This window comes from Azospirillum soli (assembly GCF_017876165.1).
Lineage (GTDB): Bacteria > Pseudomonadota > Alphaproteobacteria > Azospirillales > Azospirillaceae > Azospirillum > Azospirillum soli.
Genome location: NZ_JAGINQ010000001.1, coordinates 394,512 through 452,182, shown reverse-complemented (window position 1 = coordinate 452,182; position 57,671 = coordinate 394,512). Strand labels below are relative to the sequence as shown.

Here is a 57,671-nt window from a genome sequence, read left to right as displayed (position 1 = left end):
CTCCAGGTTGGTCTTGTAGGCGGTTTCCTCGATGTTGCGCTCGCGCGTCGACTTGCCCGAGTTGACGTCGATGGAGACCAGCGCCTCGGTCGGGTTGATGACGATGTAGCCGCCGGAGCGCAGCTGCACGACCGGGCTGTGGATGGCGTCGATCTGCGTTTCCACCTGATAGCGGTGGAACAGCGGGATGGTCTCGTCGCGGTACTGAAGCACGCGCTTGGTGTGCGTCGGCATCAGCATCCGCATGAAGTCCTTGGCGGTGCGGAAGCCGGCGTCGCCTTCGACCCACACCTCGTCAATGTCGTCTGCGTAGAGATCGCGGATCGAGCGCTTGATGAGGTTCGCCTCTTCATAGATCAGGCAGGGGGCCGACGACTTCAGCGTCTGTTCCCGGATGTCGTCCCACAGGCGCAGCAGATATTCGAGGTCGCGCTTTATTTCCTGCTTGGACCGTTCCAGGCCCGCCGTGCGCAGGATGACCGCCATGCCGTCCGGAATGTCCAGGTCGGACAGGATTTCCTTCAGGCGCTTGCGGTCGGCCGGGTTGGTGATCTTGCGGGAAATCCCGCCGCCACGGCCGGTGTTGGGCATCAGCACGCAATAGCGGCCGGGCAGGGAGAGGTAGGTGGTCAGCGCCGCACCCTTGTTGCCGCGCTCCTCCTTGGTGACCTGCACCAGCATGACCTGCCGGCGCTTGACCACTTCCTGGATCTTGTAGCTGCGCAGCGGGCGCTGGCGGCGGCGGTGGGCTTCCTCGACCTCGTCGCCGCCGATCACGTCCGGGCCATCGGCGGCGTTTTCCGCCGGGGCGGCGTCGCTGCCGTTGACGACCTCGTCGGAGCCCGCGGATTCCGGAGCGTCGTAGGCGGAGGTCTCGCCGTCCGCATCGCCGGTCACGGCGTCCCCGGAGGCGGCGTCGGCGGCCGGCTCTTCGCCGTAGGAGGCTTCGACGGGCGCGTAGCTCTCGGTCTCCGCGTCGGCGTCACCGTCAAATTCGGCGCCGAAGTTCACCTCGCCGTAGGGCGAGGGCATCGGCGACATCTCTTCGACGACCTGCTCGGGGCGGATCGGCTCGGCCATCACCGCGCCGTCGGCGGCGGCTTCGGCGCGGGCCTCCGCCTGTTCCTCCAGCCGGCGTTCCTCGGCCAGCAGCGCTTCGCGGTCGGCGACCGGGATGCGGTAATAGTCGGGATGGATTTCCGAGAAGGCGAGGAAGCCGTGGCGGTTCCCGCCGTATTCCACGAAGGCCGCCTGGAGCGACGGCTCGACCCGGGTCACCTTGGCAAGGTAGATGTTGCCCTTGAGCTGCTTCCGGGTCGCGATTTCGAAGTCGAGATCTTCGAGTCTGTTACCATTGACCACGGCGACCCGGGTTTCCTCCGGGTGCGTGGCGTCCACCAGCATGCGCTTGGCCATACAAGATCCCCATGACGCAGCCGGGCCGCCCGCGCGACGTACAAGCCGCCTGGACGCGTCATCGTTGTGGGCGAAGCCTGCGGAACCGGCCCCAACATCGTCGAACGGCGCTGACGAAGCAGCCAGGACGAGTCGGACTTCGGACTCCGGGTTCCGGCCTTGCGGCCGGCACCAGCTTCGAGGTTTCGTCACAATCACCGGTGACCCAAAAGCGTCACGCCCCGAACGGCGGCCGATGATCTATGTCGGCCGGGGATATCCGAGGGCGACGCCGCAGCGGTCCCGAAGGGAAACGCTGGTGGGTCGCGGTATGTCGCAGGGCTACCATAGACAAGCACGAAAACTTGCACAACGGTGGATTTCGGCGAAATGAAGGTTGCCCCGTGACCGGATGGTGTCGGCCGGATGGCGGCCGTCCGATGCCCCTGTTGCCCGGCGGGCCGGGCGGTGCAGTGTCAGGGGGAGTGTTGCAGGAACGGCACCCCCGCCATTTATCTCAGCCGCCGTCTCACGACCGCCGTTGAACGCCTTGATTTCACTCGGCTATAGCTAAGGCTAGCTTAGCCGTAAAGCGATTCTGGTGGATTTGATGCCCCGAATGCTCGCGATGGTCGTCGCCGTGGTGGGCGCTCTGGTGGGGGCGGCCGCGCTTCCGCTCGCGCCGGCGCTGGCGCAGACCACCGCCGCGTTGCCGTTGCCCCCGCCGTCGCAGGCGCGGCCGGTGGTCCTGGACAGCCGGCTGGGCATCCACCCCGACAAGACCCGTTTCGTTCTGGAACTCAGCGAGTCGGTGCCGTTTTCGGTGTCGGTGCTGGCCAACCCCTACCGCGTCGTGGTGGACCTGCCGGAACTGGCTTGGCCGAACGGCGGTGCTGCGATGGCCGGCAAGGGGACGGCGGGCAAGGGGCTGATCGCGCGCTACCGCTACGAGGCCGGCGAGACCGGCGCGCCGCGTCTGGTCTTCGAGACGACGGGGCCGGTGCGCGTGCTGGAAGCCTTCACTCTGTCGGCCAGGGACGGCTTCAACCCGCGCTTCGTGATCGACATCGAGCGGGCGAGCGCGGCCCAGGTTGCGCAGGCTGTCGCGCGGGCAGCCGCGAGCGCGCCGCCGGTTCCCAAGGCGGAGGCGTCCGGGCCGGCTGCGCGCCCGAACGTCGTTCCGGTCGCCGCCCCCATGGCGCCTCCGGCTCCGCCGAAGGTGGCCCCGGTGCCGGAGAAGCCTCTGGTCGTGCTGGATCCGGGGCATGGCGGCGTCGACCCCGGCGCCGTCGGCGTGGGTGGCGTCTATGAAAAGGACATCACGCTGGCCATGGCGCGCGAGCTGAAGCGCCAGCTGGAGGCGTCCGGCCGCTACCGGGTGCGGATGACCCGCGACAAGGACGTGTTCGTCCGCCTGCGCGACCGCGTCGCCATCGCGCGCGAGTCGAATGCCGATCTGTTCCTCTCGCTGCACGCGGACAGCATCGGCAGCACCAGCATGCGTGGCCTGTCGATCTACACGCTGTCGGACAAGGCGTCGGACCGCGAGGCGGAAATGCTGGCCGCCAAGGAAAACCGGGCTGACGCCATCGCCGGGCTGGATTTGTCGGCCGAGAACGATCTTGTGGCGAGCATCCTGATCGATTTGGCGCAACGCGACACCAAGAACCACTCCAAGCGCTTCGCCAACATGGCGTTGGAACATCTGGGCCGGGACATTAAGCTGATCCCCAGCAAGCCGCACCGACAGGCGGGCTTCGCCGTGCTGACGGCGCCGGACCTGCCGTCTGCGCTGGTCGAAATGGGCTACCTGTCGAGCCCGCAGGACGCCAACCTGCTGAACACGCCGGGCCACCGCGAAAAGCTGGCGCGGGCGATGCTCCGGGGCGTAGACGCCTACTTCAAGTGGCTGGGGATTGCGCGGCGGAGTTGAGGTTCGGGAGGGGTGCGCGGGGCGCTGACCAGCTACCCCCTTCTTGCGCGCGCCTTGTGGGCGTCACATTTTCCTGACATGCCTGGGAAGGAGTCGGCGAGCCGGCTCCGGCGGTGTAGGATGCCGCCGTTCGGACGGTGCCCGTTGTTCCGGTGCCCATTGCTTTTGGTGATGGGGAATGGCGGCGTGCCGCCTTGCCTGTTTGGGAACTGTCATGCGCCTGATTCTGTCCGTTCTGATGGCCCTCGTGATGCTCGTCCTGGTCGGTGCCGGGGGGCTCGTCTATGTGCTGGACTATTACGACCGCGACCTGCCGGACTACACCAAGCTCGCCAACTACCAGCCGCCGGTGACCACCCGTGTCCACGCCGGCGACGGGCGGCTGCTGGCCGAATTCGCGTCGGAAAAGCGCGTGTTCGTTCCCATCGACGCCATGCCCAAGCGCGTGATCAACGCCTTCCTGTCCGCCGAGGACAAGAACTTCTACGAGCACAAGGGCGTCGATCCCATCGGCATCGCCCGCGCGATCCTGACCAACGTGGAGAATTTCGGCAGCGACCGCCGGCCGGTCGGCGCCTCGACCATCACGCAGCAGGTCGCCAAGAACATGCTGCTGACCAACGAGGTCTCCTTCCACCGCAAGATCAAGGAAGCGATCCTGGCCGTGCGCATCGAGCGCGCCTTCACCAAGGACCGCATTCTTGAGCTGTACCTGAACGAGATCTTCCTCGGCTACCGCTCCTACGGCGTGGCGGCGGCGGCGCTGAACTACTTCAACAAGGCGCTGGACGAGCTGGACATCGAGGAGGCGGCCTATCTGGCGGCCCTGCCCAAGGCGCCCAGCAACTATCACCCCGAACGCCAGCGCGACGCCGCCATGGCGCGCCGCAACTGGGTGATCGGCCGCATGGCCGAGGACGGGCACATCACGCCCGAGGAGGCCCGCGCGGCCCAGGCCAAGCCGCTGGCCGTGCGCAAGCGCGACGAGCAGGAATATGTAACCGCCGAGTATTTCGCCGAGGAGATCCGGCGTGAGCTGGTGAAGCTGTACGGCGAGCAGGCGCTCTATGAGGGCGGCCTGTCGGTGCGCGCCTCCATGGACCCGACGATGCAGGAGGCGGCGACCAAGGCGCTGCGCACCGGGCTGATCCAGTACGACCGCCGCCACGGCTATCGCGGGCCGGTCGGCAAGATGGACAATTTCGACACCTGGGCGAAGAAGCTGGCCGCCATGCCGGTGCCGCCGGGCGCCGACGGCTGGAAGCTGGCCGTCGTGCTGAAGGACGATCTGGCCGACGCTCTGGACATCGGTCTGGCCGACGGGTCGCGCGGGCGCGTGCCGCTGGCCGAACTGCGCTGGGCGCGCGCCTGGAAGGAGGGCGAGCGGATCGGTCCTGAGATCCGCCGGCCGTCCGACGCGGCGAAGCTGGGCGACATCATCCTGGTGGAGCCGATCGCCAAGGACGAGAAGGGCAAGGACCTGCCGCCCGCCACCTATGGCCTGCGGCAGATCCCGGCGGTGCAGGGCGGGCTCGTCGCGCTCGACCCGCACACCGGCCGCGTGCTCGCCATGGTCGGCGGTTTCTCCCCGCACATCAGCGTGTTCAACCGCGCCACCCAGGCGATGCGGCAGCCGGGCTCCTCCTTCAAGCCGTTCGTCTATCTGTCGGCGCTGGACCAGGGCTTCACCCCGGCCTCGCTGGTCATGGACGCGCCGTTCGAATATGACCCCGGCCACGGCCAGCCGATCTGGCGGCCGGAGAACTACAGCCACGAGTTCTACGGGCCGACCCCGCTGCGCGCCGGCATCGAGAAGTCGCGCAACGTCATGACCGTGCGCCTCGCCCAGGCCATCGGCATGGACAAGGTCAAGGCCACCACCGAGAAGTTCGGCATCGTGGACAACCTCCAGCCCTATCTGCCGATGTCGCTGGGCGCCGGCGAAACGACGGTGCTGCGCATGACCACCGCCTACGCCATGCTGGCGAACGGCGGCAAGAAGATCGTCCCGACCTTCATCGACCGCGTCCAGGACCGCACCGGCAAGACCATCTTCCGCCACGACAACCGCCAGTGCGAGGGCTGCACCAGCGTGGAATGGCGCGATGGGGTGGCCGTGCCCGCGGTGGCCGACACGCGCGAGCAGATCGCCGACCCGCGCACCGTCTACCAGATGGTCTCCATGCTGGAAGGCGTCGTGCAGCGCGGCACGGCGACCAAGCTGCTGTCGCTCGGCAAGCCGCTGGCCGGCAAGACGGGCACCACCAACGACAGCATGGACGCGTGGTTTGTCGGCTTCTCGCCGGACCTCGTGGTCGGCACCTACATCGGCTTCGACCAGCCGCGCTCGCTGGGGCCGAAGGAGACGGGCGGCTCGGCTGCCGTGCCGATCTTCAAGGACGTGATGGAAGAGGCGCTGAAGGACAAGCCGGCCACCCCGTTCCGCGTGCCGCGCGGCCTGCGCCTCGTCCGCGTGAACCCGGAGACCGGCCAGTTGGCCCAGCCGGGCGAGCGCAAGGCGATCTGGGAGGCCTTCATTCCCGGCACCGAGCCCAACCCCGACCGGCAGCAGATGGTGCTCGACGGGTCGGGCCAGGCGGGTGGCGTGGGCGGTTGGACCGGCGGTGCTGTGCCCGGCTCCGGCTATGGCGAGCCGTCGGCGGCGACCGGCGGATTCGGGGCGACTCCGGGCTTCGGGGTGCCGAACGCCCCGGCGGCGCCGTCCGCGGCCACGGTCGGCACCGGCGGGCTGTATTGAGACGAGGGCGGGACAACCGATTCGTTGTCCCGCCCCGTATGCTCATCAAGCGATGGTGCGCTGCGGCGACAGAGTGCGCGCGGGAATGATGTGCAATCCCGCAACGCCCATCCGTATTTCCGAAGCATAGGTCAGACGGACGCCTTTAAAGACACGCTCGAAATAGCGGTGTCCAGGGCGCCGATATTGCCGTTCGCAGGTGCGGAACGGGGCGAAGTCCGTCCTGTTGGTGGGACTGCACGCGGTTAACGCTCCGCAACGCCGAGCAAACTCCTGCATTCCCGCCATCCACGAGGACTCCGCCATGACCACGGACGCCGAGCCGAAGCGCGTCGTCATACCCGTCGTTCAGGAAATGGTCGAAATCGAGAAGCATGCCCGCCGCACCGGGACCGTGCATGTGCACCGGCGCGTCCATGAGGAGGTGGAGGAGATCGACGCACCGCTGGAGTCGGTGGAGATCGTGGTGGAGCGTGTCCCGGTCGGACGCTGGATCGACGCCCCCATGGACGAGCGGCAGGAGGGCGACACCACCGTCATCCCGGTGATCGAGGAGGTGGTGGTGAAACGCCTCCGCCTCGTCGAGGAGGTGCGGGTGACGCGCAAGCGGACCACCCACCACTTCCGCGACCGCGTGAACGTCCGTCGAACCGAGGTCGAGGTGGAACGGGAGGCCGAAGGCCCGCCGCCGCCCGACCGAGACGAGCCGCAGCACGAGCTTAGGAGAAGACGCATGACGACGACCGTGATCGGACTGTACCAGACGCCGGAGCCGGCGCGCCGCGCCCGTGGCGAGTTGACGAAGAACGGCTGTCCCGCCGGGAGCATTCAGCTGTTCGACACCCAGCAAAAGGACATGGTGCGCAAGCTGGCGGACCTCGGCATCGACGAGGAGGATGGCGAAGCCTTCTCCGGGGCCGTCGCCAAAGGGGCGGCGGTGATCGCCGTCGAGGTGGAGGACGACCGGGCCGAGGACATCTGCGCTCTGCTGGAAGAGAACGAGGCCCACGCCGTGGACGCCTATTCGGACGTGGAAGAGGAGGAGGGGGATAAGCGGGGCCGGGAAAAGAAGACCCTTCCAGAGGTCGAGGAACGGGTTCAGATCGGCAAGCGCCGGGTTGTTCGCGGCGGCGTGCGCGCCCGCACCCACGTGACGGAACAGCCGATCGAGAAGCGGGTGAGGCTGGAGGAGGAAAAGGTCCGCGTCCGGCACCGCGAAGCCGACCGCGAGCTGAGCCCCGAGGAAGCGGAGCGGGCCTTCAAGGAAACCAGCGTCGAGATGACGGAAACCGCCGAGGAAGCCCAGGTCCGCAAGGCCGCCCGCCTGATCGGGGAGGTCGAGGTGTCCAAGACGACGACGGAGCGGCAGGAAACCGTCCGTGAGACGGCGCGGAAGACCGAGGTGGACGTGGAAAAGATCGAGGCCGGGGACAAGCAGCGCGGGAAGCGGTAAGAGCCGTTCACTCCCTCTCCCGGCGGGGCCGGGAGAGGGACTTGTCCGTGTTTACGGCCGGGCCGCCGCATGCTCAATGTTGGGGGTGCCCAGCTGGGCGATGGCGTCGGCGGGACAGTTGCCGAGCGGGCGCAGCCGGTCCTCGATGTGCGCCAGCATGACGCGCACGCCTTCCTGGTTGATGTGGAGGGCATCGGCGAAATGCTCGTCGCCCTCCACGGCGTGGCGCGCGTCGATCACGGAAACATCCGGGGGCAGGCGGCGCTTCAGGTCCTCGAAGAAGGCGTCGAAGTTGCTGACCTTCTTGATGTAGCCCGGATGGAAGGGGGTGATGACCACCGCCACCCGCGTGCCGTGTTCCCGCGCAGTCGCGATGATGCGGTCCAGCGCCTCCCAATTGGGCTGGAAGCCCTCCATCGCTTCGGTCGGCAGATTCTCGATCTGGTGGCGCAGGAATGGCGACATGGTGCCGCTCAGCGTCCGGTCATCGGCCGGGCGCAGCAGGCCCATGGCCAGCCGGATTGTCTGGTTGTTGTTGAAGATCAGCGTGTTGAAGGCCTGGTTGGAGGCCCACATCCGGTAATCGACCTTGCGGATGAAGTCGTCCACCCGCTCCGAATAGTAGGAGAGTAGGGGCACGTCGGCGAGGGTGTAGGGCGGATCGACGACGCTGGTCGGCTCCAGCAGCAGCAGGCGCGGGGCGCCGTGCCGCTCGACATAGTCCTGCCACAGCAGGTCGGCGATGGTCGTCGGCGCCCCGCCCATGCCGAGGTTCAGCGTCTTCCCGCAGGTCACGTTCTGGATGTCGAGCGCCGGAAAATGGTTGTCGGCGCGCGAGTTGCCGAGCACCACGACGTCGATCGTCTCGCCGGGGTTTTTCTCCGTCGGGCCGGCCTGCCGGTAGACGGTCATGAAGCGGTCGGAGGAATGCCGCAGCATCTCGCCCAGCGAGGATGCCAACACACGGTCCATGGTGACCACCATGACAAGGATCATGCCAAAGGCTGCCAGGAGGCGGAACATGGGAAGGCTCCTCAGAACTGGAAGTAGATGAAGGACCGGTTGGCGAAGTTGCCGAACAGAAGCAGCAGAATGACCAGGGTCGAGCAGGCCATGGACCGCGCGACCACGTTCACCCCGGCGTAGCGGCGGCTGGCGCCCATCTCGATCAGGGCGTCGATCATCAGCACCACGCCCGCGAAGACGACGACGCGCATCAGGTAGCTCATCTGCTGCATGCCGCGCGGCAGGCTGAAATCCGCGTCGGCGATGATGCCCAGGATGGTCCAGACCGTGTGCATGCTGTCGGCCCGGAAGGGCAGCCAGGTCAGCGTCACCAGCAGGAAGACGACGACAATGGTGAGCAGGCGGCCGGCGGCCAGGGGAATGCCGGTCAGGCGGACAGGGCTTTTGGAGCCGAGCCAGCGCACCGCGTCCTCCGCCGCCATCAGGGCGGCGTGCATGGCGCCCCACAGAATGAAGGTCCAGTTGGCGCCGTGCCACAGGCCGGAGACCAGCATCACGATGGTCATGTTGCGCACGCGCAGCCACTGCGTCCGGCTGCCGCCCAGCGGGATGTAGACGTAGTCGCGGAACCAGGTGGACAGCGACATGTGCCAGCGCCGCCAGAAGTCGCGCATGCCTATGGCGAAGTACGGGCGGGCGAAGTTCTGGCAAAGCGTGTAGCCGAAGATCTGCGACAGGCCGATGGCGATCAGCGAATAGCCCGCGAAGTCGCCGTAGATCTGCAAGGAAAAGCAGATCAGCCCGATAACGTGGTTCAGCGCGTTGTAGAACTCCGGCTGGGCGAAGCGCGCGTCCACCACGGCGGCGGCGTTGTCGGCAAGGCCGATCTTCAGGAAATAGCCCCAGATCACCTTCTCCAGCCCGGCGAAGCGGAAGGCGAAGGGCACGTCGTGCTTCGGGCCGTCCTGGATTTGCGGCAGCAGGTCGCGCGCCCGGACGATGGGGCCGGCGACCAGCTGCGGAAAGAAGGCCACGAAGGTCGCGTAGCGCATCAGCGACCGTTCCGGCTTGTCGAGATGGCCGAGATAGAGGTCGAGCGCGTAGCTGAGATTCTGGAAGACGTAGAAGGAAATGCCGACCGGCAGGATGATGTCGAGCGTCCGCCGCCCGACGTCGATGCCGGCGGCGGCCAGCGCCACCTCCGCGCTGTCGATGAAGAAGTTGAAGTATTTGAAAAAGAACAGGATCGAAAGGTTGGAACCGAGGCTGACGTGCATGAACATCTTGGCCGTCGCGCGGTTCGGCGCGTCGGCGATCCGCAATCCGCAATAGAAGTCGGTGACGGTCGTCAGCGCCAGCAAGGCGCAGAACCGATAGTCCCAGTAGCCGTAAAAGACGTAGCTGACGACCAGAAGCATCGGCGTGAACAGGCGCGTGCGCGCCAGCGCCATGAACGCCGCCGTGAAAGCCGTGATGAACAAAAGGAATTCGAGACTGGTGAAGTTCATTGGAAGGCCCGCCGTTTGTCGTTGGGGCTGTTTGTCGTTGGAGGCGCGTCGCCGGCCTAGGGAACTGAGCTGGGGAACCGGGTTTGCCAGGCGGCGTTGCTCATGCGCCGGGCGGGCGGTCCTTCCGTGCCGGCGGCGGGGATGAATGCATGCGTTGATTCCCAATAAGGTCACAGAACGGCGGTGACGCTATCACGGATTGCGCCGCCACAATTCCGCCGCGAATGGAGTTCCGCAGTGCGGAAATCGACGTACTCATGTGGATCGATTGCGACTTACTCGGTCCGGATATGCTTTTCGCTGAAATCGTTTAAGGCGAAGGGCCGGGGACAGTGGATTTGACCTTCGACGATGTCGATATGACTTGACCGGCTTGGTGTCGGCCGAGGTTTCGTCAAGGCGGAATAAGGGGGTGCATCGGCGGGCGTAACTCGCTACATAAGGCCTTGGACTGTGGATCAACTCTGGCTGACGAGGAGGTACCGCGATGCGGGCCGAGATCGAAGCGGCCGCCGGCGAGATACGGGAATCGCTGGCGCTGCTGAGGAGGCATCTTTGACTGGGACAACGCGCTGCGTCGTCTCGACGAACTGAACAACCTCGCCGAGGACCCCAAGCTCTGGGACGATCCCGACAAGGCTCAGAAGATCATGCGTGAGCGCACGCAGCTGGACAATTCCGTGTCCGGCTACCGCGCGCTGGAACGCGACCTGTCCGACAGCCTTGAGCTGATCGAGATGGGCGAGGCCGAGGGCGACGCGACGGTGGTTGCGGATGCCGAGGCCCAGCTCTACGCGTTGCGCGACCGTGCCGGTAAGCTCCAGATCGAGAGCCTGCTGTCGGGCGAGGCGGACGCCAACGACTGCTTCATCGAGGTCAACGCCGGCGCCGGCGGCACCGAGGCCCAGGACTGGGCGGAGATGCTGCTGCGCATGTACCTGCGCTGGGCCGAGCAGCACGGCTACAAGACCGAGTGGCTGGAAGAAAGCCCCGGCGAAGAGGCCGGCATCAAGTCCGCCACGGTGCAGATCAAGGGCCACAACGCCTACGGCTGGCTGAAGACCGAGGCCGGCGTGCACCGTCTGGTGCGCATAAGCCCCTTCGACAGCCAGGCGCGCCGCCAGACCAGCTTCGCCGCTGTTTCGATTTCCCCGGTGATCGACGACAAGATCGACATCGAGGTCAACGAAAAGGACTGCCGCATCGACACCTACCGGGCGTCGGGCGCTGGCGGCCAGCACATCAACAAGACGGACTCGGCCGTGCGCATCACGCACTTGCCGACGAACATCGTGGTGAGCTGCCAGCAGGAACGGTCGCAGCACAAGAACCGCGCCAAGGCGTGGGACATGCTGCGCGCCCGCCTGTACGAGCGTGAGCTGAAGATCCGCGAGGACGCGGCCGCCGCGCTGGAGGCCACCAAGACCGACATCGGCTGGGGCCACCAGATCCGCTCCTACGTCCTGCACCCCTACCAGATGGTGAAGGACCTGCGGACCGAGGTGGAGACGTCGCAGAGCCAGTCGGTTCTCGACGGCGACATCGACAAGTTCCTGGAAGCCGCGCTGGCCTCGCGCATCAAGGGCCAGAGCGACGACGCGGCGGCGTAAGGCACCCCATTTCCCTCCCCTGCGTCAGCTCTCGCGCAAGCAGAGCTGACGCTGACGCGGCAGGTGGACCCTCAGGGTCCGCCGAGAGCGGGGGAGGGGCAGGGGGGCAAAACCATCCCCAAGGGAAGAACTTCGCCTCTGCCGTGTTGATCTCCGTAAATCGAACCGGAGATCCCCATGACCCGCAGCATTCTTGCCGTCATTCTGGCGCTGACCGCCTTCTCCGCACCGGCCTTCGCGGCCTGTCCGTCCGACTCCATGCCGTCAGACATGCAGCGCGCCTATGTGGAAGGCATCCAGGCGGCGCTGGCCGAGCATGGCTTCAGGCCCGGCAAGGCGGACGGCAAGATGGGCCCCAACACCCGATCCGCCATCCGCGCCTATCAGAAGGCTGCGAAGCTCCCCGTTGACGGCTGCGCCAGCAAGGAGCTTCTCGACCATCTGAACTTCGCCCAGCCGAAGGTCTACGCGCGTTAACCGGCCTTTCCCGCCCCCTGCTTTCCAGCTCCCATCTGTCCAGCCCAGGCGATCAGCAGCTCGTCGCGGGACTTCAGGCCCGCTTCGGGCAGGGCGTGGTTGACCACCGCCTTCGCCGCACCCCCGGTCGCCTCGGGCAGGCGGTTTTCCCACATCGCTTGGTGCAGGGTGGGCAGTTCGTCCCAGGCGCCGAGATAGGTCGGCGGGACGCGCACCGCGCCCGACGCGATGACGCGGTTCAGCCCCGCGATCTCCGCCGCGTTCGACAGGTGCGTGCCGATGATGGCGGATGTGGGCATCAGGACGCGGCGCTGACGCATCCACACCTGCGGCGCGTAGAAGCTGTAGCGTTTTCCGTCCATGTCTCCGCAATAGACGACTCGGCCGGTGTGCGGCTTCACGATCATGGTGGAGACCGCCAGCGTGTCGCGCCGCGCCCGTTCCACCACCACGTCCGGCATGCCGCGCGGGTTGTCGGCGGAGCGCAGGATGCGGCCGACCGCCTGGCCCAGCGGCTTGAAGGTTTCCTCGGTGAAGAGGCGCACCGCCTCCTTGAAGGCGGCGGTTTCGCGCTGCGGGTCGGGCAGGTCCGGCATGGTGTCCGGCCAGACGAAATGCGGCACGCGGCGCTTGATCTCGGTCAGCGAGACGGCCCCGGCGAGGGCTTCGCCGTAGCCGAGCGACAGGACGAAATCGCGTTCCGAATCGTGGTCGGTGACGACGCAAATGCGGGCGCCGGACTCGCGGGCGGCCTCGATGGCCGACAGCGCCATGTCGTCGCGCAGGCCCAACGCCCCGGCGCCGTAGAAGACCAGCACCGCTTCGCCAGGGCGCAGGCGGGCGCGGCGCAGCATCTCGGCGGGTTCGGCGGCGCCGGATTTGCCAAGGAAGGTCATGTGGTAGCCGCTGGAGGCGCCGAAGAAGGTCAGGGCGCCGCCCTCCGCGAGGGATTGGAAGGTGCGGGGGAAGGTCGCCTCGCCCGCGTGGCTGACCGCGTAGTCCACAAGATGGCCGCCGTTCTCGTCGCGCAGCGCGTCGATGAAGGGCTGGCCGGCCTTCTCCCACGCCGCCCACTGGGCGGGATCGGCGGGGATACGGGTGAAGGCGGACTCGGCAACGGAGCGGTCCACGGCCCCGGCCCCTCGGGCGCGGATCGCGGCGGCGCGGCGTTCGGACGAGACCATGCCGGTCACCTTCATGCGCCGGGCGAGCGCCAATTCGACGGTCCAGGCGCCGGTGCCGCCGGCCGCGCCCTCGACCAGCAGGCGCTTGCCGGGCTGAACGTCCAGCGCCGTGAACAGCGCGCGGTAGGCGGTGCCGGCGGCCAGCATGTAGCTGCCGGCCTCCTCCAGCGCGAGGTCGGGCGGCAGGTGGAACAGCTGCGGGCCGTCGGCCAGCATGAACTGCTGGTGGCTGCCGTCCGGCGACTGGTAGCCCTGGATGTGGAAGTCGGTGAACATCGGGTCGGTGCCCGCCTCCGGGTCCAGCACGTCGGATACGCCGGAATAGATCGCCACGAGGTCGCCGACCGCGAGGCGCCCCTGCGCCTGAAGGGCTTCGCCCATACGCGCGATCAGGCCGACGCCGCCGGACCCGGTGATGTGCACATCCTCGTCATGCTCGTCGAACAGCGAGATCGGGATGCCGGTCAGCGCCCACACGTCGTTGTAGTTTACCTCGGACGCGAGGACGTAGACGAGCGCCTGGTTGGGGCCGGGTTCGGAGACGGGGACGACGACTTCCGTTTCGGATTGGGCGGGGTCGCCGTGGTTGGCGGCGCCGGTCTCCAGGTCGCGGACGACGGCCTGGGCCAGCTGCCACCGGGGCAGGGGCGTGGCGCCGGGGAAGAAGGGGCTGCCGATGGGCAGAACGCCGTCGCGGGACTCGCGGCGCGGGCGCGCGGGCAGGGGCGGGGATTTCTTCTCAAGGAACAGGGCGATGCCCTTCTTGGCGCCGTGCTCGGAATCGAGGAGCAGGCGGGCGAAGGCGTCGATCTCGGCCCCTGAACCGGCGTCGAAGCCGTCGCGCAGCCCCTTGTCCACGAGGGAGAGGATCGTGTCCGCGACGGGGCCTCGGCCGACAGAATGGGCTTGGGCCAGCAGGCGCTCAACTCCCTCTCCCCTCTGGGGAGAGGGTTGGGGTGAGGGGGGTGCGCTTTTGCCGGACATGCCGCCACGTGCAACCCCCTCACCCTCCCCTCTCCCCAGAGGGGAGAGGGTATTCAGGGCGGCTTCGCGGGCCAGCGTCTTGGCGAGGGTCAGCGCGTCATCGGCACCGCGCGCGATGCGGTCGATCAGGCCGAATTCCAGGGCGGTTTCGGCGTCGATCTGGCGGCCGGACAACAAAATCTCCAGCGCGCGTTCGTAGCCGCGTTCGGGGTCCTTGCGCAGCAGAAGGCGCGGCAAACGCTGAGTGCCGCCGTAGCCGGGGGGCAGGAACAGGTTGATTTCCGGCTGGCCGAGGCGGGCGCGCGGGTCGGCGACGCGCAGATGGCAGGCCATGGCAAGCTCGCAGCCGCCGCCGAGGGCGACGCCCCGGATCGCGGCGATCACCGGCTTGTCCAGCGCCTCGATGGCACGGAAAACGGCGTGCGCCTTGGCGGGCAGGGCGCGGGCCTCGTCCTCGTCCTGCACCTCGTCGAGAAGCTGGCGGATATCGGCGCCGGCCACGAAGTTGCGGCCGGTTCCGGTGATGACCACGGCGCGGATGTCCTTGCGGCGGCCGAGGTGGGCGATGGTCGTGTCCAGCTCGTCCAGCAGGCGGTCGGAGAGCGCGTTCACCGGCGGGTTGTCGATGGTCACGGTCGCCATGCGCACGCCGTCCGCCAGGGTGTCGTACTGGATGGACAGGAAGCGCTGGCGCTCCAGAAGGGTCTGTTCCTCGGCGCGCTGTTGGCCGCGCTTCCAGGCGTCGATGCGGGCGGCGAGGTCGGTCAGGCACTCCGGGTTGCGCAGCGTCGAGGTGTCGCCCAGCGGTTCGTCGTTCATCATCGCCGTCAGGAAACGGCGCATGTATTTGCCGGAGCGGGTTTCCGGGAAGGCGGGCACGACCAGAATGTCGGAGGGCACGGCGACCGCGCCCTTTTCCTGCCGGACGAGGTCCTTCAGGCGACGCTCGTCGTCGGCCGTCAGGTCGCGCCCCTTGGCGGGCAGGACGAAGGCGACGGGGGTCAGGCCCTTTTCGCGGTGGGGGGCGCCGACCACAATGACGTTGCCGACCGAGCTGTCCGGGTTGATCTGCTTGTCGCGGAGGATGGCGCCCTCGATCTCCTCCGTCCCCATGCGGTGGCCGGAGACGTTGATCACGTCGTCGGAGCGGCCGTGCAGGCTGAAGCTGCCGTCCGCGTATTTGCGCGCGAAGTCGCCTTGCAGATAGGCCCAGACCGGAGCGCCGCTCGAATCTTTGAAACGGCCGAAATAGGTCTTTTTGAAGCGGTCGAAGTCGCCCTTCCAGCCGGGCGTGCCGATGGCCTCCGCGTCGCCCCAGATGGTGCGGGTCAGGTAAGGATAGGGCGCGGTGACGACGATCTCGCCCTTTTCGTCGAGGTCGGCGGAGCGGTAGGCGACGCGGCCGGCGTCGTCAGACTCGCCCTCGGGAACCCACACGTCGCCCAAGACCCACGGCAAGGGATAGGTGTGGGCGTCGGCGCGGAGCGGCTGGTCGGGGTTGCCGTAGGGGTGGGTCCAGACGATGCCGCCGTGCTCCGTCGCCCAATAGGAGTTGATGTATTGCGGCGTCATCACCGCCATGCCGAAGGCCTGCACGGCGGGGCTGGTCGGCTCGGCGCAGAAGGTGGCGACGCGGAGCGTGGAGCGGTCGTAGCGCTCCACGTCGGCGCGGTTTTCCGGGTGGGTCATGACCGTCTTCAGGAAGGTCACGCCCGCCTTGAAGATGGTCACCTTGTGCCGCTCGATGATCGAGGCGAAGCGGCCCGCATTTGGGAAGACGGGCGCGCCCTCCGTCACGATGCCGGGGATGCGGGCGGCAAGGCTGGCGGTGATGAGATAGCTCTGGCCGGTGATCCAGCCGGGATCGGCGACCACGTAGATCACGTCGCGGCCGGGAAGCGCGTCGAAGCTGACCTTCATGGTGTGGGCGAGGCCGGCGACGTAGCCGCCATGGACGTGCACGACGCCCTTCGGCTTTCCGGTGGAACCCGACGTGTAGATGATGAACAGCGGGTATTCGGCGTCCACGGGGGCGGCCGGGACCGATTTGGCGATGGCGGCGTAGAGGGCGCGGTCGTCGAGCGCGCGCAGGGCTTCCAGGTTGGGGACCCCGGCGTTGCGGCAGAGGGTTTCCTCGGCCTTCGCAAAGAGGTCGTGTGCCCACACGTCGCGCCCTGGTGTCCAAGCGATGTCGGGGAGGCCGACGTGGCGGACGACGATGACCTTTTCAACGCGCGGCGGGGCGGCGGTCAGCGCCTCGGCGACGCTGGCGCGCAGGTCGGCGACGGTGGCGGCGTCGAGGGTGCCGGCGCGGTCCAGCGCCTTGCCGAGCTCGCGCATCACGTCGGCGGGGGCGACGGTGATTTCACCTTCCAGGCCAGTGCGGACGGAGTCCAGGAGGGCGGTGGAGTTCAGCTTGGCGCGCAGCACGTCTTCAGTGATGCGCAGCGCGTCGGGGAGTGCGACGAAACGGTCGAGCGCGGGGTCGGTGTAGGCCTCCTTGAAAGCGGCAACCTCGGCGTTGCGGCTGGCGCCGTCGGCGGTGATGACGACGCGGGCGCCCGCGTTCTCGATGCGGTCGGAGAGCGTCTTGTCGGAAAAGCCGCCGAACACGGCGGTATAGATAACGCCCAGCCGCTTCGCCCCCTCGGTCCAGACGATCTGGTCGAGGATGTTGGGCATGTTCAGCGCGATGCGGTCGCCTTGCGACAGGCCGAGGTCCTTCAGGGCTTGCGCGGCAAGGGCGGAGCGGATCAGCAGCTCGCGGCGGGTCAGGGTGATGTGGTGCACCGGGCCGCCACGCCCGTTGTTGGCCGCCGCGTCCCAGCGGTCGCCCTCGTACCAGTAGGCGACCTCCGACCCATGGCCGGACAGGACGTGGCGGTCCACCTCGTTGAAGGCGGCGTTGGTGCGGGCGCCGACAAACCAGCGGTAGAAGGGGGCCTCGGAGCCGTCGAAGGCCTGGGCCCAGGGAGTCCAGTCGTGCCGCTCGGCGGGTTCGCCGGTCGCGGCGTTCCAGCCGCGCCACACGCCGTCGCTCTCGCGCATCAGCCAGGAGGCGCCGTCGAACCAGTGGATCGTCTCCGCCGCGACGGCGCCGTGGAAAGCGCCGGGATCAGCCTCGCAGGCGGCGCGCTGGGCCTGCCAGTCGGCGGCGGAGCGGATCGGGTTGACCGTCACGTCCTGCGGCAGCGGCGGCGCGAAGGGCTGGCCGGCGGTTCCTGCGGCGGTGTCCATATCTCTCTCCCTGGATGCTTTTTCTTGTCGGGGCCGCGTCGTTGCGCGACGGTCTTCACTATAGGGTGCAATCACAACAATGGGGAGGACGCAACATGACCGATCGCGACACCACGACCGATGACACCAAGATGGCTTTTGCGGTCAGCCACGCCGATCCGGCGGACTTCAAGCGCGACGGGCTGCGGCCCTTCTTCGAGTACCGGGACCTGGGCATCCGCGCGGCGACCGGCGGGAAGGCCAACGCCCATGTGATCCGCGCCCGGCCGGGCGAGCCGTCACACGGCGGCTGGCACACGCACGACCTGAATTTCCAGATGGTCTACGTGCTGAAGGGCTGGGTGAAGTTCGCCTATGAGGGCGTGGGCGAGGTGCTGCTGCAGGCCGGGTCCTGCGTGCACCAGCCGCCGGGCATCCGCCACGTGGAGATCGAGCATTCCGACGATCTGGAAATGCTGGAGATCACCTTGCCGGCCGAGTTCCCCACGGCTTCCGCCGAACCGCCGGCCGGCTGAAAACCGGCCCCAAAAAAAGACCGGCCGCACAGGGCGGCCGGCAAGATGCTTTGGAGGAATCGTTCACCATGGACGCAGGGAACAAGAGCGGCCATGGGACGGTTCGATGCCTAATAAAGCAACGCTCGTGCCAGTTCGTCCGGGTGACGCAAACGGCAGCTTTCCGACCTTTGGGAGCGTTTGTGAACGAAAGATAGCCGGCGATGTGTCCGGGGTTCCGGACAGGTGACTGGAACCCCGGACGGTGGAGGTCAGAGCCCCGTCTTCTCGTAGACCGCGTGGGTCCAGGCGCCGTCCGGCTTCTTGGTGATGACCGGGTCGGAGGAACCGGACAGCAGGATGTCCACCGTGCGGTCGAAATCGGCCGGGTCCAGATAGCCCATGGTCTTCTTGGAGCCTTCAAGGAGCTTCACGGCCTCCTTGATCATGTTGGTCTGGTGCTCCTCGGTCTGGGCGCCGGTGGTGTCGTTGTCGAGGACGATCTTCACCGCTTCGTCCTGGTTCTTGGCGGCGTACTCCCAGCCCTTGACGGTCGCCTTCACCAGACGGGCCAGCTTGTCCACCATGGCCGGGTCCTTGAGGCTCTTCTCCAGGGTGTAGAGGCCGTCCTCCAGCGTGGCGACGCCGATATCCTGGTAGCGGAAGTTGACCAGTTCGGACTCCGGCACGCCGGCTTCGAGAACCTGCTGGTATTCGTTGTAGGTGGTGGTGGAGATGCAGGGGGCCTGCTTCTGCAGCAGCGGGTCGACGTTGAACCCCTGCTTCAGGATCTTCACGTCGGGGTTGGCGCCGCCGGTGGAGTAGTCGAGCTTGCTCATCCAGGCGAGGAACGGATACTCGTTGCCGGCGAACCAGACGCCCAGAGTCTTGCCCTTGAAGTCCTCCGGCTTGGTGATGCCGCTGTCCTTGCGGCAGGTCAGCATCATGCCGGACTTCTGGAAGATCTGCGCGATGTTGACCAGCGGCACGCCCTTCTCGCGGGTGGCGAGCGCGGACGGCAGCCAGTCCACCACCACGTCGGCGCCGCCCCCGGCGATGACCTGCGACGGGTTGATGTCGGGACCGCCCGACTTGATGGTCACGTCAAGCCCGGCCTCCTTGTAGAAGCCCTTGGCGTGCGCGACGTAATAGCCGGCGAACTGCGCCTGCGGGACCCACTTCAGCTGAAGGGTCAGCTTGTCGGCGGCGCTGGCGGCGGTGGTCCAGCCGGCAATGGCTGTGGCGAGGATCGCGATCTTCCCGAACTTCTTCATGCCCACACCTTCCCCTGTTCGATTGGTTAAAAAAACGCCGGCTTATCGCCGGCGCATGGAGGGATGCCAAGCGGTGGTCGCGCGCTCCAGCAGCGCCAGCCCGCCGTAGAAAACCGATCCGGTGACCGCCGCGACGACGATGGTCGCCCAGACGATGTCCAGGTTCATGCGCGCCACCTCGGTCGAGATGCGGAAGCCCATGCCGACCACGGGCGTGCCGAAGAACTCCGCCACGATGGCGCCGATCAGCGCGAGGGTGGAGTTGATCTTCAGCCCGTTGAACAGGAACGGCAGGGCGTTGGGAAGCCGCAGCTTGACCAGCGTCGTGCCGTAGCCGGCGGCGTAGCTGCGCATCAGATCCATCTGGATGCGTTCCGACGTTTGCAGGCCGGCCAGCGTGTTCACCAGCATCGGGAAGAAGGTCATCACCACGATGACCGCCGCCTTGGACTGCCAGTCGAAGCCGAACCACATGACCATGATGGGCGCGATGCCGATCACCGGCACGGCGCTGGCGAGGTTGCCGAGCGGCAGCAGGCCGCGCGCCAGGAACGGCACGCGGTCGGCCAGGATCGCCATGGCGAAGCCCGCCCCGCAGCCCATCACATAACCGCGCACGACCGAGGTCAGCACCGTCTGCCGGAAGTCGTCCCACAGCACCGGGGCGTGCTTGACCAGCGACGCGGCGATGGCGCTGGGCGGCGGCAGCAGGACGGAGGGGATTTGGAACCCGCGCACCAGCACTTCCCAGCCGAGCAGCAGGCCGAGGCCGAACAGGCCGGGGACGAGCAGGCTGCGCCGCCAGCCGGGCACGGCCGACAGGACGCCCAGCACGCGCCACAGCATCACCGTCGCGACGATCAAATACAGCCACAGGCCCCAGCCGCGCGACAGGTCCACGCCTTCGTTCAGGAGGTGGAAGGGCAGCAGCCACGCCATCGCGGCCCCGCCCAGCTCGACCCAGGCGCCTTTGGCCGGGGTTGGGGCGGTCCGGCCGCCGACGACGGAGAAGGCGGAGCCGACCAGGAAAAGGAGGGCGATGGGATCGGCGGTCCAGGACAGTATGGCGCCATCCTTGATGCCAATGGGCTGGGTCAGGGCGGCGGCGGTGAGAAGGGCAAGCGTGACCAAGCCCCAGTCGGCGGCGGTGCGCAAGGAAGTCCGATAGGGAGAGGTCTGATAGGGATTGCCGCTCATCGCGCCGCGCTCCCCCGGCCGATTATGGGACCAACCACAGCGACCTCGACCCCGCGGATCACGGCGATCAGCACCACGGAGAGAAGGGAGGCCATGACCAGCGCACTCCAAATCTGCACCGTCTGGCCGTAGTAGGAACCGGACAGCAGCCGCGCCCCCAGGCCGGCCTGGGCGCCGGCTGGAAGCTCGCCCACGATGGCGCCGACGACGCTGATGGCGACGGAGACCTTCAGGCTGGCGAACAGGAAGGGCAGGGAGGCGGGAATGCGCAGCTTCAGGAAGGTGGCGAGGCCCCCGGCGCTGTAGGTGCGCATCAGGTCGAGCCACAGCGGGTCGGCCGCGCGCAGCCCCTTCACCATGCCGACGGTGATCGGGAAGAAGCACAGATACATGCAGATCACCGCCTTGGGCAGCAGCCCCGTCAGGCCGATGTTGCCCAGGATCACGATGATCATCGGCGCGATGGCCAGAATGGGGATGGTCTGCGACGCGATGATCCACGGCAGCAGGCTGTATTCCAGCGTGCGCACGTAGACGATGCCGGCGGCCAAAGCCACGCCCAGCACGACGCCCATGGCAAGCCCGGTCAACGCCGCCTGCGCCGTTACGCCCGCGTGGAACAGCAGGTTGCGCGGGCTGGTCGGTGCGTAGCCGGTCAGCGAGTTCCAGAGGTCCACGACGATCTGATCCGGGGTCGGCAGGACCGGCCGCTTCATGGTGAAGGTATGGGCGATCAGGTCCATCGTCCCCCACGGCTTCCCGGCGCGGGTCAGCGCTTCTGCCGCCTGGGGGCTGTTCAGCCAGATCGCCCCGGCGTACCACGCCGCCAGGATGATGATGGTCACCACGGCGACGGGAAGGACGCGCTGCTTGAGGACGTTGCCGAGTTGGGCCCCCTTCCTCCCAGCCTTCGGCTGGGCCCCTCCTTCCCCCACCTTCGGCGGGGGAAGGTTAGAAAGCCCTCCCCCGCCGTCAGGTGGGGGAGGGTTTGGGTGGGGGCCCGAAGCGTGCGCCTCAATCGTCATAGGAGTGACCCTCCTTCAGCCCCTCGCGGACGCGGTGGGCGATGGCGGCGAACTCCGGCGACTCGCGGATGTCCAGCGTGCGTTCGCGCGGCAGGGCATCGCAGTCGATGATGTCCAGGATGCGCCCGGGGCGCGGGCTCATCACCACGATGCGGGTGGAGAGGAAGACCGCTTCGGCGATGGAATGGGTGACGAAGACGCAGGTCTTGCCGGTGCGCCGCCACAGCTGGGTCAGCTGAAGGTTCAGGTGGTCGCGGGTGATCTCGTCCAGCGCGCCGAACGGTTCGTCCATCAGCAGCAGGTCGGGCTGGAGGGCGAGCGCGCGGGCGATGGACACGCGCTGCTGCATGCCGCCGGACAGCTGCCAGGGAAACTTCTTCTCAAAGCCGGTCAGGCCGACGTTGGCGAGCTGGTCCGCCGCGCGGGCCTGCCGTTCGGCCTTCGGCACGCCCATGATCTCCAGCGGCAGCATCACGTTGCGCTCCACCGTGCGCCAGGGATAGAGCGCCGGGGCCTGGAAGACGTAGCCGTAGAGCCGCTTCAGCCGCGCCTGCTCCGGCGTCATGCCCTCCACGGTGATGGCGCCGGAGGTCGGGCGCTCCAGGTCGGCGATGACGCGCAGCAGCGTGGTCTTGCCGCAGCCGGACGGGCCGATCAGCGAGATGAAGTCGCCCTTGTGGATGGCGAGATCGACCTCGCTCAGCGCGAAGACGGGCTTGTCGGCCGCCTGATAGACGAGCGAAAGACCGCGTGCCTCAACAATGGGTGGTCCCGCGTCTCCGGGCATGGGAGCGGACGCCCCGGATGGCTGGAGCGGATTCTGGGCAAGCACGGGCGGGGTCCTTTCGGCAGTCGGCGCTTCAGCAATCGGCCGTCGGCAAACAAACGGTTCACGCTAGCATTGACGCGATGCCGAAACCAGTTCTTCGCCACGCCCTTCGGCATATCCATGGCCGCCGGGACGGTCCAGATCTTCAACGGCTGGCGTGTCGCGCGCCGGGGCTGTATACGGCGGGGCGCACGCACGTACGGAGGTTGCGGACATCATGCCCGAGGTCGAGATTTCCCGCGAGGACACAGGCCGGGCGACGGTGTTCGAGGCGATTCCGGCGACGATGCCGCCGCTGCGCTACATTCACCTGCTCTACGCGGCGCTGATGGTCGGCGGATTCGTCCTGGCGGCGGACCTGTTCGAGGAACCGACCGCGACGATGATTCGCTGGCTGGCCGCCCTGTGCGTGGTGCCGGTGCTGCTGCTGTGGGTCCTGACGCTGTGGGAGGCGGCGCGTCGGCGCGCGGTACGCCTCGCCGTCACGCCGGAGGGGCTGCTGTCCCACGGCCATGTCTACCCGCACGAGACGATCCGCGATCTCGCCCTCTACGCGCCGGGGAAGGGGCGGCCGTTGTTCGTGGCGCGCATCGCGCCGGTCACGCCCCAGCAGCACAAGGCGGAGCTGGAACTGGTCACCGGAGAGGTCGGGGTGGACTTGGACGCGCTGAGGCCGAAGGGGAAGGACAAGGGCGCGAGGGGCCGAAGCCGGGCCAGCGGCTTCCGGCTGGTGATGCACCGGCGCGACCATCGCCCCGCCATCGTGCTGGTGCGCGGGCTGACCCTGTCGGGCGGCGAGACGCTGTTCGCCGCGCTGGCGGCCGAACTGCGCAAGCACAGCCGGTAACACGCGCAAAGCCCCCGTCCCATGACGGGCGGGGGCTTGCGAAAGTCAGCGGCGCGCGGCCGGGGCCGGCGGCAGGTCTTCTTCCAGAATGACCACGTGCAGGGCGTAGGACACTTCGCCCTCGTCCACGTCGCGGTGCAGGGTGCCGACGAACTCGCCGGCCAGCGTGACTTCGGCCGACTGGCCGGCCTTCTCGGGCGGCTCGATCGTGATCTTGTCGTTGCCGAGGGTCTTGCGCAGGTACGCCTGCACGCGGGCGATTTCGGTGTCGGTCATCTTTACGACCGTCGGCTTTGCGGGCGGCATGGGTGGTCCCCTCGTGTTGTCGAGAGGGTGATATAGAAAGCTTTGCCGAAAAGGAAAAGCGCAACTTGCCCCCGCCCGCGCGGTGCGCTGCCTTGTTGCCCGCATCACAGCGGGGGGAGGTGCGATGGGGTATGCGATGCGCCGATCCGGTAAAGAATGGGCCGACTACCTCCAAATAAGGGCTGAATGAAGGTGCTGGCTTAGCGCCGTCGGGCATGACCCCGCTGGAGAGAGGCGTTAGCCTGTTTTGCCGTCTTGTTCATGGGGGCGGCAATCAAATACTGAAAGATTAGGATCGGGGATTACCACGTTCCATTTGAGGCAATTGGGCCGAAGCGATCGGAGTGACGATGGGGCTGCGCCTTTGCCGCTTTGTGCTGGCTGTCGTGATCGGCGTTCTGCTGATCCCCTGGGGATCGGCCGTCGCTGCCACGGCTGAGCAGCGCATCGCTCTGGTCGTCGGCATCAGCGCCTACACCCACGCGCCGGAACTGCCCAATCCCAAGAACGACGCTCAGGCCATGGCTGGCGCGCTGCGCAAGATGGGCTTCTCGGTCGAGGAAAAATATGACCTCGATAACCGGGGCATGGCGGAGGCGTTGCGCGGGTTCGGCATCCAGGCGGGGCAGGCGGATGTGGCGCTGCTGTACTTCGCCGGGCACGGCATGCAGGTGGGCGGCACCAACTTCCTGATCCCCGCCGACGCGCGGTTGGAGCGTGAGCGCGACCTCGTCTACGAGGCGCTGCCGCTGAACCTGCCGATGGGCGAATTGGCGCAGGCGCGCAAGCTGGGCATTCTGATCCTGGACGCCTGCCGCAACAACCCCTTCGCCGACCGGCTGGTGCGGTCCGGCACCAAGCGCACCGAGGTGCATTCCGGCTTCGCCCGCGTCGACGACACGCCGACCGACACTCTGGTCGCCATGGCCACCCGCGCCGACGCGGTGGCCGAGGACGGGACCGGCGACCACAGCCCCTACACCGCATCGCTCCTGAAAAACTTCGAGGTGCCGGGGCTGGAACTGAGCCTGTTCTTCCGCCGCGTGCGCGACGACGTCATGCAGCTGACCCAGGGGCGGCAGGAGCCGTACCTGTATGGCTCGCTGGGCGCCGCCCCCTTCTACTTCAACCCGCTGCCGGAAAACCGGGCGCCGCAGCTGGCCGAGGTCAAACCGCTGGAAGTCTTCGACCGGGGCGGGGCGGAACCCGTGGGCGTCAACCGCCCGGCTGATCCGGACGGCGATCAGCTGTTCGCGCAGGTCACCGGACTGCCGCGCGGCGGGGCCGTGCGCATCGGCGACCGGGTCGTGCTGATCGGCGACTACCTGACCGTGGACCAGCTGGCGGCGACCACCTTCAAGCCGGACGCCACCCATCTGGGCGATGCCGGCAGCTTTGACTTCGCGGTGATGGACGGGCGCGGCGGCGTGGCGCGCGGCGGCGTGCCGATCCTCATCAAGCCGAGCAACCGCCCGCCCGTCGCGGCGGCGGAGCGCACGGTGCGCACCATCATCAACCCACTGCGCCTGGACGTGCCGGTGGATCCGGACGGCGATCCCCTGACCTTCATCGTCAGTGCGGTGCCGGAGCGCGGCAAGGTCCGCGACGGCACCACGCCGGTGAAGCCGGGCGACCGGCTGAGCCCGGAGCAGCTGACCGCACTGACCTTCGACCCCGAACGCGCGCCCGCCGGCCGGGCCGGCGTGTTCAGCGTGCTGGTCGAGGACGGGCGCGGCGGCCGCGCGACGGTCAGCGCCGTGCTGGAGGTGGAGGACGCCGGCGCCCCGCCGCCTGCCGCCGATCTGGAGGAGGCGCTGTGGCGCCGCGTGCGCGACAGCCGCGACGCCGGCGAGGTGGAGGCGTTCCTGCGCCTGTTCGACGGCGGTCCCTTCGTCGGTCTGGCGCGCGAGCGGCTGAACGCCCTGCGCTCGTCCGAGGGCGCGAAAGTCGCCGAGGCCAAGTCCGGTTCCACGGGAACGGGGAAGGAGCCGAGCGGGTCTTCGGGAACGGCCAAGGCGAAGGCCGAACCGTCGCACCCGGCCCCGGCGGAGTTGCGCGTCGAACCGACCGGCGAGGGCATGTACGTGGCAATGGCGGATTCGGTGCTGCGCGCCGGACCGGACGCGCGGTCGGACGCGGTCGGCGGCGTGACCAAGGGCGGCTACGTGCGCGTGCTCGGCCGGGTCGCCAACGCCGACTGGTACCGGGTGGTGCTGGACGACGGGGCGCAGGGCTTCGTCTCCGGGCCGGCGCTGCGTCCGGCCGGGCCGGAGGACCGCCAGCGGCTTGCTATGGCGGCCCCTTCAGCGCCGCCGTCGCAGGGGCGGGCGCAGGGGAACGGCAACAGCTTCCAGGACTGCGCGGACTGCCCGTCGATGGTCAAGGTGCCCGCCGGCAGCTTCACCATGGGCAACGACAAGGGCGATTCTGCCCAGCGCCCGGCGCACCGCGTCACCGTCTCGCGCCCCTTCGCCATCGGCGCCTACGAGGTGACGGTGGCGGAATGGCGCGCCTGCGTAGAAGGGGGCGGGTGCAGCGCCATGCCGCGCATGAGCAACGTGTCCGACGATACGCCGGTCCATAATATCCACTTTGAGGACGCGCTGGCTTACGCCGCGTGGCTCAGCCGCAAGACGGGGCAGCGCTACCGCCTGCCGTCGGAGGCGGAGTGGGAATACGCCGCGCGCGGCGGGGCGAACAGCCGTTTTGCCTGGGGCGACAGCCTGACGCCGGGCGCGTTGCAGGCCAACTGCCGCGACTGCGGCGGTTCCTTTGACCGGATGCGGCCGGCCTCGGTCGGGCGCTTCCAGCCGAACGGCTTTGGCCTATACGACACCAGCGGCGGCGTGGCGGAGTGGGTCGCCGACTGCTGGAACTCCGGCTACAAGGGCGCCCCGGCGGACGGCAGCGCCTGGACCAGCGGCGAGTGCCGCAAGCGCGTGCTGCGCGGCGGTTCCTGGCGGGACGAGCTGGACGCCATCACCGTGACGGCGCGCATCGGCTACGACGCGGACGTGCGGTATGTGGCCGACGGCTTCCGCGTGGCGCGCGATCTGAATTGATTGCGTCTGGCTAAATTCCGCCCGCTGTGAAGCGGGCCACAGCGTCACAAAAAATGCACGCCGCGAACCGGTGTATCAGTGTTGTCGCCGTGTCACACTGCGGCAGATGACGCCGCGCAACTCCGAAATTGCAAGAATTGGCCTGGAATGCGCGCGGTAAAATCCTTGTTCAGTGGGCGAGAGGCGAGCGGCCAATTCGGTGTGGTCCTTTAGGTCTTTTGAAGGCATGGCCTCGCTGAAAGGGTTGCGCAGAAGAAATTCTGGATAGGGGGCGGTCGTGTGGGGTTGGTGCCGGTGCGCTGTTTGGAGTCTTTTGCTGATCCTGCTGACGGCCGGTGCCGCCGTCGCCGCGGAGGTTGCCGGGGAAAAGCGCGTCGCGTTGGTGATCGGCAACGCGCAGTATCACACCGGCGGCCCGGCGACCGGGATGGCGGCGAACGCGTCGGCCATGGCCGACGCGCTGCGCCGTGCCGGCTTCACCGTGACGGTGGGCAACAACCTCGACCACCGGAGCATGGTCGCGGCGCTGAGCCGCTTTCAGGACTCGCTGGCCGACGCGGATTTGGGCTTCCTCTACTATTCGGGGCTGGCGCTCAGCCTGTCGGCCAAGGGGTTCCTGGTGCCGGTGGACGCCAAGCTCGCGTCTGAGTACGACGTGATCTTCGACACCATCGAACTCGACTACGCGCTGAAAGAGTTGCAGAGCGCCGGGCGCAAGGCCGTCGCCGTGTTCGACCCGGTGCCGGGGCACCCGCTGGCCGACAAGCTGACCGTCGCCATGGGCGATGCCGGACGCTCGGTGAAGCCGGTGCTGGCGACGCCCTCGGCGCTGGACAACCTGTTCGTGGCCTACGCGCATCGCCCCGGCGTGCCGCCCGCGCCTTTGTCCGGCAACGGCCCCAGCCCCTTCACCGCCGCGCTGGCGCAGGAAATGGTCAAGCCTGGCGTGCCGCTGCGCGACGCGCTGGCCGAGGTCGCGCGCGTCGTGGTCGGGAAGACAAAGGGGGCGCAGCATCCCTGGCTTCAGGACCGCTTGGGGGGCGATCTGGTGCTGGTGCCGGCGACCGGCGTGGCCGCCCTGCCGCCCCCGAAACCCGATGCGGCCAAACCCGAGACGCCGAAGCCGGAGGAAAAGCCGGCCGTCCTCGAGGTGGAGGTCGAACCGCTGGACGAGAAGCGCGTGACCACGCGCGACACCAACCTGCGGACCAGTCCCGATGTGAAATCCTCCGTGCTGACCGTCCTGCGCCATGACACCGAGGTCAAGGTGACCGGGCGCCCGCGCAAGGGCTCCGGCTGGCTGCGCGTCGAGCATGACGGGAAAACCGGCTTCGCCTCCGCCGCGAACCTCGCCCGGCCCGAAGAGGCGGGCGGGCGCAACGCGCCGGTCGCTTCCGCAGCGCCGGCAACGCCGGAGGCGGCAACGGGGATCTACGCGGTGGCGCGGCCCTCCACCATGTTCGCGCGGCCGATGCTGGGGGCGCGCAGCGTGCGCGACCTGGAGCAGGGCCAGATGATCACCGTCGTCGAGGCGGTGCCGGACTCCAACTGGGTCAAGGTGCGCGACCGTTTCGGGCAGGAGGGCTACGTCACCGCCGCCGCGCTGTCGCGCTGGAGCGATGCGGTCGCGGAACGCGCGCCGCCCGCCTCGCCGTCCCCGGTCGTGACGCGGGGCGACGTGGACCCGCTGGCCGGCGCGCTGTCCGGGGCGAGCGGCCCGACCGAGATGGCTGCCCTGCCGGCCGCGCCCCGGGGCGGTTCGGCGCCGCCGGGTGATCCGGTGGTGAAGGGGCTGGCTTCGCCCTTCCGGGAGGCCGTGGATTCCGGGCGCAGCGCGGCGGCCCGCGCCGCCGCCGGGCCGAACAGCGCCGCCGGTCTCGCCCGCACGGCCGGAGAACGGGCGCGTCAGGCCCAGGCTTCCGCCCGGCAGGCCGCCGATCTGGCCCGCAGCGGCCAGTCCACCGGCCACCGGGCCCACCGCTTCCCGAATGGGGACGTTTACGAGGGTGCTTGGGCGCGTGGATTCGAGAACCCCTTGCAGCCGTCGCTCAGCAAGCAGGGCTTCGGCGTCTACCGCTTCGCCAACGGGCAGGTCTACGAGGGCGAGTGGAAGGGCGACGTGATGGCGGGCTACGGCGTGATGACCTTTACCACCGGCGACCGCTACGAGGGGACCTTCAGCGCCAACACGCCGAACGGGCCGGGCATCTACCGCTTCACCAACGGCGACGTTTACGCGGGCGAGGTCCGCCAGGGCCGCGTCGAGGGTTATGGCGAGATGGCCTTCTCCAACGGAGACCGTTACCAGGGCATGATCGTGGACCGCCTGCCGAGCGGCAACGGCGAGTTGATCCTGCGCGGCGGCGCCCGGCATGTCGGCCAGTTCCGAGGCGGCATCCAGGACGGGCCTGGAGCCTCGGTGGATGGTGGCGGAGCGATGCGCCCCGGCTACTGGCGCGGTGCGACGCTGCTGGGGGAGTGAGCCTGCGCCGTAAAGGCTGCCTCCGCCAGCCGCCGGGCGTAGTCGCGGAGGTCGGTGGGCCACGGCTCGGTGAGAGCGTGGAAGCGGGCGGCGTCACCGGCGTAGAGCGCGCGCGAGGCGTCCTCCCATCCCGGCTGGTTGCCCAGCATCGCCATCATGAAACGGTCGGCGGCGGAGCGGGCCTGACGCGCCTGATCGGCCTCGGCGCTTTTGGCGCGGGCCGCGTCGATCAGGCGGCGGATCGCGGCCGAGGCGCCTTCCGGTTGCTGCGCGAGCCAGTCCCAATGGCGAGGGAGCAGGGTCACCTCGCGGGCGATGACGCCCAGCTTTGGACGGCCGCGCGAACGGCCGGCAGCCGGTGCGCTGTCCGGGCCACGCAAACGCTCGGCGATCTCGTCATCGCTTCCCCGCAGGTCGAAGTCGATCTGGCGGCCGGTCCGGTCGTCGAAGACGAGGACGGTGGAGGCGTCCCCCAATGTCGCTTGCTTGATGGCGAGCGCCACGTCCCAGGGCGCGCCGGTTGCCAGCAGCCGGTCATTGAAGAAGGCGGTGCAGGACGGTGTTTCGGTCACGGTAAGGCCCCCTTGGTCGTTCGGGGAAATTATACCCGGATAAAACCCTTGCGGGCAATATCATCCGGGTATAATTCTTGATGAGACGGCGACAGAGGGACAGAGGCCATGACCGACCAGAACAGGAAGGCCACCGTTACGGCTTACAAGGAGCGCAAGGTGGAGGCCGGCGTCTACGCCGTGCGTTGCGCGGCAACGGGGGCGTGCTGGGTGGGTGCCGCGCCCGACCTGAGCACCATCCAGAACCGCCTGTGGTTCCAGCTGCGAATGAACGGATGCCCTTACCGTGACCTTCAGGCCGCTTGGAACGCGCACGGCGCCGACAGCTTCACGCTGGAGGTGGTGGAACGGTTCGACGAGGAAACGCTCGCCTACGCCCGGACCGCGGAGATGCGCAAGCGCGCTAGCCATTGGGGCGAACGGCTGAACGCGCCGGTGATTTGATGCCGATGATCTGATGCCGGTGATCAGATGAAGGACGCTACTTGCGCCCTTCCTCGGCGCCGCTGGCGATGATCATGGTGGGCTCGGTGGCTTGCTCATCGACGCGGAACTTGGTCCACATGCCGCCGGTGCCGTGGGCGGCGACGCCGCAGAGGAAATAGAACTCGCCGGGCGTGCTGGTCTTGAAGTCGATGGTGTCGCTGCCGTTGGGCGGCAGGCCCTGTTCCGGATTGACGGTGTAGGCACGGGAGATGGCGACCTGCTGCACGCCGGCCACGTCGGGCATCTCCTTCGGGTCGTAGGCCTTGGTCACCAGCAGGCTGTGCGGCAGCATGCCGTCGTTGTTGGTGAACTTCATGGCGACGGTCCAGCCGACCGGCATCACCACCGTCATGTTGCCCTTGTAATAGCCGTTGAAGTTCAGCGCCCCGTTGTTGGGATTCCAGCCGGCGACCACGTCCATGCGCACCTGCTTGCGGTCGGCGTTCACGGTCATCCAGGTGGGAAGCAGCTTCTCGTCGGCGACCACGCCGGACAACACCGCCGTCACGGTGCCGATGAAGGCCAGCGCACCCGCGCTCCGTCGAACCCTGGGCCAGCGAACCATGGGGAATTCTCCAAAAAGAAAGGGCGCCGGGTTGGGGGAACGGCGCCCTTTGCCAAGGGACGGGAGTGATCAGTCGAGCGCGAACACGACCAGCGCGTCGCCATACTTAGCGTTGATCTGGAAATTGCCGCCGGCCGCGACCGCCACGTGCGGCTTGCCGTCGATTTCGAAGGCCATGGGGGCGGCGTTCACGCCGGCGCCGGCCTGGAAGGTCCAGACCTTCGCGCCGGTCTTGGCGTCATAGGCGTTGAAGGCGCCGTTGGCCTCGCCCGCGAAGACCACGCCGCCGGCTGTCGTCATGGTGCCGCCGATCATCGGCTGTTCGGTGCGGGCCTCCCACAGCATCTTGCCGGTGTCGGGGCTGACCGCCGCGACGTTGCCCCACTGCTTCTCGCCGGGGATGGCGACGAAGGCGCCGCCCAGCCACAGCTTGCCCTTTTCCCACGGCTCGTTCTTCACGATGTAGTGCATGGGCTGGTGCAGGTTGACGCAGTAGAACAGGCGCGTGTCGGGGCTCCAGGCGCAGGGGCTCCACTCCACGCCGCCGTTGGCGCCGGGCAGCATGCGGGTGCCCTGGCCGGGGGTCGGCAACGCGAACAGGTTCTCGTGCGGGATCATCGGCTCGGACCGGCGGATCAGCTTTCCGGTCTCGCGGTGGTTGGCGTAGACCCAGCCGGTCTTGCCGCCGTGCAGCACCGCCGGGACCATGTTGCCGGACTCGTCCCGCACCTCGGCCAGCACCGGCGGCGAGGCGGAGTCCAGGTCCCACACGTCGTGCGGCAGGTACTGATAGGCCCACTTCACCTTGCCGGTGTCGGCGTCCAGCGCCACGAGGCTGTCCGACCAGCGGTTGTCGCCCGGCCGGCCGGAGCCGTCGAGGTCGGGCGACGGATTGCCGGTCGTCGCGAAGACCATGCCGCGCTGCACGTCGATGGAGTTGGTCATCCAGTTCGACCCGCCGCCGCGCCGCCACGCGTCGGCGTATTTGCCGGACGCGATGGCCGCCTTCTCGCCCGCGATGTCGCGGTTCAGCGTGTTCTGCCCGTCGGCCTTCTCCACGAAGGCGCCTTCCCAGCCCTTGATGCCGTCCGGGCCGGCCTCGTCCGGGGTGGGGATGGTGTGCCAGCGCCAGGCCAGCTTGCCGTCCTTGGCGTCATAGGCGCTGATGAAGCCCCGGATGCCGTATTCGGCGCCGGAAATGCCGATGATGACCTTGTCCTTGTAGATGACCGGCGCGTGGGTTTCGGAATAGCCCATCTCGCTGTCGGCCACCTCGACGTCCCATTCCTTCTCGCCGGTCTTCTTGTTCAGGGCGATCAGGTGGGCGTCCAGCGTGCCCATGTAGAGCATGTCGCCGAGGATGGCGACGCCCCGGTTGTTGGGGCCGCAGCACAGGTAGTTGGTCGCCAGCTTGTGCTGGAAGTGCCAAAGCTCCTTCCCCGTCGCCGCATCGAGGGCGAAGACGTGGTTGTAGGGGGTGGTGATGTACATGACCCCGTTTTCGACGATGGGCGTCGTCTGGAACGAGCCGACCACGCTGGTCTGGAAGATGTACTTCACCTTCAGGTTCTTGACGTTGTCGGGCGTGATCGCCTTGCTGGGCCAGAAGCGCATCTGGCCGAGGTCGCCGCCGTAGTTCAGCCAGTTCTTGCTCTGCCCGCCCGCGGCGACCAGCTCGTCCCAGGTCGCGGCCGATGCGTGTGTGCCGAACGCGGCGCCGAACAGCAGAACGGCGCCCGACATCACTCTGACCGACGTCAATCTTGCACGCATGGAACGCCTCCCTCTCGTTTCTTGAGCCTATCGGGTCTTGAGAACCTCGTCGGGATCAGTCCAGTGCCTGGGAAACCGCCTGGGCGAGCGCGCGCAGCTTGCGCTCCGAATAGGCGATCTTGCGGCAGATCATCGCGGCGTCGTCCTCCGCCTTGTCGAGCCGCCGCAGGTTCCAGAAACGCGCCTGCCGGATGTCGGCGGGGTTGGTGGTGGCCGAATCCTGCGCCGAAGCCAGTGCAGCGGTGTTGGCGTTGACCTGCTCGGCCAGGATTTCCGAGCGCGTGACGTTCACGCCGATGCCGTCCGCCATGATAGCGCGCAGCCGGTTGGTCAGGTCCACCACGCCCGACAGGGTCAGCATCAGAGCGGCCTGGCGGTCGGGACCCTGCCCGGCGGCGAAGCGGGCGATGGCGGCACCGCCGACGTCGGGCGAATTTTCCGGATTGGCGGCGAACTCGACCAGATCGCGGACCCGGGGATCGGCCTCCCACGCGCGGTCGGGCGGCAGGACGGCCAGTGCTTCCGGATGGCGGTCGGGCCACACCATGGCGGCGGTCAGCGGCGCAACCATGGGTTCACGGCAGGGCCAGTCCTTCAGCGGCTCGGCGCCCTGCGCGGCAAGAGGGGACAGAAGGGTGAGAAAAAGGGCAAGGCCCGGCATCCTGGCCGCCCGCAGACTAGGGCGGCCAGAGCGCACATCTGGCATGGTCGTTTCACTCCCCGAACGGCCGGTTGCTTGGGTTTTGTCTTGACGGTCGCAAATCGACGGAAGACAGACCGGCTCGATTTATATCGTCACGTTCATGATGCGACTGGTATGTTTGATTGTCAAACAATCACTCTATCGACCAATTGGGCTAGCCTGATCTGGGATGCCCGTGGCGCAGGCCCGCAATGAAACCCGCAATGGAAGGAGGGAGAGGAGATGATCGGACGCTGGGCTATCCTGGTCATGTCGTTCGCAGCGCCAGCCTTGGCGCAGACCGCAACGGAGCCGGACAAGGCACTGGTCGAGGCCTGCGCGCATGAATTGGCGGAGCGGCAGTCGGGCGGCGGGCAAAGCCACGCCTACACCGTGTCGGCCACGGAGATGGAGCGGCCGAACGACACGACGGTGCGGGTGCGGCTGTCGCTCACCTCGGGCGAGGGGCGGCTGATCCAGGGGACCTGCGTGTTCCGCAACGGCAAGCTGTTCGACGTGCGCCAATAGGGGAGTGGTGACGCACGGGGCGGCGGACTGTTCTTCCGGTATAGGGTTCCGATGGCGTGGACCCGCGTTAGGGAGGAAGAGCCATGCGAGTTCTCGTGATGACCGCGACCGCCGCGCTGCTGGCCTTGCCCGTCGGTGCGCTGGCGCAATCGACGACGGCCAATCCGTCCGCCGCGCCCTCCGCAACGCCCATGGACCAGAACAGCGCCGGCACGGTGGGCGGGCGGTTTCACGGCAGCAACGCCATGAACCAAGACCAGTTGCGCAAGTCGCTGGAGCAGGCGGGCTTCACCAACGTCCGCGTCCTCGATTCCGCCTATCTGGTGCAGGCCCAGGGTGCCAACGGCGAGACGGTGACGATGATGATCGACTCCTCCGGCTCCATGGCCTCCGGGTCCAGCAGCGGGGGGATGATGGGCGGTGGGATGATGGGGGGCGGCATGTCGGGTGGTGGAATGATGGGCGGCACCGGAAGCGCTGGCGGCACCGGCAATTCGGCCACCACCGGAACCGGGCCGGGTGGATCCATGGGCACCTCGTCCGGGACCACCACCGGAGGCACGACGACCACGAAGTAGGCCATGCCTTCCCGCCCTCGGCGGTGCGCCGCCGGGGGCGACGGAATGTGCAATGCATAAAGTTTGCGCACATGATCGGCTCTGCCTAAGGAATATGCAGTCCGGGCGGCGTCGTATACACGTCCCGCCGTGGTAGGTGGGTGGAAAGCGTGGCGGATTTGCTGACAATGCCCCGTTGAATCCGGAGTGGCATCGCGTTTGCGAAGACCCCCTTGCGGGTGCCCGTGGCGGGCTCCCGACCAAAGAACGGGGGGTATCACAATGTTGAAGACGGGTCGTTCCCTGGCCGCCGCCGCCGGTCTCGCCCTGTGCGCCGCGGCCGGTTTCGCCGCGCCCGCGTCGGCGCAGGACACCATCAAGGTCGGCATCCTGCATTCGCTCTCCGGCACCATGGCGATCAGCGAGACGACGTTGAAGGACGTCATGCTCATGCTGATCGAGGAGCAGAACAAGAAGGGCGGCGTGCTCGGCAAGAAGCTGGAACCGGTCGTCGTCGACCCCGCCTCGAATTGGCCCCTGTTCGCCGAAAAGGCGCGCGAGCTGCTGACCAAGGACAAGGTCGCGGCGGTGTTCGGCTGCTGGACCTCGGTTAGCCGCAAGTCGGTGCTGCCGGTGTTCGAGGAGCTGAACGGCCTGCTGTTCTACCCCGTGCAGTATGAGGGCGAGGAGTCCTCGCGCAACGTCTTCTACACCGGCGCCGCCCCGAACCAGCAGGCGATCCCGGCCGTCGATTATCTGGCGGAGAAGGAAGGCGTGAAGCGCTGGGTGCTGGCCGGCACCGACTACGTCTACCCGCGCACCACCAACAAGATCCTGGAAACCTACCTGAAGTCCAAGGGCGTGAAGTCCGAGGACATCATGATCAACTACACCCCGTTTGGCCATTCCGACTGGCAGAACATCGTCGCCGACGTCAAGAAGTTCGGCTCGGCCGGCAAGAAGACCGCCGTCGTCTCCACCATCAACGGCGACGCCAACGTGCCCTTCTACAAGGAACTGGGCAACCAGGGCATCAAGGCCCAGGACATTCCGGTGGTCGCCTTCTCGGTCGGTGAGGAGGAGCTGGCCGGTATCGACACCAAGCCGCTGGTCGGGCATCTGGCCGCCTGGAACTACTTCCAGTCGATCGACACGGCGGAGAACGCCGACTTCATCAAGAAGTGGCAGACCTTCACCAAGAACGACAAGCGCGTCACCAACGACCCGATGGAGGCCCACTACATCGGCTTCAACATGTGGGTGAAGGCGGTCGAGAAGGCCGGCACGACGGCCCCCGACGCGGTGATCGACAGCATCGTCGGCGTGTCGGTGCCGAACCTGACCGGCGGCTACTCCGCGATGATGCCGAACCACCACATCACCAAGCCGGTCCTGATCGGCGAGGTGCAGGAGAACGGCCAGTTCGAGACCGTGTCGAAGACCCCGGGTCTCGTGGTCGGCGACGAATGGTCGGACTTCCTGCCGGACAGCAAGGACCTGATCGCCGACTGGCGCGCGCCGATGTCCTGCGGGAACTTCAACGTGAAGACCGGCAAGTGCGGCGGCAAGGGGTCGTGAGGACACTCTGAGTGTTGCCCCCTCCCTAACCCTCCCCGGCTTTGCAGGGGAGGGGACCATCCTCCCTCCCCTGCGCAGCGGGGGAGGGCCGGGGTGGGGGCAAGTGCCGCATCCCGACACCTTCCGAGAGAATCCTCGATGCACCGCGTCCTCTCCTGGCTGCTGGCCGCGCTCATCGCGGTCGCGACTCCCGCCTTCGCTGCCGACCTCGATCCGCTGGTGCGGGCGCTGGGGACGGGCACCTACGCCGACACCGAAAAGGCCCTCGCGAAACTGGCCGAGACCGGCGACACCGCCGCCGTGCCGGTGATCGAGGCGCTCCAGACCGGTGACCTGCATGTCCGCAAGGCGGACGGCGCGGTGGTCGTCGCGAGGAAGGCCGGCAACGGCGTCGCGCTGACCGACCCGCTGACCGGCGCCGCGCTGGGCGAGGCGGACCGGAGCGCGGTCGAAAAGATCAAGATCAACAACAGCCTGCGCCGCTCCATCAGCGCCGCGCTGGGCGCGCTGACGCTGATGAGCCCGAACCCGCAGACACGCCGGCAGGCGGCGGACGCGGTGTTCAAGAGCCGCGACGTGAACGCGCTGGAAGCGCTGGACACGGCGCTGGCGAAGGAAACCGACGAGGGCGTGCGCCGCGCGATGTTTCAGGCGCGGGCCGCCGTGGTGCTGAACTCCTCCGCCCCGGACGCCGACAAGATCGCCGCCGTCGAGACGCTGAAGGCGCGCGGCGACCGTGACGCGCTGGCGCTGCTGAACGCGGCGGCCAACAGCGGCGGCGCGGAGGTGAAGGCCGTCGCGGAGCGGGCCATCGCGTCGGTGGAACAGCGGCTCGCCCTGTGGGGCGCCGCGCAGAATCTCTGGTACGGGCTGTCGCTGGGCTCGGTGTTGCTGCTGGCGGCCATCGGGCTGGCCGTCACCTTCGGCGTCATGGGCGTCATCAACATGGCGCACGGCGAGATGGTGATGATCGGCGCCTACGCGACCTTCCTGGTGCAGGAGGTGTTCCGCACCTTCGCCCCCGGCCTGTTCGACCTGTCGATCCTGGTGGCCCTGCCGGTCGCCTTCCTGGCGTCGGGCGCCGTCGGCGTCGCCATCGAGCGCAGCGTGATCCGCTGGCTGTACGGGCGCCCGCTGGAAACGCTGCTCGCCACCTGGGGCCTGTCGCTGGCGCTTCAGCAGGCGGTGCGGTCGATCTTCGGGCCGACGAACCGCGAGGTGGGGGCGCCAAGCTGGATGTCCGGCGCGTTCGAACTGGGCGGGCTGACCATCACCTATGGCCGGCTGTGGATCGTGGTGTTCGCCTTCCTGGTCTTCGCGGCGCTGCTGGTGGCATTGCGCAAGACCGCCTTCGGCCTGAACATCCGCGCGGTGACGCAGAACCGCTCCATGGCCAGCGCCATGGGCATCCGCACCGCGCGGGTGGACGCGCTGACCTTCGGCCTCGGCTCCGGCATCGCCGGGCTGGCCGGCGTGGCGCTGAGCCAGATCGACAACGTCAGCCCCAATCTGGGCCAGGGCTACATCATCGACAGTTTCATGGTGGTGGTGTTCGGCGGCGTGGGGAACCTGTGGGGGACGCTGGTCGGCGCCCTGGCGCTCGGCTCGGTCAACAAGTTCCTGGAGCCCTACGCGGGCGCGGTGCTGGGCAAGATCCTGGTGCTGATCTTCATCATCCTGTTCATCCAGAGGCGTCCGCGCGGCCTGTTCGCGCTGAAGGGCCGGGCGGTGGAGGCCTGATCCGATGCTGACCCGATTTCTTCTGATGGGCCTGGACAAGAAGGCCGGCGTGCTGCTGGCGGTCCTGGCCGTGCTGGCGGTGGCGGTCCCGGTGATGGCGCTGGCGGCGCCGCCCGACTCCCCCTGGCACCTGTCCACCCACACGGTGGCCCTGCTGGGCAAGTATCTGTGCTTCGCGCTGCTGGCGGTGGCGCTGGATCTGGTGTGGGGCTACGTCGGCATCCTGTCGCTGGGGCACGCAGCCTTCTTCGCGCTGGGCGGCTACGCCATGGGCATGTACCTCATGCGCCAGATCGGGCCGCGCGGCGTCTACGGCCACCCGGTGCTGCCGGACTTCATGGTGTTCCTGAACTGGCAGGAGCTGCCCTGGTACTGGCACGGCTTCGACCAGTTTTGGTTCGCGGCGCTGATGGTGGTGGCGGTGCCGGGCGTGCTGGCCTTCGCCTTCGGCTGGTTCGCCTTTCGGTCGCGGGTCACGGGTGTGTACCTGTCGATCATCACGCAGGCGCTGACCTTCGCGCTGATGCTGGCCTTCTTCCGCAACGACATGGGCTTTGGCGGCAACAACGGCCTGACCGACTTCAAGACCATCCTGGGCTTCGACATCCAGGCGCCGGAAACCCGCGTCGGGCTGTTCGTGGCGACGGTCGTCGCGCTGGCGGCGGGCTACACGCTGGCCTCCTGCGTCGTGGCCTCCAAGCTCGGCAAGGTGCTGGTGGCGGTGCGCGACGCGGAGAGCCGGGTGCGCTTCCTCGGCTACGAGACGGAGCGGTACAAGCTGTTCGCCTGGACGCTGTCGGCCTGCATGGCCGGCGTGGCGGGGGCGCTGTACGTGCCGCAGGTCGGCATCATCAACCCGTCCGAATTCTCGGCCGCCAGCTCCATCGAGGCGGTGATCTGGGTCGCGGTCGGCGGGCGCGGCACGCTGGCCGGCGCGGTGCTGGGCGCGGTGCTCGTGAACTTCGGCAAGAGCTACTTCACGGCGGCCCTGCCGGAGCTGTGGCTGTTCGCGCTGGGCGGCCTGTTCGTGCTGGTCACGCTGTTCCTGCCCAAGGGCCTGCTGGGGCTGGCGGCGCAGGTGAAGGGGCGCTGGCCGTCCGGCCGTGCGATGGCGGCGAAGCCCGCCGGTCAGAAGGGGATCTGAGACATGAGCGCCGAGGACACCCTCCTGTATCTTGACGGCGTGTCGGTCAGCTTCGACGGCTTCCGGGCTCTGAACAGCCTGTCGCTGATCATCGAGCCCGGCGAGATGCGCGCCATCATCGGCCCGAACGGCGCCGGCAAGACGACCATGATGGACGTCATCACCGGCAAGACGCGGCCCGACACCGGCACCATCCTGTTCGAGGGCGGCACCGACCTGACGGCGCTGCGCGAGGCGGGCATCGCCAACCTGGGCATCGGCCGCAAGTTCCAGCGCCCGACCGTGTTCGAGATGCACACGGTCTGGGACAATCTGGAACTGGCGCTGAAGGCGCCGCGCCGGCCGCTGAAGACGCTGACCTATTCGGCGACCCGCGACGACCGCGCGCGGATCGAAGAGATCCTGGACATCACCGGCCTGTCGCCCAAGCGCGACCGGCAGGCCGGCAGCCTGTCGCACGGCGAGAAGCAGTGGCTGGAGATCGGCATGCTGCTGGCCCAGGACCCGAAGCTCCTGCTGGTGGACGAGCCGGTGGCCGGCATGACGGACGCGGAGACGGAGCAGACCGCCCGCCTGCTGAAGGACATCGCCGGCAAGCATTCGGTGATCGTGGTGGAGCACGACATGGCCTTCGTCCGCGAGCTGGGCGTGAAGGTGACGGTGCTGCACGAGGGCTCGGTCCTGGCCGAGGGCTCGCTGGACGCGGTGAGCGCCAACCAGCAGGTCGTGGACGTGTATCTGGGGCGGTAGGACCTCAATCCCCTCTCCCCCCTGGGGAAGGGCTAGGGTGAGGGGGAAGCGCCGACAAGATGGCGGCTTTCCGGCCTTACGGCCGCCCCCTCATCCCAACCCTTCTCCCCAGGGGGAGAAGGGCTTTACGGAAGGGATATGGGCACATGCTCGACGTACGTTCGGTCGATCTGCATTATGGCGCCGCGCAGGCGTTGCGCGGGGTGTCCCTGTCGGCGGAGGTGGGGAAGGTCACCTGCCTGCTGGGGCGCAACGGCGTGGGCAAGTCCAGCCTGCTGCGCGCCATCGTCGGCCTGAAGCCGGTGACCGGCGGAGCCATCAATTGGGACGGCGGCGACATCACGAAGCTCGCCCCCTATGAGCGGGCACGGCGCGGCATCGCTTATGTGCCGCAGGGGCGCGAGATCTTCCCGTTGCTGACCGTGCGGGAAAACCTGCTGACCGGCTACGCGCCGCTGCCGCGCGCCAAGCGCTCGATCCCCGACGAGGTGTTCGAGCTGTTTCCGGTGCTGAAGTCCATGCTGGACCGGCGCGGCGGCGACCTGTCGGGCGGGCAGCAGCAGCAGCTCGCCATCGGGCGGGCGCTGGTGACGCGCCCTCGGCTGCTGGTGCTGGACGAGCCGACGGAGGGCATCCAGCCCTCCATCATCAAGGACATCGGGCGCGCGATCTCCTACCTTCGGGACAAGGGCGAAATGGCGATCCTGCTGGTCGAGCAGTATTTTGAGTTCGCCCGCGACCTTGCCGACGACTGGGCGGTGATGGAGCGCGGCGAGGTCATGCTGTCCGGCAGCCGCGACGGATTGGTGGAGAGCGAGGTGCGGCGGTACCTGACCGTCTGACGCCCGTTCTCCAGAAGATTCTCGCGAGGGCGGAGGCCGGGCTCCGCAACCCTGTGCTTCCCCGCGAAGCCTGGGCTCCGCCTTCGCGGGGATGGCTCCTCTGCGGAATGTCTGCCTTGGCGGCGGGCTGCGATGCGCTACCATCGCTTCGTTCGTTCGCAATCGAAGGCTTGTCTTCATGTCCAGCGCCCTGTCCGTTGATTCCGTTCTCCAACAGGTTGACCGCAGCTTCGAGGAGTCGGTCGGCCGCCTCTGCGACCTGCTGCGCATCCCCAGCATCAGCACCGATCCCGCCTACAAGGGCGATGTGCGCCGCGCGGCGGATTGGCTGGTGCGGGAACTGACGGATCTCGGCTTCGACGCCTCGGTCCGCGAGACAGGCGGCCACCCGGCGGTCGTCGCGCACCATCCGGGCCCCAACAAAAATCAAGGGGGTGGCGACGACGTCCCGCACATCCTCTATTACGGCCATTACGACGTGCAGCCGGCGGAGCCGCTGGAGCTGTGGAACAGCCCGCCCTTCGAGCCGGTCATCGTCGAGGCTGAACACGGCCGCCGCCTCGTGGCGCGCGGGGCCGTGGACGACAAGGGTCAGGTGATGACCTTCATCGAGGCGTTCCGCGCCTGGCACGCCGTGCACGGCACGCTGCCGATCCGCGTGACCGTCCTGCTGGAGGGCGAGGAGGAGACCGGCAGCCCCAGCCTGCTGCCCTTCCTGAAGGCCAACGCGGAGGAGTTGAAAGCCGACGTCTGCGTCATCACCGACACCAACAGCTGGAACATCGAGACGCCGGCCATCACCACGCGCCTGCGCGGCCTGATGTACATCGAGGCGACGCTGTTCGGGCCGAGCCACGACCTGCATTCCGGCATGTTCGGCGGCGCGGTGCTGAACCCGATCAACGCCCTGACCCGCATCCTGGGCCAGATCCACGACGACGAGGGGCGCGTCCAGTTCCCCGGCTTCTACGACGACGTTGCCGAGGCCTCGGAAGAGGAGAAGGCCATGTGGCGCGGCCTTGGCTTCGACGAGAGCGCCTTCCTGGCCGGCGTCGGTCTGACGACTCCGGTGGGTGAGGCCGGGCGCACGGCGCTGGAGCGGCTGTGGTCGCGCCCGACCTGCGACATCAACGGCATCTGGGGTGGCTACACCGGCGCGGGTGCCAAGACGGTGATCGCGGCGAAGGCCTCGGCCAAGCTGTCCTGCCGTCTGGTGCCGGGCCAGGACCCGCAGAAGATCCTGGCCGGCGTGAAGGCGTTCCTGGAGGCGCGCACGCCCAAGGACGGGCGCTGGGAAATCCAGACCTTCGGCATGTCGCCGGGCGTCCAGGTGCCGACCGACAGCCCTTATCTCCGCGCCGCCATGACCGGGCTGGGCGACGTCTACACCAACAAGCCGGCGCTGATCGGCAGCGGCGGCTCGATTCCGGTCGGCGGCTACATCCGCGAGGCGCTGGGCTTCGATTCGATCTTCGTGGGCTTCGGGCTGGAGGATGACCGCATCCATTCGCCCAACGAGAAGTTCGAGCTAAAGTGCCTGCACAACGGCATCCGCTCGCACGCGGCGATGCTGGCGCGCTTCGCGGCGCTGGCGTCGTAAAGGGAACGCCGCACGGCGGGGTACTAATTCTTCACGGATTTCACGGATTGAAAACACGGATTACACGGATTTTTATTGATGCTCTTGCTGAGTGATGGCCTTCCGGAAAGGCTGTCGCTTAGCCAAGATCAAGAAAAAATCCGTGTAATCCGTGCTCAAATCCGTGAAATCCGTGTAGATCCTGTTGTCCGCCGAGAATCCAGCCACCTCACCGCGGCTTCAGCGCTTCCACCACCTGAACATGGCCCTGCAAGGCGCCCAACGTCAGAGCGGAATTGCCGGCGGTGTCCATGCGGAAGGGGTTGGCGCCGCGTTCCACCAGAAGGCGGGCGACGCGGTCGTGGCCGTTGTTGGCGGCGTACATCAGCGCCGACCAGCCGTGTCCGGCCACGCGATCGACCGCCACGCCGTGGTCGATCAGCGCGCGCACCACGTTCGCATGACCGCGCGCGGAGGCCGCCATCAGGGCGGTCTTGCCATCGTCGTTGGTGGCGTCCAGTTCCGCCCCGGCCGAGGCGAGGGCCTGGATCACCCCCTCATGCCCGCCCCAGGCGGCGTACATCACGGCGGTGGCGCCGTCGGAGGTCTTCAGCTCCGTCCGGGCGCGGCGGTCGAGCAGGACCCGCACCGCGTCGGTCAGCCCCTGTTCGGCGGCCAGCATCAGCAGCGTCTTGCCGTTGTCCACGCGCTTGTTCGGGTCGGCGCCGCCGTCAAGAACGCGCTTCAGCTCGGCCGGGCGGCGGAGCAGGGCGATGATCGCCTCGCGGCTGTCCAGGCCCGGTTCGGCCTCGGGCATCGGCTGCGGCAGATCGGCGTGCATGCGGCGTTCGCCGGCCGACTTGATGCGGTCGCGCAGGTCGCCGTTGTCGGGCGCGACGATCAGGGCGCGCTCGTAGAAGCGCCGCGCCTCGCTGAAGTCGCCGTCGCGCTCGGCCATGGCGGCCCAGCGGCGGTAGGTGTCCTCCATGACCGCCAGCAGTTCCGGGATTTCCGGCGTGGTGGGCGCGATCTCGCGCAGGCGCGACACCGTCTCGTAGGCGTTGTCGCCGGGCGGAGTGGTCAGACGCTTGGCGCTGATCTGCCGGCGCGCCTGATCGACCAGAGCCCGCACGCGCAGGGTCAGCGCGCCGTCCATCTCCGGCAGCGGCGCGGAGGGCGAGGGCAGGGCGGCGACCTGGGTGGTCGGCGTCTCCTCGACCAGCGGCGGCAGGGTCGCCGTACCGGTGCCGACGGCGCTGTTGCTGCCCGATTCGGCCGGTGGCGGCGGTTCGGTCACGGGCGGTGTCGCCAGCACCACGGGTGGCGTGATCGGAGGCGTCGGCGGCGGAATGTCCGGCTTCGCCACCAGCGGGGGAGGCGGCTCGGCCTTCACCGGTTCCACCTTCATGACGTCCGGCTTCATAGCGTCCGGCTTGACGGGTGGGGCCTCGAACGTCCGGACGAGCGGCGGCTGCGCCGACTCCGCCGGGGTGACCGGCACGCGCAGATAGGGGTTCTGCAAACGAGCAAGCGCGAGCGCGTCCGGTTCGCGGCTCAGTTCAGGCGGGCTAGGGGTGAAGGGGTTGGTGACATGCTCGTCCACATAGGCGCGCAGGTCGGTCCAGCCGCGCTTCACCGTCTCCAGCGCGCGTTCCGGCGTGGCGTCGGGTATTGCCAGGGTCACGGCGGCGCCCGCCGCGCCCAGCAGGATCAGGGTGGTCACGGCGGCCCCGGCCAAGGCGGCGCGGCGGCGCGGCGGAGGCGGCATGTGAGGCGCGGAGAACTGGGCGTCCTCGGACCCGGTCCAGTCGTCCGGTACATCCCAATCGTTGGCCGGGGAACTGTCGACTGTCGGTTTCGGCTCCGGAGCGGGCGGAGGGGCGGTCAATGGAGCGGCCATTGGGGTGGCGACCGGCACCACGGACGCCACGGCCCCCGCGCCGCCCCGCGGAGCCATGCGGTAGATGACGCCGAGGTCGCGCACGGCCTCGGCCAGTCCGGGACGGGCCAGCGTGCGCTCCATCTCCGGCGTGCCGCACAGCAGGACTTGCAGGAAGCGACCGTCCGTCGTTTCCGACCGCGACAGGTCGATCAGGTCGGCGAGCGTCGGCGCGGCCAGCACGCCGGCGTTGTCCACCGCCAGCAACCCAGCCCCGGCAAGGTCGAGGCGCTGCTCCAGCTCCTCGATCAGCGTGTCGAAATCGCGTTCGCCGGTTTCGGACGGCAGCACGGCGTCACCCGCTGCCCCAACCAGATCCTCCACCTGGGCGCCGGGGCTGGCCGCCACCGGCAGCACCAGCGCGCCGTCGGAGGCGACATACTCCACCAGCTGCTGGAACACGGCGGTCCGGCCGGAGCCGGGCTCTCCCACCAGAAGCAGCAGCCGCTTGCGCGCCAGCAGCGCCAGGAGAAGTCCGTCAAAGACCTCCACCTGATCCGGGCGCAGGCGGGGTGCCTGGGATCGTTTCGATGCGTGGGAGGACTTCGATGCTGAACGGTCCATGAGATATCGCGCGAGCCGTTGAGGGGGCGGGCATGATCCTTGACTCTAGCGGCGCGCCGCCGCCACGCGAGGGTGCAAAGGGCGGTGCCGAACCCTCTTATGGGGAAGTCTGACTCAACGGTGGGACTGGCCCGGCGCCTTCGCTGCGGTATAGGGTTGCCACCCCATTGCCTCTGGCTTCCTCCCTTGGGCCTACAGCACGGACGTTCCATGCGCATCGGCATCGATCTCGGCGGCACGAAGATCGCCGCGACCCTCCTCGATCAGGGTGGGGGCGAGCGGGCGCGCCACCGTGCCGACACGCCGCGCGACTATGACGGGACGCTGAGGGCGCTGGCCGACACGGTCGCTACGCTGGAGAGGCAGGCAGGCGTCGCGGGTGCCACCGTGGGCGTCAGCTTGCCGGGCATCGTGGACGCGGCGGCGGGAACGGTGCGGGCGGTGAACCTGCCCTGGCTGGACGGGCGCGCCTTCGCCGATGACCTCGCCAGCAAGCTGGGGCGGCCGGTGCGGATTGCCAACGACGCCAACTGCTTCGTGCTGTCGGAGGCGGTGGACGGCGCTGCGGCTGGGGCTGGCGTCGTGTTCGGGATTATCCTGGGCACCGGCGTCGGCGGCGGCATCGTCGTGGACCGCCGCATCCTGCCGGGCGCCAACGCGCTGGCCGGGGAATGGGGGCACACGCCGCTGCCGTGGCACCGGGACGAGGACGGCCCGCCGGAGCGTTGCGGCTGCGGTCGGGACGGCTGCATCGAGACGCTGCTGTGCGGGGCGGGACTCGCCCGGCTGCACGCGCGGCGTACGGGCGAACCGCTGACCTCGCCCGAGATCGCCGCGCGGGCGCTGGAGGGCGACGTGAGAGCCGCCGCTACGCTCGCCCATCACGCCGACGCGCTGGCCCGCGCGCTGGCGGCGGTGATCAACCTGCTGGACCCCGACGCCATCGTGGTGGGTGGTGGGCTTTCGAACCTGCCGGGCCTGTATGAGGCGGTGCCGGCCCTGTGGGGAAACTGGGCGCTCAGTCCGGCGCCGCGCACGCGCTTCGTCCGTGCCCGGCATGGGGCGGAAAGCGGCATGCGCGGCGCGGCGTGGCTGTGGCCGCCGGGCGCCCGCTGAAGCGGATTTCGATCCGCTTTGGACCGCGACGGCGGTCCCGGCCGCCAGCCTTCTGTTTGGACATTGGCGGCCGAAGCCCGGCCGGCGAATGAGGCCATATGAATCCAAAGCGAATGCTAATTCGCTTTGGGGTGTTGCAATGAATTGGCGCGGCTCTTGCTCCGGTTGTTATCAATCAACACGGAGCAGGGCCATGATTCGCAGAAAGATTGGGGTGCGCGCCGGGACGAACACGGCGTCGTTGCATTTTGCAAATCGTAATGCATATCTGGGTATGGGCGTTTCGCCCCGTGCGCGTTCTGCAAGTGCCGCCAGCACGGCACGGCATCTGGAGCAGGCCTGCGCGCGGCTTCAGGACGCGACGGACGAGCTTGAAACCGCCCTGTCCGCCATTCCGTCGCCCGATGGGCAGGCCGACCTGCACGAGGCCATCGGCTCCATCATGGAAACGCTTCGGCTGATCGCGGCGGCGCACGCGCGGTTGGAACGTCTACAGCCCGATTTCCCGGCGGCGGCCGAGTAAGCCCCCGACAGCACCGAAGCGACAGTGCTGAAACGCCGAAACGCGAAAGGGCGGCTCCGGTCGGGAGCCGCCCTTTCGGCGTTGTCGTACCTTATCGTGTTCTGGGACCGATCACTCGGAAATGGTCTGCCAGAAGAAGAACACGAGGGCGGCAACCATCAGCGCGATGTCCATGGGACTCTCCTCGATCCAGGGTCGGACGCCTCTATACGACAGTTTTGCGCGCGCGTGCAGCGATTCTGTTTACAGGACTGCCATTTTTCCGGCGATCCAGGTGGCGCGGACCGCCAGCCCATCGTCCAGATGCACGAGGTCGGCGGCCAGCCCCGGCCGGATGCGCCCGCGTGTTTCGGAAAAGCCCATGAAGTCCGCCGGATAGGCGGAGGCCATGCGCAGCGCCTCATCCAGCGGAACGCCGATCCGAGTGACGCAGTTGCGCACCGCCGTCGCCATGTCGAGCGCGGAGCCGGCCAGCGTGCCATTGGCGGTGACGCAACGCCCGCCTTCCACCCGGATGGTCTGGCCGTACAGTTGGAAGCCGCCTTCGGCCCCAACTGGCGGCATGGCGTCGGTGACCAGGAACAGCTTGCCGCGCGCCTTCGCCTTCCAGGCCAGCCGCACCGACGCGTCGTGCACGTGATGCCCGTCCACGATGATGCCGCACCAGACCGAATCGTCCTCCAGCGCGGCGCCGACCATTCCCGGCTCACGCGAGCCCAACTGGCTCATGGCGTTGAACAGGTGGGTGACGCCGCTGATCCCCGCCGCGAAGCCCGCCTTGGCCTGCGCCCAGCTGGCGGCGGTGTGGCCGGCGGCGACGCGGATCCCGGCCTCCGCCAGCGCGCGGATCGAATCGGGCGCGACGGTCTCGGGGGCGAGGGTGACCAGCGACGGCAACCCGGCCAACCCGTTCAGCAGGGCGAGGTCGGCGGTGTTGGGCGGCGCGATGAAGCGGGCGTCGTGGACGCCGCGCCGCTCGGCGGTGATGTGCGGGCCTTCCAGATGAATGCCCAGCACGCCGGGCACGCTCTCGGCCATCGCGGCGCGGACAGCGTCCACGGCGGCGGTGCGCTTTTGCGCGTCGTCGGTGATGAAGGTCGGCAACAGCCCGGTGGTGCCGAAGCGCCGGTGCGCCTCGGCAATGCGGCGCAGCGTCGTCACGTCCGGCGAATCGTTGAAAAGGGCTCCGCCGCCCCCGTTGACCTGAAGATCGATGAAACCGGGCGCCAGCACCCCGCCGCCGAGGTCGAGCGTTTCGGCGTCAGCGGGCACGTCGCCGCGCGCCACCACGTCCAGAATGGTGCCGCCGTCGATCAGCACGGCCGCCTCGGGCAGCACCGCTTCGCCGGTGTGAATCGTCGCGTTGACCAGCGCTTTCAAGGACTTGTTCCCCGACCGGAAGCTATGGGCGGGCAGCTTAAGCGCCAAACGGGCCTTGTACGCAAGGCAAAGCGCCGGGTGCTCCCCGCCTTCCGCCAAGGAGATAGTGGGAGACGCTGAAGAGGTATGTCCTTCGTCAGGGATTGCCAGAGGTAACGGGTTTCTGGCAGAAAAAAGGCCGCTGAAAACAGCGGCCTGAGTTTAGGGAGGAAACGCCCAAGAAGGGCGAAGCAGCAATCGCTTGCTGCACTGCAAAATTAACAAAATCTTAGGGGCGTGCAACCCCCAAGCGACGGCCCCCTCGTGGGGTCGAAGCTTTTTGGGGTGTACTGTTGCGCGGCAGCCACAACTTCTTTCGGTAGACTGCTCGGACCCGCAGACGGCCCGGCCCGTTGTTCGTAACTGTACGAATGAAAGCGTTGGAGACCGGTACCGTGGCTGAGCCGATAACGAACGAAAGGACGGAGAAACCGTCCGCACTCGCGGATTTCGACGACTTCGCCGCACTCCTGGGCGACCGGCATCCGGCCGTCTTCCTCGACTATGACGGAACCCTGACCCCCATCGTGGAGCGGCCGGACCTTGCCGTTCTGGACGAGTCCGTCCGTGCGGCGATCCGGCGGCTGGCGGCTCTGTGCCCGGTGGCGGTGGTCAGCGGCCGTGACCTGGACGACGTGGCGCGCCATGTCGGGCTGGACGAACTGGTTTACGCCGGCAGCCACGGCTTCGACATTCGCGGCCCCAGCCTGCGCACCCAGATCGGCCTGGAATATCTGAACGAGCTGGGCGGCGCCGAGTCCGAGCTGAAGGCCCGCCTGTCCGGCCTTTCCGGCGTGCTGGTGGAGCGCAAACGATTTGCCATCGCCGTGCACACCCGTCAGGCGGCTCCGGCGGACAAGCCCACCGTGGCCGAGGCGGTGCGCAACGTGGCCGCCGACCATGGGCAGCTTCGCGTCACCGGCGGCAAGGAAATTCACGAACTGCGCCCGAACCTGCCCTGGGACAAGGGGCGCGCGGTGCTGGCCCTGCTCGACGCGTTGGGGCTGGCCGGGCCGGACACGGCGCCGCTCTACATCGGCGACGACGAAACCGACGAGGACGCCTTCCGCGCCCTGGCTGCACGTGAGGGGGCGGGTCGGGGAATCGGCATCCGGGTGATGGACCCGCCGAGCGCCACCGCCGCCGGTTGGAGCCTGAAGGATCCGGCCGAGACGGCGGCCTTTCTGGAACGTCTGGCCGACTGGCTGGCGGATTCGTAATTCATCGAAGCTTTACCGGATCGGGTGTAGCCTCGGCGGGACCGACATGAGGAGTCCCCGCCATGGACATCAGCCCGACCGGCGCCCCGAGCATTCCAATGCTGGCGCAGCCGCAAGCCAACGCGCTGGAGGGCATGGCGGACGCGCAGGCGCGCGTTCAGGACGCCGCCAGCCAGCTGGCTGCCGGCAACCTCAACCCGGCGGTGGTGGTCAGCGTCACCTCGGCGCAGATGGACTTCGCCGCCAACGCCAAGGTGATGCAGACGGCCCAGGAGAACACGAACCGTCTGCTCGACATGCTGGCGTGAGGGTTACTCGGCGACGGTGATCGTCGCGTTCACCGACCCGTCGGCGGCGATGGTCGTGTACTGGTTGCCGGCCTTGCGCACGGCGAAGCAGTTTTCCTTGCCGTGGATGCCGGGCCAGGTGGTGCAGTAGCCGGTGTCCGACAGGCGCCACGTCCCCTTGTCCTGGAAATCGCCGCTGATCTCGGCGCTGCCGTCCGCCTTGAAGTTCAGCGTGTAGCTCTTCCCCTTCGGCGACTGGGCCTTCAGGGTCTTGCCGACCCAGGCGGCCTCGATCTGGGCGGGGGTCAGCAACTCGCCGGGGGCGTCGGCCTGCGCGGCGGAGGTCAGGACGGTCATCATCAGTGCTCCGAGAAAAAGCGCCCTCATCGTTTCCTCCTGTGGTTGAGGAAGCGTGATGGCATGGTAATCGGCGTCCGGCAATCGGCTCACACCGCGAGATATTGTCGCCGCACGGTATCGTCTTCCAGCAGGGCCTGCATGGGGCCGTCAAAGCGGATGCGGCCCTTCTCGATGACGCTGGCACGGTCGGCGACGGCGGCGGCGAAGGACAGGTTCTGTTCGGACACAAGCACCGACAGCCCCTCCGCCTTCAGCGCGCGAATCGCCTCGGCCATCTGCTGGACGATGCGCGGGGCCAGCCCCTCCGACGGTTCATCGAGCAGCAGCAGCGACGGGTTGCCCATCAGCGTGCGGGCCAGCGTCAGCATCTGCTGCTCGCCGCCGCTCATCCGCCCGCCGCGCCGGCCGCGCATCTCCGCGAGGTTCGGAAACAGCGTGTAGAGGCGTTGTGGCGTCCAGGAGGGAGCGCCGGGGCGGGGCGGCTGGCGGCCGACCTCCAAATTCTCTTCGACGGTCAGTTCGGTAAAGACACGCCGGTCCTCCGGCACGTAGCCGAGGCCCAGCCGCGCGATCCGGTGCGGAGGCAGGGCGGAAACATCGCGCCCGTCGAAGGACACGCCGCCGGAGCGCGTGTCCATCAGGCCCATGACCGCCTTCATGGTGGTGGTCTTGCCGGCGCCGTTGCGGCCCATCAGCGCCACCACCTCGCCACGGCCGACGGTCAGGTCCACGCCCATCAGGATGTGCGCGCGGCCGTACCAGGCCTGAAGGTTCTGAACGGTCAACAGAGGTTCGGTGTTGGGTGTTTGGGGGCTCATGCGGCGGTCCCCAGATAGACGGCCTGCACGCGTTCGTCGGCGCGCACAGCCTCGGGCGGTCCCTCGGCGATCAACTGGCCGCGGTCGAGCACGATGATCCGCGTCGCGTGACCGAACACCACATCCATGTCATGCTCGGTGAACAGCACGGCCAGCCCGCGCTCCCGCACCAGGGCGGAGGTCAGGGCCATCAGCTCCAGCCGTTCCGCCGGGGCCATGCCGGCGGTGGGCTCGTCCATCAGCAGGATCTTCGGGTCGCTGGCCAGCGCCATGGCAAGTTCCACCCGCTTAAGATCGCCATAGGCCAGCACGCCGCAGGGCCGGTCGGCCTGCGCGCCCATGCCGACACGCTCCAACAGGTTCTGGGCCTCGTCGCGAAAGCAGCCAACGGCCGGCTGCCACAGGCCGAACAGGCGCCGGCGGCAGGACAGGAAGACCATCTGCACGTTCTCGCGCACGGTCATGGAGGCGAAGGTCGCGGTGATCTGGAAGGTGCGTCCGACGCCCAGCCGCCAGATGCGCCGGGGCGGCAGCCCGACGAGGTCCACGCCGTCCAGCCGCACCGTCCCCGAATCGGGGCGAAGCTGTCCGTTCAGCAGGTTGAAGCAGGTCGTCTTGCCCGCCCCGTTCGGGCCGATCAGCGCCAGAACCTCTCCCTGTGCGAGGCTGAAGGACACGCCGCGCACCGCCTTCACCCCGCCGAAGGAGCGTTGCAGGTTCTCGACGACGAGGCGGCTCATGCCTCCTTCCTCCGCATCCACAGGTCCCGGACGAAGCCGGCCACCCCCTTGGGGAAGGCCAGCACCAGCACGATGATGACGAGGCCCAGGACGAGACGCCACCACTCGGTCAGGCTCATCACCTCGGTCTCCAGCAGGTGGAACAGCGCAGCACCCACGACCGGGCCGCTCAGCGTCTGGATGCCGCCCATCAGCACCATGACCAGCGCGTCCACCGACATCGGCACGGCCATCAGCGTCGGGAACACGCTGCCCTTGGAAAAGGCGTAGAGCCCGCCGGCCAGCCCCGCCGCCGACCCGGCCAGCGCGAAGGCGTACCACTGGTGCCGGCGCACGTCGATGCCCACCGCCTCCGCCCGCAGCGCCGAGTCGCGCCCGGCGCGCAGCGTGTAGCCGAAGGGCGCGAAGGCCGCCCGGCGCAGCAGGAACAGCGTTCCCCCGGCCAGCGCCAGCGTCAGCAGATAATAGGCGGCCTTGCCCGCCGCCCAATCCGGCGGCCAGACGCCGAGGATGCCGTTGTCACCGCCGGTGAAGCCGTACCACTGAAACGCCACCGACCAGGCAATCTGCGCGAAAGCCAGCGTCAGCATGGCGAAATACAGCCCCGACCGCCGCACGCAGAACCAGCCGGCGATCAGCGCCCCGACTCCGGCCAGGACGGGGGCCGCCGCCAGCGCCAGCGGCATGGGTGCCGCCAGATGCTTGACCAGCAGCGCCGATCCATAGGCGCCCAGCCCGAAATAGGCCGCGTGCCCGAAGGAGACGAGCCCGCCGAGCCCGATCAGCAGATGCAGGCTGGCGGCCATCAGCGCCAGGATGACCACCTCGGTCAGCACGATCAGCGCGTAGTCGCCGGCCACCAGCGGCACCAGAGCCAGCAGAAGAAGGAGCAGGGCAGGGACCCAGCGCACCAGTCCCGTCGCCAGGACCAGCGGCGGGCCGGGGCTGGCCGCCGTGGGCGGCGCCTCCTCCTTGCGGCCGAGCAGGCCGTAGGGGCGGATGACCAGCACCACCGCCATGAACAGGAAGACGAGCACCAGCGTGATCTGCGGGAAGACCAGGATGCCGAAGGCCTGTAACTGCCCGATCAGCAGCGAGGCGACGAAGGCCCCGGTCAGGCTTCCCATGCCGCCGACCACGACCACCACGAAGGCCTCGACCACGATGGACATGTCCATGTGCAGGTTCACCGCCTCGCGCGGGACCTGCAAGGCACCGCCCAGCCCGGCCAGCGCCGACCCCAGGAACAGCACGCCGGTGAACAGCTTGGCCGGATCGACGCCCAGCGCCGCCGCCATCTCCCGGTCTTGCGTCGCGGCGCGGACCAGCGTGCCCCAGCGCGTGCGGTTGAACAGCAGCCACAACAGGCCGAGCACCACCGGCCCCAGGGCGATCAGCACGAGATCGTAGAGAGGAAAAGGCTGGTCGAGGATATCCACCGAGCCCTTCAGCCCCGGCGCGCGGCGTCCGAGCAGATCCTCCGACCCCCAGGCGTAGGAGGCCGCGTCCTGGATCACCAGCACGACGCCGAAGGTGGCGAGCAGCTGGAACAGCTCCGGCGAGCGGTAGAGCCGGCGCAACAGCCCGACCTCCATCAGGGCGCCCAGCGCCCCGACCGCCAGCGAGGCCAGCGCGACACCGCCCCAGAAGCCCAGCGGCGTGGTTCCCCAGCGCTCGATCAGGCTCCAGCCCAGATAGGCACCCAGCATGTAGAAGGAGCCGTGCGCGAAATTCACGATCCGCGTCACGCCGAACACGATGGTCAGCCCCGACGACACCAGGAACAGCGTCGCCGCCGCCGCAAGGCCGCTCAGGAACTGGACGAGATAGAAGGACATGTCAGGGCCGCGCCTATCGTGGTGGCATCATCGCGGCGGGCCCCCACCCTAACCCTCCCCCATGCTGCGCACGGGGGAGGGGATCAAGCCCCTTCCCCCGCGAAGTGGGGGAAGGTTGGGATGGGGGCCCGTTGCGAGGGCTTTCTCACTCCGGCCGCATCTTCTTTACGGCCTCATCCGACGGCAGGTAGTTGGCGCCATCGGCATAGCGCCACTCCGTCATGGTGCCGCGCCCGTTCTTCACCGTGGTCTTGCCGACGTAAGCGCCCATGGTCGCCTGATGGTCCGACGCGCGGAAGGTGATCGGGCCGAAGGGGCTGGTCAGTTGCAGGCCCGACAGCGCGTCCACGACCTTCTCCGGATCGGTCGAGCCGGCCTTCTCGATGGCGGCGGCGATGGCCTTGAAGGTGGCGTAGCCGACGACCGAACCCTGACGCGGGAAGTCGTTGAAACGCTTCTGATAAGCGTCGCGGAAGGCCTTGTGCTCCGGCGTCTCGATCTGCTCGTAGGGGTAGCCGGTGACGATCCAGCCCTCGGGCGATTCGTCCTTCATCGGCTCCAGATATTCCGGTTCGCCGGTCAGCAGGCTGACGACGGTGCGGTTGCGGAACAGGCCGCGCCCCTCGCCCTCGCGCACGAACTTGGCGAGGTCGGCGCCGAAGGTGACGTTGAAGATCGCATCGGGCTTCGCGGCGGCCAGCGCCTGCACGGTCGGGCCGGCCTCCAGCTTGCCCTGGGCGGGCCACTGCTCGGCCACGAACTCCACGTCCGGGCGCTTTTCCTTCAGAAGCTGCTTGAACCAGGCCACCGCGGACTGGCCGTATTCGTAGTTCGGCGCCACTGTGGCCCAGCGCTTGGCCGGCAGCTTGGCCGCCTCGTCCACCAGCATGGAGGCCTGCATGTAGGTGCTGGGGCGCAGGCGGAAGGTGTAGCGGTTGCCCTTGGTCCAGGTGATGGCGTCGGTCAGCGGCTCGGCCGCCACGAAGGGCACCTTGTTGCGCGCCGCGAAATCCGCCACCGCGAGGCCGACGTGCGAGAAATAGGTGCCGGCCAGCAGCTCCACCTTCTCGTTGCTCAGCAGCTCCTGCGCGACGCGCACGGCGTCGTCGGGCTTGCCCGCGTCGTCGCGTGAGACGACCTCCAGCGTGCGCCCGCCGAGCAACCCGCCGGCCGCGTTCACCTCCTCCACCGCGAGCTGCCAGCCCTGACGATAGGGAATCGTGAAGGCGGGAAGGCCGGTGTAGCTGTTCACCTCGCCGATTCGGATCGGCTGCGATTGTGCGAAGGCGGGCAAGGTAAAGGCGGTCTGGGTGGCGGCGATGAGCGCGGCGGTGCCCAGCAGCGAAAGGGTCTGGCGGCGGTTCATGGTCCTGCGTTTACCCGGTGCGGCGGTTGGCGGAACGGTCGGTGCAACCACGTGCAACGGCTGCCCGAGGCGTGAGGCTGCGCGAACGCATGGCTGCGTTCATAGCAAACCCACGACAAAAGTCACCGTTCCGTTGCGCCGCATTCGCCGCGGTCGGATGCTACATCAGGCGCGCGAGCAGCCCCAGGAACGTGCTGCGCTCGTCCGTCGACAGGGGCTCCAGCGTCCTGTCATGCGCCGCCGCGGCGTTGGCCAGAAGGTTGCTGACCAGCGCCTGCCCCGTGCGGGTCAGGCGGACGCTGGTGCGGCGCCGGTCCTGCGGGTCGGGCTGGCGCTCCACCAGATTGCGTTCGACGAGGCGCAGGATGACCCCCTGAGTCGTCGCCGGATCCATGTAGGTCAGACGCCCGAGCTGGTTCTGCGACAGGGCGCCCTCGTTGCGCAGCGTCACCATCGCCGCCCACTGGGTGGGTGTCAGCTGGGCATTGCCGATCGTATCCAGGAAAATGGATGACGCGCGTTGGTGTGCCCGGCGCAGGCGGTAGTGCACCTGTTCGGACAGCGTGTAGTCGTCGGGCGGCGTACGGCCGGTATCGTCCATGAGCGCACACAAGCTTTGCGATGTCCGCCTTCGTTCCGGGAGAAGGCGGGCGGGCTCCGGGGCGTCGCACCCGGATGCATGCGCTAAGACTCGGAGAATCCTTCGAATTCGCGCAAAAAGTTATACGCCCCAGGATTTAGCCTAGGTACGCAATCGAAGGCAGGCAACGCCCATCGCTGCGGCATAGAGCCACAGTTCTGGGCGTTCACGGTTTAATAACCTAAAGCATTCGTTACCGCGACACGCTGCAGATCCGGAACAGTCGATGGTCCGTATACCAGCGGGCGTTTATCGCCGTGCCAATGCCTCCTTGGTCCTACCAAGGGGGGAGGCCGCACTTCAATTAGGGATTCTGCTTAGGTGGGTAGGTGTTTGGGGGTGGAGTCTTTTCGCGCTCGGACTTTGGCACGTCGCCTTCCGGCGCCGGCACGCCGCCGGGCGTGTAGGAGGGCATATGGTCGTCGGCCGGGCGTTTCGGTGACTTGGGCGGCGGTGGCGTGTCCAGATGCTTGGTCATGTCGGACCCTTCGGCGGATTGACGACAGGTCCCCTGTGAACGGACGCTTCGCCCGCCGGTTCCCCTCCTTCGGGTCTGAAGTCCGGAGTCGCGCCCGGCCCGTTGGCGCGCTCCGCGCACCTTGCGTCAGGGTTCTATGACCTTCGCTATAATTGTTCGCAGGCGAATCGGGGAAACGCGCGCCCGGCGCAAGTCTTGTTGCGCCAACAACACACGGACGCGTAAAAACCGAGGCTGGCCGGCTTCACTGTTGCATTGGAACCACGCCGTGAGTTGACTTTGCGGCGACTGTCCGCTTCATCCGGAGCGGGGATTGCACAATTCGCCGGCCGTTCGGCCATTCTCGACCGATTTGAGCCCTTTGATTTCAGCCTTGCGCGGTGACCCATGAAGCCCAGCTCCCTGTCCATCCTCGCCCTCGCGCTCACGTCCACGGTGCTGACCGCACTGCCGGCGTCCGTGCCCGCGAACGCACAGGAACTGCAGCGCGGTGAAACCGTGCTTGAGCGCCGTCGTCCGGAGGTCGAGCAGCTCGGCGTCCGCGCCGGCTCGTTCCGCATCCTGCCGCGCATCGAGACGGGTTTCACCCACGAGAGCAACGTCTTCGCGACCGAGAACAACAAGCGCGACGACACCATCTGGGTCACCGCGCCGCGCCTGGATGTCCGCTCGGACTTCAACAACCACGCCTTGAACTTCTCGGGTGCCGCCAACTTCGGCCGCTACTTCGACTTCAAGAGCGAGAACTACACCGACTACCGCCTCCAGGCCGACGGCCGTTACGACCTGTCCCGCAACGGCTCGATCGACGCTCTGGTGTTCAACCGCCGCGACCATGAGGGCCGGTCCGATCCGGACGTGTCCACGGGCTCGCTGCTGTCGGCCACCACCTACGCGGAGCCGGTGGTCTACTACACCAGCGGCGCCGAGGCCGGCTACACGCAGCGCTTCAACCGCATCCGCGCGCGCCTGTCGGGCCTCGCCCACTACACCACCTACGAGGACACCCGGCTGGTCAACGGCACCAAGCCGTCGCAGGAGGATCGCGACCGTTGGGACTACGCCAGCACCGCCCGCGTTGGCTATGAGTTCATCGACGGCTACGAGACCTTCATCCAGGGCACCTATTCCTGGACCCGCTACCGTCTGGACCGCGACTTCGGCGGCATCGATCGCGACTCCAACGGCTACGAGGTGGTGGCCGGCGTCTCGACCGACCTGACCGGCCTGATTACCGGCGAGTTCTACCTGGGCTATCTGAACAGGAACTACGACGATCCGCAGCTGAAGGACTTCGGCGGCTTGGCCATCGGTGGCCGGGTGAACTGGGCCGTGACGCAGCTGACCTCGGTCACCGGGTCGATCAGCCGCCGCATCCGCGAGACGACCTTCACCCGTGGCGGTCAGATCGCGTCCAGCTACGACCGCACCATCGCCGCCATCGGCGTGGATCATGAGCTGCTGCGCACTCTGCTGTTGAACGGCCGCGTCCAGTGGCGCCAGGACGACTTCAACGGCGTGGACCGCACCGACAACGTCTACACGCTAGGCGCTGGCGCCACCTACCAGATGAACCGCTATCTGTTCCTGAGCGGCGGCTATACTTACGAAAAGCGTAATTCGAACCTCAGTGGTTTCGATTTCTCGGATAACCTTGTCTATCTGCGCGTCGGCGCTCAGATGTAATACAAGTCTCCGAGCTTCGGCAAAAGGGCGTCTGTCAACCGGCAGACGCCTTTTTTGTGTTTTTGCCTATACAAGGGCGCGAGTTCTTTTCCCCCGTTGGCATTACTTCCTCTCCACTTTTTCCCAAGCGCGTGTGAGTTGCTAGTCTCCCTCCGAGACCGCTGGGGGCCGGACTGTTCGCGAGGGGACGCCCGCCCCGTTGTCCTCACGAGCAAGGAAGGGTTTGGGATGAATCGACGTCATATGTTCCGTGCGCTTGGGCTGACCGTGATCGCCGCCGCCGCGATGGCCGGCTGCGCCGGCATGGACGCACCGCCCGAGTCGACTCCGGTCGCCGAGATGACCGACTACAAGCTGGGTTCCGGCGACGCGCTGCGCGTCATTGTCTTCGGCGAGGAGCAGTTGTCGGGCGAATTCCGCGTCGATGGCTCGGGCAAGGTCGCCATGCCGCTGATCGGCGAGGTGCCGGCCAAGAACCGCACGGCGCGCGATCTGGAGGCCGACATCACCCGGCGCCTGTCGCAGGGCTACGTCAAGGACGCTAAGGTCAGCGTCGAGGTGATGAACCACCGCCCGTTCTTCATCCTGGGCGAGGTCCGCAACCCCGGCCAGTACCAGTACGTCAACGGCATGACCGCGCTGTCGGCCGTCGCCATGGCCGGCGGCTACACCTACCGCGCCAAGGAAGAGTATGTGCTGATCACCCGCGGCAGCGATCCGAAGAAGGAACTGCGCAAGGCCCCGATCACCACGCCGGTCATGCCCGACGACGTGGTCCGCATCCCCGAGCGGTATTTCTGATCGCCTGGACGCCAGCCTGACGGCGAAAGCCCCCTTCCCCGAATCGGGGAAGGGGGCTT

46 protein-coding genes (1 of these 46 only partly in view) are annotated in these 57,671 nt (G+C 68.0%); 24 read left to right on the top strand and 22 right to left on the bottom strand.

Annotated elements, in window-relative coordinates:
- Positions 1-1,416: the start of an Rne/Rng family ribonuclease gene (locus J2852_RS02140; protein ID WP_209870169.1), read on the bottom strand. 1,629 nt of this gene lie to the left of the window's left edge; only the first 1,416 of its 3,045 coding nucleotides appear in the window; its start codon is at positions 1,414-1,416; the stop codon falls past the left edge of the window.
- A 589-nt stretch (positions 1,417-2,005) separates the two neighbouring features.
- On the opposite strand from J2852_RS02140, the gene J2852_RS02135 reads away from it, so the two are divergent.
- The 3 genes from J2852_RS02135 (at position 2,006) to J2852_RS02125 (ending at position 7,539) form a co-directional block, all read left to right on the top strand.
- A complete protein-coding gene (locus tag J2852_RS02135; protein WP_246499243.1) occupies positions 2,006-3,328 on the top strand; it encodes an N-acetylmuramoyl-L-alanine amidase in 1,323 nt (440 codons plus the stop codon).
- A gap of 214 nt (positions 3,329-3,542) precedes the next feature.
- Positions 3,543-6,086 (top strand): penicillin-binding protein 1A, encoded by a 2,544-nt coding sequence (locus tag J2852_RS02130; protein WP_209870167.1) that lies wholly within the window; start codon positions 3,543-3,545, stop codon positions 6,084-6,086.
- Positions 6,087-6,390: 304 nt separating this feature from the next.
- Positions 6,391-7,539, top strand: a complete 1,149-nt coding sequence (locus tag J2852_RS02125; RefSeq protein ID WP_209870164.1) for a DUF2382 domain-containing protein — start codon at positions 6,391-6,393, stop codon at positions 7,537-7,539.
- A 51-nt stretch (positions 7,540-7,590) separates the two neighbouring features.
- Here J2852_RS02125 and J2852_RS02120 read toward each other — a convergent pair whose 3' ends face one another.
- Positions 7,591-8,562 carry an SGNH/GDSL hydrolase family protein gene (locus tag J2852_RS02120; protein WP_209870161.1) on the bottom strand — a complete coding sequence of 324 codons (972 nt, stop codon included), beginning with the start codon at positions 8,560-8,562 and terminating at the stop codon, positions 7,591-7,593.
- Positions 8,563-8,573: 11 nt separating this feature from the next.
- Positions 8,574-10,013, bottom strand: a complete 1,440-nt coding sequence (locus tag J2852_RS02115) for an MBOAT family O-acyltransferase (RefSeq protein ID WP_209870159.1) — start codon at positions 10,011-10,013, stop codon at positions 8,574-8,576.
- 487 nt (positions 10,014-10,500) lie between these two features.
- Here J2852_RS02115 and prfB point away from each other — a divergent pair.
- Positions 10,501-11,623, top strand: a protein-coding gene (gene prfB / locus J2852_RS02110; RefSeq protein ID WP_209870156.1) for a peptide chain release factor 2 whose coding sequence is annotated in 2 segments (ribosomal slippage) — positions 10,501-10,569 and positions 10,571-11,623 — 1,122 coding nt in all. Because the reading frame shifts where the segments join, the coding sequence is not laid out codon by codon here.
- Positions 11,624-11,800: 177 nt separating this feature from the next.
- Positions 11,801-12,100, top strand: a complete 300-nt coding sequence (locus tag J2852_RS02105) for a peptidoglycan-binding domain-containing protein (protein WP_209870153.1) — start codon at positions 11,801-11,803, stop codon at positions 12,098-12,100.
- Here J2852_RS02105 and J2852_RS02100 read toward each other — a convergent pair.
- Positions 12,097-17,505, bottom strand: a complete 5,409-nt coding sequence (locus J2852_RS02100) for an AMP-binding protein (RefSeq protein ID WP_246499242.1) — start codon at positions 17,503-17,505, stop codon at positions 12,097-12,099. The two genes, J2852_RS02105 and J2852_RS02100, sit on opposite strands and share 4 nt — an antisense overlap.
- Positions 17,506-17,600: 95 nt before the next feature.
- On the opposite strand from J2852_RS02100, the gene J2852_RS02095 reads away from it, so the two are divergent.
- Entirely contained in the window at positions 17,601-18,020 is a 420-nt protein-coding gene (locus tag J2852_RS02095; protein ID WP_246499241.1) for a cupin domain-containing protein, read from the top strand.
- A 251-nt stretch (positions 18,021-18,271) separates the two neighbouring features.
- Here the strand turns inward: J2852_RS02095 and J2852_RS02090 are convergent, their stop codons facing one another.
- From J2852_RS02090 to J2852_RS02075, 4 genes are all read right to left on the bottom strand, one after another.
- Positions 18,272-19,273, bottom strand: a complete 1,002-nt coding sequence (locus J2852_RS02090; RefSeq protein ID WP_209870150.1) for an ABC transporter substrate-binding protein — start codon at positions 19,271-19,273, stop codon at positions 18,272-18,274.
- 42 nt (positions 19,274-19,315) lie between these two features.
- On the bottom strand, positions 19,316-20,470 hold the full coding sequence (locus J2852_RS02085) for an ABC transporter permease (RefSeq protein ID WP_343206662.1): 1,155 nt from the start codon (positions 20,468-20,470) through the stop codon (positions 19,316-19,318).
- Positions 20,467-21,318, bottom strand: a complete 852-nt coding sequence (locus J2852_RS02080) for an ABC transporter permease (protein ID WP_425514344.1) — start codon at positions 21,316-21,318, stop codon at positions 20,467-20,469. Before J2852_RS02080 ends, J2852_RS02085 begins: the two co-directional genes overlap by 4 nt.
- Before the next feature lie 166 nt (positions 21,319-21,484).
- Positions 21,485-22,282, bottom strand: a complete 798-nt coding sequence (locus tag J2852_RS02075; protein ID WP_209870144.1) for an ABC transporter ATP-binding protein — start codon at positions 22,280-22,282, stop codon at positions 21,485-21,487.
- A gap of 259 nt (positions 22,283-22,541) precedes the next feature.
- On the opposite strand from J2852_RS02075, the gene J2852_RS02070 reads away from it, so the two are divergent.
- Positions 22,542-23,171 (top strand): hypothetical protein, encoded by a 630-nt coding sequence (locus J2852_RS02070; RefSeq protein WP_209870142.1) that lies wholly within the window; start codon positions 22,542-22,544, stop codon positions 23,169-23,171.
- 45 nt (positions 23,172-23,216) lie between these two features.
- Here J2852_RS02070 and J2852_RS02065 read toward each other — a convergent pair whose 3' ends face one another.
- On the bottom strand, positions 23,217-23,477 hold the full coding sequence (locus J2852_RS02065; protein ID WP_246499240.1) for a DUF3126 family protein: 261 nt from the start codon (positions 23,475-23,477) through the stop codon (positions 23,217-23,219).
- A 350-nt stretch (positions 23,478-23,827) separates the two neighbouring features.
- On the opposite strand from J2852_RS02065, the gene J2852_RS02060 reads away from it, so the two are divergent.
- Both J2852_RS02060 and J2852_RS02055 read left to right on the top strand, forming a co-directional pair.
- Complete coding sequence (locus tag J2852_RS02060; RefSeq protein WP_209870139.1) at positions 23,828-26,539, top strand: SUMF1/EgtB/PvdO family nonheme iron enzyme; 2,712 nt, start codon at positions 23,828-23,830, stop codon at positions 26,537-26,539.
- 313 nt (positions 26,540-26,852) lie between these two features.
- Positions 26,853-29,021, top strand: coding sequence for a caspase family protein (locus tag J2852_RS02055; protein WP_209870125.1), 2,169 nt, complete (start codon positions 26,853-26,855; stop codon positions 29,019-29,021).
- Here the strand turns inward: J2852_RS02055 and J2852_RS02050 are convergent.
- On the bottom strand, positions 28,988-29,593 hold the full coding sequence (locus J2852_RS02050; RefSeq protein ID WP_209870122.1) for a DUF2239 family protein: 606 nt from the start codon (positions 29,591-29,593) through the stop codon (positions 28,988-28,990). The genes J2852_RS02055 and J2852_RS02050 overlap by 34 nt on opposite strands.
- 108 nt (positions 29,594-29,701) lie before the next feature.
- Here J2852_RS02050 and J2852_RS02045 point away from each other — a divergent pair, with 108 nt between their 5' ends.
- Positions 29,702-30,037, top strand: a complete 336-nt coding sequence (locus tag J2852_RS02045; protein WP_209870120.1) for a GIY-YIG nuclease family protein — start codon at positions 29,702-29,704, stop codon at positions 30,035-30,037.
- A 37-nt stretch (positions 30,038-30,074) separates the two neighbouring features.
- On the opposite strand, the gene J2852_RS02040 is transcribed toward J2852_RS02045, so the two are convergent.
- From J2852_RS02040 to J2852_RS02030, 3 genes are all read right to left on the bottom strand, one after another.
- Positions 30,075-30,644: a sulfocyanin-like copper-binding protein gene (locus J2852_RS02040; RefSeq protein WP_209870117.1), complete on the bottom strand. Its 570-nt coding sequence runs from the start codon at positions 30,642-30,644 to the stop codon at positions 30,075-30,077.
- A 69-nt stretch (positions 30,645-30,713) separates the two neighbouring features.
- Positions 30,714-32,417 carry a pyrroloquinoline quinone-dependent dehydrogenase gene (locus J2852_RS02035; protein WP_209870114.1) on the bottom strand — a complete coding sequence of 568 codons (1,704 nt, stop codon included), beginning with the start codon at positions 32,415-32,417 and terminating at the stop codon, positions 30,714-30,716.
- Between the two features lie 55 nt (positions 32,418-32,472).
- The gene (locus J2852_RS02030) at positions 32,473-33,078 is read right to left on the bottom strand and encodes a hypothetical protein (protein WP_209870111.1); all 606 of its coding nucleotides are present in this window, start codon (positions 33,076-33,078) and stop codon (positions 32,473-32,475) included.
- 264 nt (positions 33,079-33,342) lie between these two features.
- Between J2852_RS02030 and J2852_RS02025 the strand changes: the two genes are divergently transcribed.
- The 8 genes from J2852_RS02025 (at position 33,343) to J2852_RS01990 (ending at position 41,838) form a co-directional block, all read left to right on the top strand.
- A complete protein-coding gene (locus J2852_RS02025; RefSeq protein WP_209870109.1) occupies positions 33,343-33,627 on the top strand; it encodes a hypothetical protein in 285 nt (94 codons plus the stop codon).
- Positions 33,628-33,710: 83 nt separating this feature from the next.
- Positions 33,711-34,205: a hypothetical protein gene (locus tag J2852_RS02020; protein WP_209870106.1), complete on the top strand. Its 495-nt coding sequence runs from the start codon at positions 33,711-33,713 to the stop codon at positions 34,203-34,205.
- A 261-nt stretch (positions 34,206-34,466) separates the two neighbouring features.
- Positions 34,467-35,762, top strand: coding sequence for an urea ABC transporter substrate-binding protein (gene urtA / locus J2852_RS02015; RefSeq protein WP_209870103.1), 1,296 nt, complete (start codon positions 34,467-34,469; stop codon positions 35,760-35,762).
- A 138-nt stretch (positions 35,763-35,900) separates the two neighbouring features.
- Positions 35,901-37,502: an urea ABC transporter permease subunit UrtB gene (gene urtB / locus J2852_RS02010; RefSeq protein WP_209870100.1), complete on the top strand. Its 1,602-nt coding sequence runs from the start codon at positions 35,901-35,903 to the stop codon at positions 37,500-37,502.
- Between the two features lie 4 nt (positions 37,503-37,506).
- Complete coding sequence (gene urtC / locus J2852_RS02005) at positions 37,507-38,646, top strand: urea ABC transporter permease subunit UrtC (RefSeq protein WP_209870097.1); 1,140 nt, start codon at positions 37,507-37,509, stop codon at positions 38,644-38,646.
- A gap of 3 nt (positions 38,647-38,649) precedes the next feature.
- Entirely contained in the window at positions 38,650-39,396 is a 747-nt protein-coding gene (urtD, locus tag J2852_RS02000) for an urea ABC transporter ATP-binding protein UrtD (RefSeq protein WP_209870094.1), read from the top strand.
- Positions 39,397-39,542: 146 nt separating this feature from the next.
- Positions 39,543-40,238 carry an urea ABC transporter ATP-binding subunit UrtE gene (gene urtE / locus J2852_RS01995; protein WP_209870092.1) on the top strand — a complete coding sequence of 232 codons (696 nt, stop codon included), beginning with the start codon at positions 39,543-39,545 and terminating at the stop codon, positions 40,236-40,238.
- Between the two features lie 178 nt (positions 40,239-40,416).
- The gene (locus J2852_RS01990; RefSeq protein WP_209870089.1) at positions 40,417-41,838 is read left to right on the top strand and encodes a dipeptidase; all 1,422 of its coding nucleotides are present in this window, start codon (positions 40,417-40,419) and stop codon (positions 41,836-41,838) included.
- Between the two features lie 208 nt (positions 41,839-42,046).
- On the opposite strand, the gene J2852_RS01985 is transcribed toward J2852_RS01990, so the two are convergent.
- Positions 42,047-44,320, bottom strand: coding sequence for an ankyrin repeat domain-containing protein (locus tag J2852_RS01985; protein ID WP_209870086.1), 2,274 nt, complete (start codon positions 44,318-44,320; stop codon positions 42,047-42,049).
- A gap of 210 nt (positions 44,321-44,530) precedes the next feature.
- Here J2852_RS01985 and J2852_RS01980 point away from each other — a divergent pair, with 210 nt between their 5' ends.
- Positions 44,531-45,436, top strand: a complete 906-nt coding sequence (locus J2852_RS01980; protein WP_209870083.1) for an ROK family protein — start codon at positions 44,531-44,533, stop codon at positions 45,434-45,436.
- 274 nt (positions 45,437-45,710) lie between these two features.
- Positions 45,711-45,959, top strand: a complete 249-nt coding sequence (locus J2852_RS01975) for a hypothetical protein (protein ID WP_246499239.1) — start codon at positions 45,711-45,713, stop codon at positions 45,957-45,959.
- Between the two features lie 243 nt (positions 45,960-46,202).
- Here J2852_RS01975 and nagA read toward each other — a convergent pair whose 3' ends face one another.
- Positions 46,203-47,339 (bottom strand): N-acetylglucosamine-6-phosphate deacetylase, encoded by a 1,137-nt coding sequence (gene nagA / locus J2852_RS01970; protein ID WP_209870077.1) that lies wholly within the window; start codon positions 47,337-47,339, stop codon positions 46,203-46,205.
- A gap of 434 nt (positions 47,340-47,773) precedes the next feature.
- On the opposite strand from nagA, the gene otsB reads away from it, so the two are divergent.
- Both otsB and J2852_RS01960 read left to right on the top strand, forming a co-directional pair.
- Positions 47,774-48,598 carry a trehalose-phosphatase gene (gene otsB, locus J2852_RS01965; RefSeq protein ID WP_343206660.1) on the top strand — a complete coding sequence of 275 codons (825 nt, stop codon included), beginning with the start codon at positions 47,774-47,776 and terminating at the stop codon, positions 48,596-48,598.
- A 62-nt stretch (positions 48,599-48,660) separates the two neighbouring features.
- On the top strand, positions 48,661-48,906 hold the full coding sequence (locus tag J2852_RS01960; RefSeq protein WP_209870064.1) for a hypothetical protein: 246 nt from the start codon (positions 48,661-48,663) through the stop codon (positions 48,904-48,906).
- 3 nt (positions 48,907-48,909) lie between these two features.
- On the opposite strand, the gene J2852_RS01955 is transcribed toward J2852_RS01960, so the two are convergent.
- The 7 genes from J2852_RS01955 to J2852_RS01925 form a co-directional block, all read right to left on the bottom strand.
- A complete protein-coding gene (locus J2852_RS01955) occupies positions 48,910-49,272 on the bottom strand; it encodes a hypothetical protein (protein WP_209870061.1) in 363 nt (120 codons plus the stop codon).
- Positions 49,273-49,331: 59 nt separating this feature from the next.
- Positions 49,332-50,063: an ABC transporter ATP-binding protein gene (locus tag J2852_RS01950; protein WP_209870058.1), complete on the bottom strand. Its 732-nt coding sequence runs from the start codon at positions 50,061-50,063 to the stop codon at positions 49,332-49,334.
- Entirely contained in the window at positions 50,060-50,803 is a 744-nt protein-coding gene (locus J2852_RS01945) for an ABC transporter ATP-binding protein (RefSeq protein ID WP_209870055.1), read from the bottom strand. The genes J2852_RS01950 and J2852_RS01945 overlap by 4 nt, the downstream gene beginning before the upstream one ends.
- The gene (locus J2852_RS01940) at positions 50,800-52,641 is read right to left on the bottom strand and encodes an ABC transporter permease (protein WP_209870052.1); all 1,842 of its coding nucleotides are present in this window, start codon (positions 52,639-52,641) and stop codon (positions 50,800-50,802) included. The genes J2852_RS01945 and J2852_RS01940 overlap by 4 nt, the downstream gene beginning before the upstream one ends.
- A gap of 145 nt (positions 52,642-52,786) precedes the next feature.
- Positions 52,787-54,007 (bottom strand): ABC transporter substrate-binding protein, encoded by a 1,221-nt coding sequence (locus J2852_RS01935; protein WP_209870049.1) that lies wholly within the window; start codon positions 54,005-54,007, stop codon positions 52,787-52,789.
- 160 nt (positions 54,008-54,167) lie between these two features.
- Positions 54,168-54,608: a MarR family winged helix-turn-helix transcriptional regulator gene (locus J2852_RS01930; RefSeq protein ID WP_209870046.1), complete on the bottom strand. Its 441-nt coding sequence runs from the start codon at positions 54,606-54,608 to the stop codon at positions 54,168-54,170.
- Between the two features lie 343 nt (positions 54,609-54,951).
- Positions 54,952-55,125 carry a hypothetical protein gene (locus J2852_RS01925; protein ID WP_209870043.1) on the bottom strand — a complete coding sequence of 58 codons (174 nt, stop codon included), beginning with the start codon at positions 55,123-55,125 and terminating at the stop codon, positions 54,952-54,954.
- A 387-nt stretch (positions 55,126-55,512) separates the two neighbouring features.
- On the opposite strand from J2852_RS01925, the gene J2852_RS01920 reads away from it, so the two are divergent.
- Entirely contained in the window at positions 55,513-56,811 is a 1,299-nt protein-coding gene (locus tag J2852_RS01920; RefSeq protein ID WP_209870040.1) for an outer membrane beta-barrel protein, read from the top strand.
- A gap of 228 nt (positions 56,812-57,039) precedes the next feature.
- Positions 57,040-57,612, top strand: coding sequence for a polysaccharide biosynthesis/export family protein (locus tag J2852_RS01915; RefSeq protein ID WP_209870037.1), 573 nt, complete (start codon positions 57,040-57,042; stop codon positions 57,610-57,612).
- The last annotated feature ends 59 nt before the right edge of the window (positions 57,613-57,671 follow it).

Coding starts and splice junctions, on each gene's coding strand:
- J2852_RS02135 (WP_246499243.1), top strand. CDS start 2,006: ATGCCCCGAATGCTCGCGATGGTCGTCGCCGTGGTGGGCGCTCTGGTG.
- J2852_RS02130 (WP_209870167.1), top strand. CDS start 3,543: ATGCGCCTGATTCTGTCCGTTCTGATGGCCCTCGTGATGCTCGTCCTG.
- J2852_RS02125 (WP_209870164.1), top strand. CDS start 6,391: ATGACCACGGACGCCGAGCCGAAGCGCGTCGTCATACCCGTCGTTCAG.
- J2852_RS02120 (WP_209870161.1), bottom strand. CDS start 8,562: ATGTTCCGCCTCCTGGCAGCCTTTGGCATGATCCTTGTCATGGTGGTC.
- J2852_RS02115 (WP_209870159.1), bottom strand. CDS start 10,013: ATGAACTTCACCAGTCTCGAATTCCTTTTGTTCATCACGGCTTTCACG.
- J2852_RS02105 (WP_209870153.1), top strand. CDS start 11,801: ATGACCCGCAGCATTCTTGCCGTCATTCTGGCGCTGACCGCCTTCTCC.
- J2852_RS02100 (WP_246499242.1), bottom strand. CDS start 17,505: ATGGACACCGCCGCAGGAACCGCCGGCCAGCCCTTCGCGCCGCCGCTG.
- J2852_RS02095 (WP_246499241.1), top strand. CDS start 17,601: ATGACCGATCGCGACACCACGACCGATGACACCAAGATGGCTTTTGCG.
- J2852_RS02090 (WP_209870150.1), bottom strand. CDS start 19,273: ATGAAGAAGTTCGGGAAGATCGCGATCCTCGCCACAGCCATTGCCGGC.
- J2852_RS02085 (WP_343206662.1), bottom strand. CDS start 20,470: ATGAGCGGCAATCCCTATCAGACCTCTCCCTATCGGACTTCCTTGCGC.
- J2852_RS02075 (WP_209870144.1), bottom strand. CDS start 22,282: ATGCCCGGAGACGCGGGACCACCCATTGTTGAGGCACGCGGTCTTTCG.
- J2852_RS02070 (WP_209870142.1), top strand. CDS start 22,542: ATGCCCGAGGTCGAGATTTCCCGCGAGGACACAGGCCGGGCGACGGTG.
- J2852_RS02065 (WP_246499240.1), bottom strand. CDS start 23,477: ATGCCGCCCGCAAAGCCGACGGTCGTAAAGATGACCGACACCGAAATC.
- J2852_RS02060 (WP_209870139.1), top strand. CDS start 23,828: ATGGGGCTGCGCCTTTGCCGCTTTGTGCTGGCTGTCGTGATCGGCGTT.
- J2852_RS02045 (WP_209870120.1), top strand. CDS start 29,702: ATGACCGACCAGAACAGGAAGGCCACCGTTACGGCTTACAAGGAGCGC.
- J2852_RS02040 (WP_209870117.1), bottom strand. CDS start 30,644: ATGGTTCGCTGGCCCAGGGTTCGACGGAGCGCGGGTGCGCTGGCCTTC.
- J2852_RS02035 (WP_209870114.1), bottom strand. CDS start 32,417: ATGCGTGCAAGATTGACGTCGGTCAGAGTGATGTCGGGCGCCGTTCTG.
- J2852_RS02030 (WP_209870111.1), bottom strand. CDS start 33,078: ATGCCGGGCCTTGCCCTTTTTCTCACCCTTCTGTCCCCTCTTGCCGCG.
- J2852_RS02025 (WP_209870109.1), top strand. CDS start 33,343: ATGATCGGACGCTGGGCTATCCTGGTCATGTCGTTCGCAGCGCCAGCC.
- J2852_RS02020 (WP_209870106.1), top strand. CDS start 33,711: ATGCGAGTTCTCGTGATGACCGCGACCGCCGCGCTGCTGGCCTTGCCC.
- urtA (WP_209870103.1), top strand. CDS start 34,467: ATGTTGAAGACGGGTCGTTCCCTGGCCGCCGCCGCCGGTCTCGCCCTG.
- urtB (WP_209870100.1), top strand. CDS start 35,901: ATGCACCGCGTCCTCTCCTGGCTGCTGGCCGCGCTCATCGCGGTCGCG.
- urtC (WP_209870097.1), top strand. CDS start 37,507: ATGCTGACCCGATTTCTTCTGATGGGCCTGGACAAGAAGGCCGGCGTG.
- urtD (WP_209870094.1), top strand. CDS start 38,650: ATGAGCGCCGAGGACACCCTCCTGTATCTTGACGGCGTGTCGGTCAGC.
- urtE (WP_209870092.1), top strand. CDS start 39,543: ATGCTCGACGTACGTTCGGTCGATCTGCATTATGGCGCCGCGCAGGCG.
- J2852_RS01990 (WP_209870089.1), top strand. CDS start 40,417: ATGTCCAGCGCCCTGTCCGTTGATTCCGTTCTCCAACAGGTTGACCGC.
- J2852_RS01985 (WP_209870086.1), bottom strand. CDS start 44,320: ATGGACCGTTCAGCATCGAAGTCCTCCCACGCATCGAAACGATCCCAG.
- J2852_RS01980 (WP_209870083.1), top strand. CDS start 44,531: ATGCGCATCGGCATCGATCTCGGCGGCACGAAGATCGCCGCGACCCTC.
- J2852_RS01975 (WP_246499239.1), top strand. CDS start 45,711: ATGGGCGTTTCGCCCCGTGCGCGTTCTGCAAGTGCCGCCAGCACGGCA.
- J2852_RS01960 (WP_209870064.1), top strand. CDS start 48,661: ATGGACATCAGCCCGACCGGCGCCCCGAGCATTCCAATGCTGGCGCAG.
- J2852_RS01955 (WP_209870061.1), bottom strand. CDS start 49,272: ATGAGGGCGCTTTTTCTCGGAGCACTGATGATGACCGTCCTGACCTCC.
- J2852_RS01950 (WP_209870058.1), bottom strand. CDS start 50,063: ATGAGCCCCCAAACACCCAACACCGAACCTCTGTTGACCGTTCAGAAC.
- J2852_RS01945 (WP_209870055.1), bottom strand. CDS start 50,803: ATGAGCCGCCTCGTCGTCGAGAACCTGCAACGCTCCTTCGGCGGGGTG.
- J2852_RS01940 (WP_209870052.1), bottom strand. CDS start 52,641: ATGTCCTTCTATCTCGTCCAGTTCCTGAGCGGCCTTGCGGCGGCGGCG.
- J2852_RS01935 (WP_209870049.1), bottom strand. CDS start 54,007: ATGAACCGCCGCCAGACCCTTTCGCTGCTGGGCACCGCCGCGCTCATC.
- J2852_RS01930 (WP_209870046.1), bottom strand. CDS start 54,608: ATGGACGATACCGGCCGTACGCCGCCCGACGACTACACGCTGTCCGAA.
- J2852_RS01925 (WP_209870043.1), bottom strand. CDS start 55,125: ATGACCAAGCATCTGGACACGCCACCGCCGCCCAAGTCACCGAAACGC.
- J2852_RS01920 (WP_209870040.1), top strand. CDS start 55,513: ATGAAGCCCAGCTCCCTGTCCATCCTCGCCCTCGCGCTCACGTCCACG.
- J2852_RS01915 (WP_209870037.1), top strand. CDS start 57,040: ATGAATCGACGTCATATGTTCCGTGCGCTTGGGCTGACCGTGATCGCC.